The sequence below is a fragment of the Ruegeria sp. AB10 genome (genome assembly GCF_056542745.1).
The window spans coordinates 111,532-167,901 of the sequence record NZ_JBQGAI010000005.1 but is presented as its reverse complement, the minus strand read 5'-3'; the positions used below and the strand labels follow the sequence as shown (position 1 = coordinate 167,901).

Annotated in this window: 56 protein-coding genes (2 of these 56 cut by a window edge); 31 read left to right on the top strand and 25 right to left on the bottom strand. The window is 60.2% G+C overall.

Annotated features, from left to right (window positions below):
- From ACR0NT_RS12215 to fsa, 3 genes are all read right to left on the bottom strand, one after another.
- Window positions 1–173, bottom strand: the start of a protein-coding gene (locus ACR0NT_RS12215; RefSeq protein ID WP_170672298.1) for a tyrosine recombinase XerC. It extends 748 nt beyond the left edge of the window; only the first 173 of its 921 coding nucleotides appear in the window; the start codon lies at window positions 171–173; its stop codon lies off the left edge, out of view.
- Window positions 170–877, bottom strand: coding sequence for a DUF484 family protein (locus ACR0NT_RS12210; RefSeq protein WP_170445455.1), 708 nt, complete (start codon window positions 875–877; stop codon window positions 170–172). Before ACR0NT_RS12210 ends, ACR0NT_RS12215 begins: the two co-directional genes overlap by 4 nt.
- A gap of 196 nt (window positions 878–1,073) precedes the next feature.
- A complete protein-coding gene (fsa, locus tag ACR0NT_RS12205) occupies window positions 1,074–1,727 on the bottom strand; it encodes a fructose-6-phosphate aldolase (RefSeq protein ID WP_152457215.1) in 654 nt (217 codons plus the stop codon).
- A 59-nt stretch (window positions 1,728–1,786) separates the two neighbouring features.
- Between fsa and ACR0NT_RS12200 the strand changes: the two genes are divergently transcribed.
- The 4 genes from ACR0NT_RS12200 to ACR0NT_RS12185 all read left to right on the top strand — a co-directional run bounded on the left by ACR0NT_RS12200 (window position 1,787) and on the right by ACR0NT_RS12185 (window position 6,711).
- On the top strand, window positions 1,787–4,012 hold the full coding sequence (locus ACR0NT_RS12200; protein WP_480443137.1) for a primosomal protein N': 2,226 nt from the start codon (window positions 1,787–1,789) through the stop codon (window positions 4,010–4,012).
- A gap of 79 nt (window positions 4,013–4,091) precedes the next feature.
- Complete coding sequence (locus ACR0NT_RS12195; RefSeq protein WP_170445449.1) at window positions 4,092–5,324, top strand: MFS transporter; 1,233 nt, start codon at window positions 4,092–4,094, stop codon at window positions 5,322–5,324.
- Window positions 5,325–5,390: 66 nt separating this feature from the next.
- Window positions 5,391–6,269 carry a 50S ribosomal protein L11 methyltransferase gene (locus tag ACR0NT_RS12190; RefSeq protein WP_170445446.1) on the top strand — a complete coding sequence of 293 codons (879 nt, stop codon included), beginning with the start codon at window positions 5,391–5,393 and terminating at the stop codon, window positions 6,267–6,269.
- Between the two features lie 97 nt (window positions 6,270–6,366).
- Window positions 6,367–6,711, top strand: a complete 345-nt coding sequence (locus ACR0NT_RS12185; RefSeq protein ID WP_170445444.1) for a hypothetical protein — start codon at window positions 6,367–6,369, stop codon at window positions 6,709–6,711.
- A gap of 98 nt (window positions 6,712–6,809) precedes the next feature.
- Here ACR0NT_RS12185 and ACR0NT_RS12180 read toward each other — a convergent pair whose 3' ends face one another.
- Window positions 6,810–7,022: a DUF1127 domain-containing protein gene (locus ACR0NT_RS12180; RefSeq protein ID WP_170445439.1), complete on the bottom strand. Its 213-nt coding sequence runs from the start codon at window positions 7,020–7,022 to the stop codon at window positions 6,810–6,812.
- A gap of 334 nt (window positions 7,023–7,356) precedes the next feature.
- Here ACR0NT_RS12180 and ruvC point away from each other — a divergent pair, with 334 nt between their 5' ends.
- The 4 genes from ruvC (at window position 7,357) to ACR0NT_RS12160 (ending at window position 10,239) form a co-directional block, all read left to right on the top strand.
- Window positions 7,357–7,854 carry a crossover junction endodeoxyribonuclease RuvC gene (gene ruvC, locus ACR0NT_RS12175; protein WP_170445436.1) on the top strand — a complete coding sequence of 166 codons (498 nt, stop codon included), beginning with the start codon at window positions 7,357–7,359 and terminating at the stop codon, window positions 7,852–7,854.
- The gene (gene ruvA / locus ACR0NT_RS12170; RefSeq protein ID WP_170445433.1) at window positions 7,851–8,528 is read left to right on the top strand and encodes a Holliday junction branch migration protein RuvA; all 678 of its coding nucleotides are present in this window, start codon (window positions 7,851–7,853) and stop codon (window positions 8,526–8,528) included. Before ruvC ends, ruvA begins: the two co-directional genes overlap by 4 nt.
- 4 nt (window positions 8,529–8,532) lie before the next feature.
- The gene (gene ruvB, locus ACR0NT_RS12165) at window positions 8,533–9,552 is read left to right on the top strand and encodes a Holliday junction branch migration DNA helicase RuvB (RefSeq protein ID WP_170445430.1); all 1,020 of its coding nucleotides are present in this window, start codon (window positions 8,533–8,535) and stop codon (window positions 9,550–9,552) included.
- A 63-nt stretch (window positions 9,553–9,615) separates the two neighbouring features.
- Window positions 9,616–10,239, top strand: coding sequence for a hypothetical protein (locus ACR0NT_RS12160; protein WP_170672296.1), 624 nt, complete (start codon window positions 9,616–9,618; stop codon window positions 10,237–10,239).
- Window positions 10,240–10,242: 3 nt separating this feature from the next.
- Here the strand turns inward: ACR0NT_RS12160 and ACR0NT_RS12155 are convergent, their stop codons facing one another.
- A complete protein-coding gene (locus ACR0NT_RS12155) occupies window positions 10,243–11,949 on the bottom strand; it encodes a SulP family inorganic anion transporter (protein ID WP_170672295.1) in 1,707 nt (568 codons plus the stop codon).
- A 196-nt stretch (window positions 11,950–12,145) separates the two neighbouring features.
- Between ACR0NT_RS12155 and ybgC the strand changes: the two genes are divergently transcribed.
- From ybgC to ACR0NT_RS12085, 14 genes are all read left to right on the top strand, one after another.
- Window positions 12,146–12,553: a tol-pal system-associated acyl-CoA thioesterase gene (gene ybgC, locus ACR0NT_RS12150; RefSeq protein WP_170672293.1), complete on the top strand. Its 408-nt coding sequence runs from the start codon at window positions 12,146–12,148 to the stop codon at window positions 12,551–12,553.
- Between the two features lie 107 nt (window positions 12,554–12,660).
- The gene (gene tolQ, locus ACR0NT_RS12145) at window positions 12,661–13,356 is read left to right on the top strand and encodes a protein TolQ (RefSeq protein ID WP_170445419.1); all 696 of its coding nucleotides are present in this window, start codon (window positions 12,661–12,663) and stop codon (window positions 13,354–13,356) included.
- Window position 13,357: 1 nt separating this feature from the next.
- Window positions 13,358–13,834: a protein TolR gene (tolR, locus tag ACR0NT_RS12140; protein WP_170445416.1), complete on the top strand. Its 477-nt coding sequence runs from the start codon at window positions 13,358–13,360 to the stop codon at window positions 13,832–13,834.
- Window positions 13,835–13,843: 9 nt separating this feature from the next.
- Complete coding sequence (locus ACR0NT_RS12135) at window positions 13,844–14,941, top strand: ribonuclease E domain-containing protein (protein WP_170672291.1); 1,098 nt, start codon at window positions 13,844–13,846, stop codon at window positions 14,939–14,941.
- Window positions 14,938–16,257, top strand: a complete 1,320-nt coding sequence (tolB, locus tag ACR0NT_RS12130) for a Tol-Pal system beta propeller repeat protein TolB (RefSeq protein ID WP_170672289.1) — start codon at window positions 14,938–14,940, stop codon at window positions 16,255–16,257. The genes ACR0NT_RS12135 and tolB overlap by 4 nt, the downstream gene beginning before the upstream one ends.
- An 88-nt stretch (window positions 16,258–16,345) precedes the next feature.
- Window positions 16,346–16,855, top strand: coding sequence for a peptidoglycan-associated lipoprotein Pal (gene pal / locus ACR0NT_RS12125; protein ID WP_170672287.1), 510 nt, complete (start codon window positions 16,346–16,348; stop codon window positions 16,853–16,855).
- Between the two features lie 4 nt (window positions 16,856–16,859).
- On the top strand, window positions 16,860–17,684 hold the full coding sequence (gene ybgF / locus ACR0NT_RS12120) for a tol-pal system protein YbgF (protein ID WP_170672285.1): 825 nt from the start codon (window positions 16,860–16,862) through the stop codon (window positions 17,682–17,684).
- Window positions 17,681–18,934 carry a tRNA lysidine(34) synthetase TilS gene (gene tilS, locus ACR0NT_RS12115; protein WP_170672282.1) on the top strand — a complete coding sequence of 418 codons (1,254 nt, stop codon included), beginning with the start codon at window positions 17,681–17,683 and terminating at the stop codon, window positions 18,932–18,934. Before ybgF ends, tilS begins: the two co-directional genes overlap by 4 nt.
- Before the next feature lie 76 nt (window positions 18,935–19,010).
- Window positions 19,011–20,927 (top strand): ATP-dependent zinc metalloprotease FtsH, encoded by a 1,917-nt coding sequence (gene ftsH / locus ACR0NT_RS12110; protein ID WP_170445398.1) that lies wholly within the window; start codon window positions 19,011–19,013, stop codon window positions 20,925–20,927.
- Window positions 20,928–21,026: 99 nt separating this feature from the next.
- Entirely contained in the window at window positions 21,027–21,602 is a 576-nt protein-coding gene (locus tag ACR0NT_RS12105) for an MOSC domain-containing protein (protein WP_170672280.1), read from the top strand.
- Window positions 21,603–21,767: 165 nt separating this feature from the next.
- Window positions 21,768–23,444 (top strand): formate--tetrahydrofolate ligase, encoded by a 1,677-nt coding sequence (locus ACR0NT_RS12100; RefSeq protein WP_170445392.1) that lies wholly within the window; start codon window positions 21,768–21,770, stop codon window positions 23,442–23,444.
- Window positions 23,445–23,502: 58 nt separating this feature from the next.
- Entirely contained in the window at window positions 23,503–23,808 is a 306-nt protein-coding gene (locus ACR0NT_RS12095; RefSeq protein WP_170445389.1) for a chorismate mutase, read from the top strand.
- Window positions 23,809–23,859: 51 nt separating this feature from the next.
- Window positions 23,860–24,750, top strand: coding sequence for a bifunctional methylenetetrahydrofolate dehydrogenase/methenyltetrahydrofolate cyclohydrolase FolD (gene folD, locus ACR0NT_RS12090; RefSeq protein ID WP_170672278.1), 891 nt, complete (start codon window positions 23,860–23,862; stop codon window positions 24,748–24,750).
- A gap of 205 nt (window positions 24,751–24,955) precedes the next feature.
- Complete coding sequence (locus ACR0NT_RS12085; RefSeq protein ID WP_170672276.1) at window positions 24,956–25,702, top strand: LytTR family DNA-binding domain-containing protein; 747 nt, start codon at window positions 24,956–24,958, stop codon at window positions 25,700–25,702.
- Between the two features lie 6 nt (window positions 25,703–25,708).
- Here the strand turns inward: ACR0NT_RS12085 and pdeM are convergent, their stop codons facing one another.
- From pdeM to ACR0NT_RS12010, 15 genes are all read right to left on the bottom strand, one after another.
- Complete coding sequence (gene pdeM / locus ACR0NT_RS12080; protein WP_170672274.1) at window positions 25,709–26,371, bottom strand: ligase-associated DNA damage response endonuclease PdeM; 663 nt, start codon at window positions 26,369–26,371, stop codon at window positions 25,709–25,711.
- A gap of 41 nt (window positions 26,372–26,412) precedes the next feature.
- Window positions 26,413–28,824: a ligase-associated DNA damage response DEXH box helicase gene (locus ACR0NT_RS12075; RefSeq protein ID WP_170672272.1), complete on the bottom strand. Its 2,412-nt coding sequence runs from the start codon at window positions 28,822–28,824 to the stop codon at window positions 26,413–26,415.
- A gap of 40 nt (window positions 28,825–28,864) precedes the next feature.
- A complete protein-coding gene (locus tag ACR0NT_RS12070; RefSeq protein WP_170445371.1) occupies window positions 28,865–30,172 on the bottom strand; it encodes an ATPase in 1,308 nt (435 codons plus the stop codon).
- A gap of 117 nt (window positions 30,173–30,289) precedes the next feature.
- Window positions 30,290–30,835, bottom strand: a complete 546-nt coding sequence (locus tag ACR0NT_RS12065) for a prepilin peptidase (RefSeq protein ID WP_170672270.1) — start codon at window positions 30,833–30,835, stop codon at window positions 30,290–30,292.
- 3 nt (window positions 30,836–30,838) lie between these two features.
- Window positions 30,839–31,690, bottom strand: coding sequence for a tetratricopeptide repeat protein (locus ACR0NT_RS12060; RefSeq protein WP_170672268.1), 852 nt, complete (start codon window positions 31,688–31,690; stop codon window positions 30,839–30,841).
- 29 nt (window positions 31,691–31,719) lie between these two features.
- Window positions 31,720–32,301 carry a tetratricopeptide repeat protein gene (locus ACR0NT_RS12055; protein WP_480443129.1) on the bottom strand — a complete coding sequence of 194 codons (582 nt, stop codon included), beginning with the start codon at window positions 32,299–32,301 and terminating at the stop codon, window positions 31,720–31,722.
- 4 nt (window positions 32,302–32,305) lie between these two features.
- A complete protein-coding gene (locus ACR0NT_RS12050) occupies window positions 32,306–33,292 on the bottom strand; it encodes a type II secretion system F family protein (protein ID WP_170445362.1) in 987 nt (328 codons plus the stop codon).
- 10 nt (window positions 33,293–33,302) lie between these two features.
- Window positions 33,303–34,271, bottom strand: coding sequence for a type II secretion system F family protein (locus tag ACR0NT_RS12045; RefSeq protein ID WP_170445359.1), 969 nt, complete (start codon window positions 34,269–34,271; stop codon window positions 33,303–33,305).
- Between the two features lie 11 nt (window positions 34,272–34,282).
- Entirely contained in the window at window positions 34,283–35,716 is a 1,434-nt protein-coding gene (locus tag ACR0NT_RS12040) for a TadA family conjugal transfer-associated ATPase (RefSeq protein ID WP_170672266.1), read from the bottom strand.
- A gap of 26 nt (window positions 35,717–35,742) precedes the next feature.
- Window positions 35,743–36,975: an AAA family ATPase gene (locus tag ACR0NT_RS12035; protein WP_170672264.1), complete on the bottom strand. Its 1,233-nt coding sequence runs from the start codon at window positions 36,973–36,975 to the stop codon at window positions 35,743–35,745.
- A gap of 201 nt (window positions 36,976–37,176) precedes the next feature.
- A complete protein-coding gene (locus tag ACR0NT_RS12030; RefSeq protein ID WP_170672262.1) occupies window positions 37,177–37,803 on the bottom strand; it encodes an OmpA family protein in 627 nt (208 codons plus the stop codon).
- A 16-nt stretch (window positions 37,804–37,819) separates the two neighbouring features.
- Complete coding sequence (locus ACR0NT_RS12025) at window positions 37,820–39,226, bottom strand: type II and III secretion system protein family protein (RefSeq protein WP_170445351.1); 1,407 nt, start codon at window positions 39,224–39,226, stop codon at window positions 37,820–37,822.
- 193 nt (window positions 39,227–39,419) lie between these two features.
- Window positions 39,420–40,295, bottom strand: coding sequence for a Flp pilus assembly protein CpaB (gene cpaB / locus ACR0NT_RS12020; RefSeq protein WP_170445349.1), 876 nt, complete (start codon window positions 40,293–40,295; stop codon window positions 39,420–39,422).
- 151 nt (window positions 40,296–40,446) lie between these two features.
- On the bottom strand, window positions 40,447–40,617 hold the full coding sequence (locus ACR0NT_RS12015; protein WP_480443125.1) for a hypothetical protein: 171 nt from the start codon (window positions 40,615–40,617) through the stop codon (window positions 40,447–40,449).
- A gap of 139 nt (window positions 40,618–40,756) precedes the next feature.
- Window positions 40,757–40,972 (bottom strand): hypothetical protein, encoded by a 216-nt coding sequence (locus ACR0NT_RS12010; protein WP_170445345.1) that lies wholly within the window; start codon window positions 40,970–40,972, stop codon window positions 40,757–40,759.
- Between the two features lie 354 nt (window positions 40,973–41,326).
- On the opposite strand from ACR0NT_RS12010, the gene ACR0NT_RS12005 reads away from it, so the two are divergent.
- Window positions 41,327–42,193, top strand: coding sequence for a lytic transglycosylase domain-containing protein (locus ACR0NT_RS12005; RefSeq protein WP_170445343.1), 867 nt, complete (start codon window positions 41,327–41,329; stop codon window positions 42,191–42,193).
- Window positions 42,194–42,235: 42 nt separating this feature from the next.
- On the opposite strand, the gene ACR0NT_RS12000 is transcribed toward ACR0NT_RS12005, so the two are convergent.
- The 5 genes from ACR0NT_RS12000 to tldD form a co-directional block, all read right to left on the bottom strand.
- Window positions 42,236–42,862 carry a CoA transferase subunit B gene (locus tag ACR0NT_RS12000; RefSeq protein WP_170445341.1) on the bottom strand — a complete coding sequence of 209 codons (627 nt, stop codon included), beginning with the start codon at window positions 42,860–42,862 and terminating at the stop codon, window positions 42,236–42,238.
- Window positions 42,862–43,566 (bottom strand): CoA transferase subunit A, encoded by a 705-nt coding sequence (locus ACR0NT_RS11995; protein WP_170445339.1) that lies wholly within the window; start codon window positions 43,564–43,566, stop codon window positions 42,862–42,864. The genes ACR0NT_RS12000 and ACR0NT_RS11995 overlap by 1 nt, the downstream gene beginning before the upstream one ends.
- Window positions 43,567–43,665: 99 nt before the next feature.
- Window positions 43,666–46,284 (bottom strand): type I DNA topoisomerase, encoded by a 2,619-nt coding sequence (gene topA, locus ACR0NT_RS11990; protein ID WP_170672258.1) that lies wholly within the window; start codon window positions 46,282–46,284, stop codon window positions 43,666–43,668.
- A gap of 154 nt (window positions 46,285–46,438) precedes the next feature.
- On the bottom strand, window positions 46,439–47,566 hold the full coding sequence (gene dprA / locus ACR0NT_RS11985; protein WP_170672256.1) for a DNA-processing protein DprA: 1,128 nt from the start codon (window positions 47,564–47,566) through the stop codon (window positions 46,439–46,441).
- Window positions 47,567–47,795: 229 nt separating this feature from the next.
- Window positions 47,796–49,217, bottom strand: a complete 1,422-nt coding sequence (gene tldD / locus ACR0NT_RS11980; protein WP_170672254.1) for a metalloprotease TldD — start codon at window positions 49,215–49,217, stop codon at window positions 47,796–47,798.
- Window positions 49,218–49,393: 176 nt separating this feature from the next.
- Here tldD and coxB point away from each other — a divergent pair, with 176 nt between their 5' ends.
- The 8 genes from coxB to ACR0NT_RS11940 all read left to right on the top strand — a co-directional run.
- A complete protein-coding gene (gene coxB / locus ACR0NT_RS11975) occupies window positions 49,394–50,305 on the top strand; it encodes a cytochrome c oxidase subunit II (protein WP_170672252.1) in 912 nt (303 codons plus the stop codon).
- 73 nt (window positions 50,306–50,378) lie between these two features.
- Window positions 50,379–51,335: a heme o synthase gene (cyoE, locus tag ACR0NT_RS11970; RefSeq protein WP_170445330.1), complete on the top strand. Its 957-nt coding sequence runs from the start codon at window positions 50,379–50,381 to the stop codon at window positions 51,333–51,335.
- The gene (locus ACR0NT_RS11965; RefSeq protein WP_170445328.1) at window positions 51,332–51,493 is read left to right on the top strand and encodes a hypothetical protein; all 162 of its coding nucleotides are present in this window, start codon (window positions 51,332–51,334) and stop codon (window positions 51,491–51,493) included. Before cyoE ends, ACR0NT_RS11965 begins: the two co-directional genes overlap by 4 nt.
- The gene (locus ACR0NT_RS11960; RefSeq protein WP_170672250.1) at window positions 51,493–52,068 is read left to right on the top strand and encodes a cytochrome c oxidase assembly protein; all 576 of its coding nucleotides are present in this window, start codon (window positions 51,493–51,495) and stop codon (window positions 52,066–52,068) included. The genes ACR0NT_RS11965 and ACR0NT_RS11960 overlap by 1 nt, the downstream gene beginning before the upstream one ends.
- Before the next feature lie 22 nt (window positions 52,069–52,090).
- Window positions 52,091–52,906: a cytochrome c oxidase subunit 3 gene (locus ACR0NT_RS11955; RefSeq protein ID WP_170445325.1), complete on the top strand. Its 816-nt coding sequence runs from the start codon at window positions 52,091–52,093 to the stop codon at window positions 52,904–52,906.
- Between the two features lie 151 nt (window positions 52,907–53,057).
- Window positions 53,058–53,735 carry an SURF1 family protein gene (locus ACR0NT_RS11950; RefSeq protein ID WP_170672248.1) on the top strand — a complete coding sequence of 226 codons (678 nt, stop codon included), beginning with the start codon at window positions 53,058–53,060 and terminating at the stop codon, window positions 53,733–53,735.
- Window positions 53,732–55,120 (top strand): threonine synthase, encoded by a 1,389-nt coding sequence (thrC, locus tag ACR0NT_RS11945; RefSeq protein ID WP_170672246.1) that lies wholly within the window; start codon window positions 53,732–53,734, stop codon window positions 55,118–55,120. The genes ACR0NT_RS11950 and thrC overlap by 4 nt, the downstream gene beginning before the upstream one ends.
- Window positions 55,117–56,370, top strand: the 5' portion of a protein-coding gene (locus tag ACR0NT_RS11940) for a M16 family metallopeptidase (protein WP_170445317.1). 9 nt of this gene lie beyond the right edge of the window; only the first 1,254 of its 1,263 coding nucleotides appear in the window; it begins with the start codon at window positions 55,117–55,119; its stop codon lies off the right edge, out of view. The genes thrC and ACR0NT_RS11940 overlap by 4 nt, the downstream gene beginning before the upstream one ends.

The following is a 56,370-nucleotide window of genomic DNA, read 5'->3' as shown; positions in this document are numbered from 1 at the left end:
GCCAGCGCTGCCAGTCCCTGACGTTCGCTGTGATGCAGGGTCATGAAAGACAGGAAATCGGTGACATCCCCGCCATAGGCGGTTTTCGTGTTCTCGGACCGTCCGGCCAATGCCCCCAAACTGTCCAGCCAATGCTGTAGCGCATCGCGGCAGGCTGGGGAGATCAGGCTCACGACAGCCAGTGGCGCATCGAGCGTTCGAACACGCCAGCGAAGAAGGACAGCAGGTCAGTGCCCAGTTGCGGGGTGAAGTGGTTGGCGTCCTTGGCCCCCATGACGATCATGCCGGGCAGGCGGCCTTCACCCAAATTCAGCCTCAGACATGCTTCCGAGCGGAACTGGTTGGCCTTGGCGCCGAAAATTCGGGGGTTGGCCTGTGCAATCGGGCGCAGGACAACTTGCCGGGCCGGACCGCCGCGATCCTGACGGAGGTAGGCATCGACAGCCCCCGGTTCTACCACGGTCAGCACTCCACCCAGCTTTTCGATGGCAGGGTCTTCCTGCCGGACTGTGGTTTCCAGCACCAGGGTTATGTGGTCTACCCGCAGGATATCGGCAATTTCATCACCGAGCGTGCGCAGAAAATCCTCGAATTCCACGGGCTCCAGCAGACGGAGAATGGCACGATGCACCTGATTGGTGCCGGCAAGGTTTTCATAGGCCGCAGCGATCACTGAACGATGCGTGTCCTCGAGCCGGTCCAGCCGCGCCTCGAGCCGTTGCATGGCGATGCCGCGCAAGTCTATGACATTGTCGCCGCGCGCCTGTTCGTTGGCGGCTACCAGCGCCTGCATCAGATCCTTGTCGTCCAGCACAGCGTCCGGTTCGGCCAGAATCGCGGCGCGGAGATTATCCTTGAGTTTGGTGTTGCTGCTCATGTCCCGTCCGGTCTTTTTTTGTTGAGCGGCTTATAACACGAGACACGGGAATTGCCTTGGGAAAAATGCAGGCAAAAGTGGATTTCATGTGGGGGTGTGTCGGAATAGCTTCCGCCTGCAACATCCTGATCCAAGATCAGGTTTTGCAGTTGGGCCGGGCGCGGCGCTTGATGGCGCCGCGCGGTCGTGCACAGTATCAGAGGATTTTCTGACCGGTCTTGGCCCAGTCGGCCAGGAAGGTTTCAAGGCCTTTGTCGGTCAGGGGGTGATCGGCCAGTTTCTTGATCACGGCGGGCGGTGCGGTGATCACGTCGGCACCGATGCGGGCGCTGTCAGTCACGTGGTTCACGGTACGGATCGAGGCGGCCAGGATTTCGGTTTCGAACCCGTAATTGTCATAGACCTGACGGATATCGGCGATCAGGTCCATGCCGTCGAGGTTGATGTCGTCCAAACGACCGATAAAGGGCGAGATGAACGTGGCCCCCGCTTTCGCGGCCAGAATCGCCTGATTGGTCGAGAAGCACAGGGTCACGTTGACCATCTGGCCCTCGTCGCTGAGGGTTTTGCAGGTTTTCAGGCCTGCCCATGTCAGCGGAACCTTCACGGCGATGTTCGGGGCAATCTTGGCCAGCTTGCGGCCTTCGGCGATCATGTCGTCGGCTTCGGTTGCGACGACTTCGGCGGATACGGGACCGTCGACCAGATCACAGATTTCCTTGGTGACTTCCAGAATGTCACGGCCCGATTTCAGGATCAGCGAGGGGTTGGTGGTGACGCCGTCCACCATGCCCAGATCGTTCAGTTCGGCGATGGCGTCGATCTCGGCTGTGTCTACGAAGAATTTCATGAGGGCAGTCCTTTGATGGGTTGGCCTTGGTTGCGGATGCCTTTACCTCAAAGAGACCCATGCTGAAACCCCCGACCCAAGGATATGCGGTGAGCATTCAGGAGTATTTCGACCAAGGCGCGCTGGTGGCCGTGCTGACCACCCAGCCGTTGGACCGGACGCTGGACTACAAGGCGCCCGAAGGTGGGTGTTTTTTGGGCGCGTTTGTCGAGGTGCCGTTGGGGCCGCGCAAGGTTCTGGGCGTGGTCTGGGGGCCGGGGCAAGGCGGTTTTGATCTGGCCAAGGTGCGGTCGGTGATCCGGGTGCTTGAGGTCGCGCCGATGCGCGAGGAGATGCGGCTGTTTCTGGGTCGTGTCGCCGATTACACGCTGACGCCGATGCCTGCGATGCTGCGGCTGGCGACCCGCGCGCCGGGGCTGGGGGACCCGCCGTCGATGCGCAAGATTTACCGCCTTGGCGATGATCAGCCGGATCGGATGACCGACGCGCGGACCCGTGTGCTGGAGGTTCTGCGTGAATATGGCGGGTTGGCGTTTACGCTAAAAGAACTGGCCGAGCAGGCGGGCGTGACGTCCTCGGTGGTCAAAGGGCTGGTGAAACAGGGCGCGGTGCGGGAAGAGGACAGCCCGCGCGATCTGCCCTATCCGCATCTGGACCCGGATTTGCCGGGAAAGGACCTGACCGACGATCAGGCCGCTGCGGTAATCCGGCTGCAGGCCGGGCAGCGGACGGGCGACTATGGCACGACGCTGCTGAAAGGGGTGACGGGCTCGGGCAAGACCGAGGTTTATCTTGAGGCGGTGGCCGAAGCCCTGCGTATGGGACGGCAGGCGCTGGTCTTGCTGCCCGAGATCGCGCTGACGGCAGAATTCCTGACGCGGGTCGAGGCGCGGTTTGGTGCGCGCCCGGCTGAATGGCATTCGGGCGCGACCATGACCGAGCGCCGCCGGGTATGGCGGATGGTCGGGCAGGGCGACGCGCAGCTGGTCGTGGGCGCGCGGTCCGCGTTGTTCCTTCCGTTCCGCAATCTGGGGCTGGTGGTGGTCGATGAGGAACATGACACCTCATACAAACAGGAAGACGGGGTGCACTATAGCGCGCGGGACATGGCGGTGCTGCGCTCTGCCATCTGCGGCGCGCGGGTGGTTCTGGCCAGTGCCACGCCCTCGCTGGAAAGCTGGGCCAATGCCGAGGCGGGCAAGTACGAACGGCTCGACCTTACCTCGCGCTTTGGCGCTGCGGTTCTGCCAGAGATGAAGCCCATCGACATGCGGGCCGAGCAGATGCAGCCGGGGACGTGGATTTCCCCGTCGCTGCGGCAGGCGGTGCGGCAGCGGATCGAGCGGGGCGAACAGTCGCTGCTGTTCATCAACCGCCGCGGCTATGCGCCGGTGACGCTGTGCAGGGCCTGTGGCGAGCAGATCGCTTGCGATCATTGCGATGCGCGGATGGTTGAGCATCGGTTCCTAAAACGCCTGATGTGCCACCAATGCGGTGAGACCAAGCCGATGCCCGACACCTGCCCGTCCTGCGGGGTCGAAGGGAAACTGGCTCCGGTCGGGCCAGGGATCGAACGGCTGGCGGAAGAGGCCGAGGCAACTTTCCCCGAGGCCAGGATCGCGATGCTCAGTTCTGATCTGTTTGGTTCTGCCCGTGCCTTGAAGGCCAAGATCGAAGAGATTGCCGAGGGCGATGCGGATATTGTCATCGGCACGCAACTGGTTGCCAAGGGACACAATTTTCCCAAGCTGACCTTGGTAGGGGTGATCGACGCCGATCTCAGCCTGCATGGGGCCGATTTGCGCGCCGCCGAACGGACGTTCCAATTGATGCGTCAGGTCGCAGGCCGGGCGGGCCGGGCGGACAAGCCAGGGCAGGCGCTGTTGCAAACCTTTCAGCCGGAACATCCGGTGATCCGGGCCATTCTGTCAGGCGATGAAGAGGGGTTCTGGAAGGCAGAGGCCGCTGGGCGGCAGGCCGCCGGAGTACCGCCTTATGGGCGCATGGCGGGAATCGTGCTGTCGGGGCCAGAGGTCGGGCCGGTTTTTGATATCGGCAATGCAATGGCCCGAAACGATGCACCGCTGCGCGATATCGGCGCGCAGGTCTTTGGCCCGGCCCCAGCGCCGATAGCCCGTATCCGGGGGCGGCACCGCGTACGCTTGCTGGTCAAAGCCCCCAAAGGCGCGCCCATACAGGATGCCATCTCCCGATGGATTGCTCCGCTGCGCCTGAAAGGGGATATCCGCCTGACCGTCGATATCGACCCGCAGAACTTTTACTGACCCTGCGCCAGCGCAGAGCCAGTGTGCGCCGCGTCCTTGGCCCTCGCCAAACCGCGAAAATGGGCGTAGAGGGAGTCCCATGCTGACACCCATGCCGCTTTCCGAGGCGCAGAGCCTGCCGTTCTGGCGCCGCCCAATCACGCTCTTGTTCGTGATGGCGCTGACCATGCCCATCGCCTTCAATGCATGGAGCGCGCTGCTCAACAACTTCGTCATCGAGGTTGCCAATTTCGACGGGGCGGATATCGGGTTGCTGCATACAGTGCGCGAAATTCCGGGCTTTCTGGCGGTTGGCGTAATCGCGGTGATTATCTTCGTCCGAGAACAGGTGCTGGCGATGATCTCGCTGATGATGTTGGGCGTGGCTACGGCGGTGACCGCGTGGTTCCCAAGCCTGGGCGGGCTGCTGTTCGTGACGCTGTTCAGCTCGATCGGCTTTCACTATTATGAAACGGTGAACCAGTCTCTGCAATTGCAATGGCTGCCCAAGGACCGCGCGCCGCAGGTGCTGGGCTGGCTGGTGGCTATGGGCTCGGCGGCCACGGCGGTGGTCTATGGCCTGATTGTGCTGACCTGGGACCGGCTCGATCTGTCCTACAACTTCGTGTTCATGGCTGCGGGTGGGGTAACCGCCCTGCTGGCGCTGTTCTGTCTGCTGGCCTATCCGCAATTCAATGCGCCCACGCCCCAGACCAAAAAGCTGATCCTGCGCAAACGGTACTGGCTGTACTATGCACTACAATTCATGGCTGGCGCACGGCGGCAGATTTTCGTTGTCTTTGCAGGCTTCATGATGGTCGAGAAATTCGGCTTTGAAGTGCACGAGCTGACCAGCCTCTATCTGATCAACCTTGTGATCAACATGGCCGCAGCCCCCATGCTGGGCAAAGCGGTGTCGATGTTTGGTGAGCGGCGCACGCTGATTTTCGAATACACGGGGCTGGCCATCGTCTTTGCCGCATATGGCGGCATCTATTGGTTCGGCTGGGGTGTGCTGCTGGCGGCGATCCTTTATGTGATCGACCACGTGCTGTTTGCTCTGGCGCTGGCGTTGAAGACCTATTTTCAGAAGATCGCCGACCCGGCGGATATCGCGCCGACGGCTGCGGTGGCCTTTACCATCAACCACATTGCAGCCGTGTTCCTGCCTGCGCTGCTGGGGCTGCTTTGGGTCGTGTCGCCCGGTGCGGTCTTTGGACTCGCGGCCGCTATGGCGCTGGTCTCGCTGGCCCTGTCGCTGCTGATCCCGCGCCATCCCGAGCCCGGCAATGAAACCATCCTGTCGAAATACGCCCCGGCCCTCGCCGAATAGGCGCAAATGCTTGACCTTGGCGGGCCCACGCCCTAGGCGCTGTCTCAACTGAGACAGGAGGCCCTCATGCCCACATTCACCGCGCTTACCACTCTGACCGGCAAGAAAGCTGCCGAAGGTCTGGGCGAAGCGATGGAGCGACTGGATCCGGAGCCCACCGGCGTTGGCGTGTTCGAGGTCGAGGACGGCTCGGGCCTGTGGGAGGTCGGCGGCTATTTCACCGAAGCGCCTGACGAAACCGCTCTGGCTGTTCTGGCCGCCGCGTTCGAGGCAAAACCCTTTGTGGTCTCGGAACTGCCCGAAACCGACTGGGTCGCCCATGTGCGCCGTGAACTGGCCCCGGTCGAGGCCGGCCGCTTCTTTGTCTATGGCAGCCATGATGCCGACAAGCTGCCCGAGGGGCGCATCCCCCTGCTGATCGAGGCCGCAATGGCCTTTGGCACCGGTCACCACGGCACCACGCTGGGCTGTCTCAAGGCGCTGGATCACCTTCTGAACGACGGGTTTGCAGCGACCAAAGTGGCCGATATCGGCTGCGGCACCGCGGTTCTGGCGATGGCAGCGGCGCGGGTTTGGGACGGCGATATCATCGCCAGTGACATCGATCAGGTCGCGGTGGATGTGGCCGAAGCCAATCTAAAGGCCAATGGCATGTCGGGGCAGGTGGATTGCGTCGAGGCCGCCGGTTTCGACCACCCCGACCTGCAGTCGCACGCCCCCTACGATCTGATTTTTGCCAATATTCTCAAAGGCCCGCTGGTCGCCTTGTCCCCCGAAATTGCGGCGAATCTGCGGGGTGGTGGATATGCGATCCTGTCTGGAATCCTCAATGAACAGGCCGATGACGTGGTCTCGGTTTATTTACAAAACGGGTTCAATCTGACCAAAAGAGATGAAATTGGTGAATGGACTACGCTAATTTTGTGCAAAAAAGGCCTAAATTAGACCATTTTCAGGAGTTCCGTAGATTCTTGCCTCTTTTTTGTCGCAATCTGTAACTACCGTCATAACGTGGTTACGGGGGCGGTTTTTGGAGGCTGCCATGACGGGAAAACAACTGGAATTCGATCAGCGCGTTCATCGCCTGAACAAGAAACACGCCAAGCTAAGCCGGGGCTATCGCGCCACGATGCGTAAGGATGGCCTTGTGGTCATGAGGCCGCAGCGGGTCAAATCTGCGCTTCCGGTCAAGGCACTTGTGGGGTGTTTTCTGGGCCTGTTCGCGTTCAAGGTCTTTTTGCTGACAAGCCTGGGGGCTTCGGCCTATCAGTATCGCGTCGACAGTCTGGCGCAGGGTACATCCGTTGAGAAAGCCGGCGCATGGGTCATGCAGGTCGACCCGGTGTCCGAGTATCTGGCGGCCCAGATCAGCGGCTTCCTTCACTGAACCGATCAGCTTTGACGAAAAACGCCGCACATCATGAGATGCGCGGCGTTCTTTGTGTGCCCCAGAGGGGAGTGGGGCGAGTGAGTGGTGGTTGTCTCTTAGCGACGACCTTCTGCCACGACGTCAATATCACCGCGGCACATACCGATATCTTCCAGTTCGCGATCTGTCAGACCGCTCAGCACGTTGCGTGTCACGCGGGCGTCGTTCCATTCGACAACGGCGTTCACGACCGATGCGAAAGTTTCGCCGATACGGCCGACGAGGCCGAACGAGCCAGTGGTGGTGCGAGTGGTGTCCAGTGCAGCCATATCCTGTTTCCTTCTGGTTAGTGTTTAACTTTTGATCATCCGATGTACGCGGCATCTAGTTCCGTCGATCTGGTCGCGCAAGTGCGGAATTTGCATGTGTCCTATGCGTTTTTTGCAAGGGTACTGAATCCTTAAAAACCTTTAATTTATAGGCCATTAGGCGGTCAGAAAGCGTGTCGAATTCGGACTTTCCGCAGTCGCAAACAGGCCGTTTTGTCGCCTCTGAGACAGGCGTGTCGTTTTCAGACGCGGGGTCAATTCGCTTGGAAAATGTTCACGCTTCGTGCTAATCCGAAAGAAAGATCACAAAAACCCGAGCAGGCTGAGGCAAAAAATGCGAATTCTGGGCATTGATCCGGGGCTCAGGACCCTGGGATGGGGCGTCATCGAATCGCATGGCAGCCGCCTGAGTCATGTTGCGAATGGTTTATGCAAATCCGACGGGGACGATCTGGGCGAACGGTTGCTGTCGCTGCATAATCAGATCGTCGAGGTCATTGCCGAACACCAACCCGATCAGGCCGCCATCGAACAGACCTTCGTCAACAAGGATGGCGCAGGTACGCTGAAGCTGGGCCAAGCCCGCGGCGTGGCGTTGCTGACGCTGGCGCAGGCTGGGCTGCCGGTGGGGGAATACGCGCCCAACCGGGTCAAGAAAACCGTCGTGGGTGTTGGCCACGCCGAGAAAGAGCAGGTTCTGCACATGGTCAAACTGCAACTGCCGGGCTGTCAGCCCAAAGGCGCGGATGCGGCGGATGCTCTGGCGATTGCCATCTGCCACTCGTATTACGGCACAGCACCGCATGCGCGGATGAAAGAGGTACGGGCATGATTGGCAAACTGACAGGACGGCTGGATTATCGCGCGGCAGACCACGTGCTGATCGACGTGCGCGGGGTTGGGTACATCGTCTATTGCTCGGACCGCACCATGGCGGCTTTGCCGGGTGTGGGAGAGGCGGTCTCGATCTATACCGACATGGTCGTGCGTGAAGACCTGATGCAGCTCTATGGGTTCCTGTCGCTGGTCGAGAAGGAATGGCATCGCCTTTTGTGCTCGGTTCAGGGTGTCGGAGCCAAGGTCTCGCTGGCCATTCTGTCGGCCTTGGGGCCGGATGGCGTCAGCCGGGCGATTGCGCTGGGCGACTGGGGTGCGGTCAAGGCGGCCAAGGGCGTCGGGCCGAAAACGGCGCAACGGATCGTGCTGGACCTCAAGGACAAGGCGCCGGGCGTGATGGCGATGGGCGGAACCGTGACCGAGGCAATGGACGGGCCCGCATTGGAGGTCGTCGAGCCCGTTGAGCCCGCACCGGCCCCCACGCGCGCGGCGAAGCCGGTTTCGGGATCTGCAGCCGCCTCGGCAGGCGCGTTGTCGGCCCTGTCCAATCTGGGTTATGGACCATCTGACGCCGCCTCTGCCGTGGCCGAAGCGGCGGCCAGCCTGCCGGATGCCGGTGAGGCGGACCTGATCCGCGCGGCGCTGAAATTGCTTGCACCGAAAGGGTGATTGAATGGTAGATGCCGATCCCACGCTGCGCCCGGACCCTCTGCCGGAAGACAACGACCGTGCGCTGCGCCCGCAGGGGCTGGACGAATTCATCGGTCAGGCCGAGGCGCGCGCCAACCTGCGCGTGTTCATCCAATCCGCCCGCCAGCGGGGCGAGGCGATGGATCACACGCTGTTCCATGGACCTCCGGGGCTGGGGAAGACCACGCTGGCGCAGATCACGGCGCGTGAGCTGGGGGTGAATTTCCGCATGACCTCGGGGCCGGTGCTGGCCAAGGCGGGTGACCTGGCGGCGATCCTGACCAATCTGGAATCGCGGGATGTATTGTTCATCGACGAGATTCACCGCCTGAATCCGGCGGTGGAAGAGGTGCTGTACCCGGCGATGGAGGATTTTGAACTGGATCTGGTGATCGGCGAAGGGCCCGCCGCGCGCACGGTTCGGATTGAGCTGCAGCCCTTTACCCTGGTCGGAGCAACCACGCGGATGGGTCTGTTGACGACGCCATTGCGCGACCGGTTCGGTATTCCAACACGGCTGCAGTTCTACACGGTCGATGAGTTGCATGAGATCGTCACCCGCAACGCTCGCAAGCTGGGCGCGCCGGCCGATGACGACGGCGCGCGTGAGATCGCCCGCCGCTCGCGTGGGACGCCGCGGATCGCCGGGCGGTTGCTGCGGCGTGTGGTGGATTTCGCCATTGTCGAAGGCGATGGGCGGATTACCCGCGAACTGGCAGACGGAGCTTTGACCCGGCTGGGTGTCGATAACCTGGGTTTGGATGGCGCGGACCGGCGATATCTGAAGCTGATTGCCGAGAACTACGCAGGTGGGCCGGTGGGGATTGAGACCTTGTCCGCGGCCCTGTCGGAAAGCCGGGATTCGCTGGAAGAAGTGATTGAGCCGTATCTGTTGCAACAGGGTCTGATCCAGCGCACGCCGCGCGGTCGAATGCTGGCCCAAAAGGCATGGACGCATTTGGGGATGGCCGCACCCAGAGGGCAAAGCGATCTGTTTGGTTGAAGCCGGGTCAAAGAGATTTTATGCCTTCGGCGAGAGTATTTTCGAAAAGATGAAGGATTGGGCGTGACCCCCGAAGACATCCAGACGTTGTTCACCCGCGAAAGTGGCGAGTTTCTGTTTGCCCGCTGGGGGCGGCCCATCGTGCCCATCGTCTTTGGTGTTCAGGATGAAACGCTGGCCACCGTCAAGGGGGCGTTCGAGGCCGTGGTGGCGCTGGCCGGGCACAAGATGGCCGAGACCGACCCGGAGCTTGGTGCCAATTGCATGATCTTTTTCTTCCGCGACTGGCAGGAGTTGCTGGAGGTTCCCGATCTGGATCGGTTGATCCCTGATCTTGCGCCTCTGGTTGAGCGGTTGGTTTCGGCAGACGCCAACCAGTATCGCATCTTCCGGTTCGAGAAAGATGGCGCGATCCGTGCCGCCTTTGTCTTTCTGCGGATGGACAAAGAGATGTCCAAGGTGCCTGCCGAGACATTGGCGCTCAGCCAGGTTGTGCAGACCATTTTGCTGTGGTCGGATACCGCCTTTCGGTCCCAGTCTCCTCTGGCGGTGGCCGGAGATACAACAGTCCTGCGCCCCGACATCGCCGAGCTGATCCGGGCGGCCTATGATCCGGTCCTGCCGGGGGCGGCACAGGACGCGTCTCATGTTTTGCGGCTGTTTGCACGGATGCAGTCACCGCAATAAGGGTCAGGAGGGCGGTTTGCCCCGAGTATGAAACGCTCTGATCAGGGCGTTCCCTGATTCGAAGTAGGCGTCGTCCCCAACCAGATCCGTGATCCCGTAGCGATCAAGCTCTTTGCGGACATTGGGTTCGACCAGCAGAAAAACCAGTTTGATGTTTTTGGACTTGAGCAGGTCGTGAATGCTGCGAAGCGTGTAGCCCGCAGTAAAGTCGATATCGTCCACAGCAGACGCTTCGATACAAAACCAGCGCAGCGGCGGTTCGGATTGGTTGACGATGGCCGTGACTTCATCCGACAAGCGTTGGGTGTTGGCGTAGTACAGGCTGTGGGAAAAACGATAGATCACAAGGCCCGGATCAAACTGGTTTGGGGCAGTGATGGGTTTCGACCGCCAGCCGCCATCATCGCTTTTGACGATCACCGCATTCTTGGGCCGGTAGCCCCGGCGCGTGTGATCGATCAGCGACAGGACCATTGCAAAGATAATCCCTTGCTCGACCCCTACCAGAACCACCACGGCGGCGGTGGCGATTGCAATCCAGAACTCGGACCGAGCCTGCCGGTATATGGCGGCGAGGCCTTTGAGGTCGATCAGCTTGACGCCGATCAGAAACACCACGGCCGATAGGGCAGCGTTCGGCAGAAACGCAAGCGGGCCGGTCAGAAACAGGATCACAACAAGGACAATTGCAACTGTCGTCAGTTGCGCGATCTGGCTGCGGCCACCTGCGCTGGCCACCATCTCGGTCTTGGTGGGGCTGCCGTTGACCACGAAGGTTCCGGTAAAGGCCGCGCCCAGATTGGCCAGCCCGAGGCCAACAAGATCGGTGTTTTCGCTGAACTTGTCATCGTAGCGTGCAGCGTAGGCGCGCGAGGTGGCCGCGCTTTGGGCGAGGATCACCACAAAGATGGACAACGCCGTGGGCAGCAATTGCTTGAACAGAGACCAACTCCAATCCACGTCCGGGATCGACAGGGCGGGCAAACCGCCGGGAACCGTGCCCAGAACGCCAATGCCGGATGCACTGAACTGAAACGCCCAACTGCACAGAATGACGCCCAGTATGGCGAATAGCGGACCTGGAAGTTTGGGCGACAGCCGTTTGCACCCGATGACAACCGCCAGCACTGCAGTGGATACGGCGACCGTTGGCCAATGTGTTTGAGCGTAGTGCTGTGCGACATCCCCGAGCTTGGCGAGGGTGCCGTGACCTCCGCCTTTGATCCCCAGCATTCCGGGGATTTCGCCGCTGGCCACCTGTATGCCCACGCCTGTCAGAAATCCGACCAGTACCGTGCGTGACAGGAAATCCGCCAGAAACCCCAGGCCGACAAGACGGGCCGCAATCAACAGCGCCGCTGCCATCAGCGCCAGCAGTGACGCCAGTGCCAAGTACTCGGACGAGCCCGAGACCGCCATACCTGCCAGCGCCGATGCGGTGATTGCTGCTGTGGCGGAATCCGCCCCCACTACCAAATGCCGCGATGATCCGAACAGGGCAAACAAAGCCATCGGAATCAGGATGGTATACAGCCCAGTCACGACCGGAGTGCCAGCGATCTTGGTGTAGCCCATGACCTCGGGGATCGCGAGGCAGGCGAATGTCAGCCCGGCCAGAACCTCGGTCGGCAGGGCAGAGCGGTGGATCGGCAGGATGCCCTGCAGGATGGGAAGCGGAAATCGGCCCTCTTTTCCGTGGGGTCCTGCCATTCAATCACCTGTTACGTTCACATCCCGATTTTGTCAGATTAGTCGGCAAAGGGCGGGAATTCGATACCGAGGACCGTGTAAGCCGAAATTTGTAGTCCCGCAGGGATTGCACGACCGTTGATGCGCGTGCATCTGTTGGGGGAGGCTCGCCCCGAGTCCGACGATTATTGCTGATTGAATGACCGGATGTGTGACCATGGCCGAAGACACCCAAGCGCAACACACGCATATCTACCGCGTCCGGGTTTATTATGAAGATACCGACATGGGCGGTGTGGTCTATCACGCGAATTACCTGAAATATATCGAGCGCGCCCGGTCGGACTATGTGCGTCGTCTGGGCAACGACCAGAATGCCATGCGCGACGACGGCGTCGTCTGGGTCATTCGGCGGATCGAGGCGGACTATCTGGCGACGGCGAAGTTCGACGATGAACTGACAATCGAGACCCTCTTCCTGTCCCGCTCGGGCGTGCGGCTGACAATGGGGCAATTGATAAAGCGGGGCGAGACCGAGATATTTCGTGCCACCGTCACTGCGGTTTGCATGAACGCGCAGGGTAAACCGGTGCGGCTTCCGGCAGAGATTCGCGCATTGTTGTAACAAATTGCGGCGCGGGGGTGGTTCTGTTGGCTTTTCAGGACCATCTGGGTTAGCGTTTGACAAAACAAGGCCAAACCAACGGCCATCAGGCAAAAAAGAGCAGGTTCATGGAAGCTGAAACGCTGGCGCTGGCGCAGGAGATCGATTTCTCCATGTGGGGGCTGTATGCCCGCGCGACATTTATCGTCAAACTGGTGATGTTGATGCTGGTTGGCGCATCGATCTGGTCCTGGGCGATCATCATTCAGAAACTGATCAATTATCGCGGTGCCCGTCGTGAGGCACAGGGGTTTGACGAAAGCTTCTGGTCCGGGAACCCTCTGGATGAGCTGTTCGAACAGATCGGCACTCAGCCCGATGGCAGTTCGGAAAAAATCTTTGCTGCCGGGATGATCGAATGGCGCCGGTCGCACCGCACCGATGGCGGGCTGATCGCCGGGGCTACGGCGCGGATCGACCGCTCAATGGACGTGGCGATCGCGAAAGAGGCCGAGGGGCTGCAAAAGGGCCTGTCCATTCTGGCAACTGTCGGCTCGACCGCGCCGTTTATCGGCCTGTTCGGCACCGTTTGGGGCATCATGAACGCGTTCATCGAGATTGCCGAACAGCAGAATACCAACCTCGCTGTTGTGGCCCCCGGTATTGCCGAGGCGCTGCTGGCCACAGGTCTGGGCCTGCTGGCAGCAATCCCGGCGGTGATTTTCTACAACAAACTCAGCGCGGATAGCGACCGGATCGTAAATGGTTACGAGGCGTTTGCGGACGAGTTCGCCACCATCCTGTCGCGCCAGTTGGACAGCTGACATGGGCGCGGCAGTTCAGCAAAACGGCGGCGGGAATGGGCGCAGACGCGGGCGGCGCCGCGGCCGCGCGCAGCCGATGGCCGAGATCAACGTGACGCCGTTTGTGGACGTTATGCTGGTGTTGCTGATCATTTTCATGGTGGCCGCCCCGCTGCTGACCGTCGGAGTGCCGGTGGATTTGCCGAAAACGGCGGCCAGCGCCTTGCCCGGCGACAACGAGGAACCGCTGACCGTGACGTTGACCGCAGATGGCCGGGTACAGATTCAGACCACGGATGTTGTGCGTGAAGAGTTGATTGGCAAATTGCGCGCGATTGCGTCAGAACGCAGCAGCGACCGCGTGTTCCTGCGGGCCGACGGGGCGATCCCTTACGCGCAGGTGATGCAGATCATGGGCGCGCTGAACGCAGGTGGGTTTTCCAATGTGGGCCTGGTGACAGACACCGGTGGTCCGACGCTGGAAGAAGGTGGAGAGTGAGGCCGCACGGTGGATACCGGCACCAAGATCTCGGCAATTGCCCACGTCGTTTTGATTGGATGGGCTTTTTTCGGCGGAACATTCCGGTCCGAGCCCCTGCCGATTCCGGTGCAGGAGGTGTCGGTGGTCACGGGTGAACAATTCGCCGCGATGATCGCGCAGCGCGCCGCTCCCGACGTGCCGACCCCGACCGCCTTGCAGCAACCTGAAGCACCCGAGGAAGAGGTGATCCCGCCCGCGCCGGTGGAAGAGGAACTGACCCCGCCCGAGGTCGTGGCACCCCCGGAACCAGAGCCCGACCCGGTGCCCGATCCGGTCGAGGAACCGCCCGAACCCGAAGTGGTTGAGGAACCCCCGACGCTGGAACAGCCCGAGCCCGTGACCGAAGTGCTGCCGGTGCCTCCGGGTCCCGAGGCGCAGCCGCGCCCCGCCGACAAGGTGGCACCGGAACCCATCGCGCCGCCACCGCCCGAGGCGCAGCCGGACGAGGTGGAGACTCCCGCCGTGTCGTTGGATGAAGGGGCCGAAACCCAAGAGGAACAGCAGGATCAGACCGCCCCGGAAGAGGCGACCGATGAGATCGTGACCGAGGCGGAAGAGACCAAGGACAACGCCCCGCGCACCTCTCCGCGGCCGCGGGTGCGGCCGAACCGGCCTGCACCTCCGGCGCAGCCCGAAGTGGCCGAAGAACAGGACCCGAGCCCGCCCGAGCCAGCGCAGAGCGACACTGCAATTGACGATGCCCTGGCCGAGGCATTGGGGCAGGGCAGCGAGCCCTCTGGCCCGCCGCTGACCAGCGGAGAAAAAGACGCCATGCGTCTGGCCGTGTCCAAGTGCTGGAACGTGGGTTCCTTGTCCACGGATGCGCTGCAAACTGTTGTGGTGGTTGGCTTTTCGCTGACCCAAGACGGCAAGATCGTCGGCGGCAGCCTGCGCATGATCGACAGCTCTGGCGGGTCCGCCGGAGCGGCGAAACAAGCCTATGAAGCCGCCAGACGAGCAATTTTGCGCTGCGGCGCCAAAGGATACACCCTGCCTGCTGACAAATACGACCAATGGCGGGATATTGAGATTACATTCAATCCCGAGAGGATGCGGATCAAATGATGAGATTTCTGACCAGCCTGTTGCTTGGCCTGACGATTTTGGCGGCACCGGTACATGCCCAGAGCGGACCGCTGCGTCTGGAACTGGATCAGGGGATCATCGAGCCCTTGCCCTTTGCCGTGCCGAACTTCGTGCCAGATGGCCCTGCGGCGACGCAATACGCCAACGACATCTCTCGGGTCGTTGCGGCCGATCTGACGGGCACCGGGCTGTTCCGCGAAATCGCACCCGAGGCTTTCATCAGCCGGGTCAGCAGTTTCGAGGCGCCGGTCCAGTTCGCCGACTGGAAAGCCATCAATGCCGAGGCGCTGGTGACCGGTGCTGTGAACGTCTCGGGCAACCGCCTGACGGTGCGGTTCCGGGTGTGGGATGTGTTCTCGGGTCAGGAACTGGGCAATGGTCTGCAATTTGCGGGCACCACCGATGGCTGGCGGCGCATGGCGCATAAGGTGGCCGATCAGGTCTATAGCCGGATCACTGGTGAAGGCGGTTATTTTGACAGCCGCGTGGCGTTTGTCTCGGAAAGCGGCCCCAAGGATCAGCGCCTGAAGCGTCTGGCGATCATGGATTACGACGGCGCGAATGTGCAGTACCTGACCGACAGCGCCGCCATCGTTCTTGCCCCGCGCTTTTCTCCGACGGGGGACCGGTTGCTTTATACCAGCTATGAAACCGGCCAACCGCGTATCTATGTACTGGACGTAGACCGCGTCCGCCGGACCGAGTTGAAAACCCAGGACGGCACGATGAGCTTCTCGCCCCGCTTCTCTCCGGACGGGCGTTCGATCGTCTATTCGTTGATTCAGGGCGGCAATACCGATCTGTGGAAGATGGACATCGCCTCGGGGCAAAGCGTGCGCTTGACCAACACACCAGCTATTGAGACCGCCCCCAGCTATTCGCCGGACGGCTCTCAGATCGTGTTTGAAAGCGACCGGTCCGGTACGCCGCAGCTGTATATCATGCCCGCAAATGGAGGCGAGGCGACCCGGATCAGTTTCGGGCAAGGCCGCTATGGCACGCCGGTCTGGTCGCCGCGCGGGGATCTGATTGCGTTCACCAAGCAGAACAAGGGCCGGTTCCATATCGGTGTCATGCGCACCGATGGCAGTGAGGAACGTCTGCTGACCTCGTCTTTCCTTGATGAAGGTCCCACATGGTCGCCCAATGGCCGGGTCATCATGTTCACCCGCGAAACGCAGGGGGCCAGCGGCCGGGCCAGCTTGTATTCGGTGGATATCTCGGGCCGGAACCTGCGCCCGGTGCGCACCCCGGATGGCGGCAGTGACCCGTCATGGGGGCCATTGCAGAATTGATCGGGGCAGGGGCTTGGAAAAGTTCACAAAAAACCTGCACTGTGCTACAGAGACGGCAATAAACCGATAAAACAACGAGGCACTTGAAATGAACGTATTGGGCAAAATCCTGGCCTTGGGCACGCTGAGCGTGATGGCCGCTTGTACCAACAATGATCCGTCGGCACTGGGCGGTGGATTTGGCAGCGGCGCGAATGGCGCAATCGCACCGGGCTCGCCCAGCGATCCGCGCTCGCCGGCCTATTTCCAGCAAACCATCGGCGACCGGGTGTTGTTCTCGGTGGACCAGTCGACTCTGACACCGCAGGCGCAGCAAGTCCTTCAGGGGCAGGCTGAATGGTTGATGGCGAACCCGGACTATGTGGCCACCATCGAAGGTCATGCGGATGAGCAGGGCACACGCGAATACAACCTCGCTCTGGGCGCACGCCGGGCCAATGCGGCGCGCGAGTTTCTGATTTCGCGCGGGGTGGCGGGCAATCGTCTGACAACCGTCAGCTATGGCAAGGAACGCCCGATCGAGATTTGCAGCACCGAGGATTGCTATTCCAAGAACCGCCGCGCGGTGACGGTGCTGACCGGTTCAACTTTGGGGTAAGACGATGAAAGTTGCAGGATGGGTTCTGGCCGCGGTTGTTGCGACCGCTGGTGTGGCACAAGCGCAGGATCAGCAGACCCTGGCGGACATCCGTCAGGAACTGACGGTGCTGCATGTGGAAGTTCAGCGCCTGAAGCGTGAGTTTTCGACCACCGGCTCTCCGGCCCCGAACCTGTCCGGCAGTTCCGTTCTGGAACGGGTGGACGCCATCGAAGCCGAGCTGCAGCGACTGACGCGCCAGACCGAACAGTTGAATCAGCGGGTGCAGAACATCGTGACCGATGGCACCAACCGGATCGGCGATCTGGAATTCCGTCTGGTTGAGCTGGAAGGTGGTGATCTGAGCACATTGGGTGAAACCTCGACCCTTGGCGGAGATACGCAGATCACCGCAGCAGCACCTGCAACACCAACGACCCCTCCGGTGATCGAACAGGGAGAATTGGCGGTAGGTGAACAGGCAGATTTCGATGCCGCTGCGCTGGCTCTGGCCGAGGGCAACTTTCAGGCCGCCGCCGATCAGTTTGCGCAATTCGAAGCTTCATACCCCGGCAGCCCCCTTGCGCCCGAAGCCAATCTGAAACGCGGGCAGGCGCTGGAGGGTCTGGGTGACACGCGAGAGGCCGCTCGGGCGTTCCTGGCCAGCTTCACCGGTGATTCCGAAGGCGCATTCGCGCCCGAAGCCCTGTTCGAACTGGGGGCCGCACTTGGGCGTCTGGGCCAGACCGATCAGGCCTGCATCACGCTGTCCGAGGTTGGCGTGCGCTTTCCGGCCTCGGCCACCGCATCCGCCGCCACGCAGGAAATGGCGTCGCTGGGCTGTTCTTGACCAAGCAGGCCGACACGCTCCGATCCGAACTCCGCGCGCGGCTGCCTGACCGGTTGCCGCCGCGTTTGGGTGTTGCCGTCTCGGGCGGCGGAGATTCGGTGGCTTTGCTGTGTCTGCTGCACGAAATTGCACAAACCGAACCAATCCGGCTGTTTGCCGCGACAGTGAATCACGGCCTACGCCCCGAAGCGGCCGCCGAGGCCGATCAGGTGGCCGAACTGGCCGCGCGTCTGGGCATCCCCCACGAAACGCTGCTGTGGCAGGGCTGGGATGGTGCGGGAAACTTGCAGGATCAGGCGCGGCAGGCGCGATACCGGTTGTTGACCGACTGGGCGCGACGCAATGACATCCCGGCGATTGCTCTGGGCCATACCGCAGATGATCAGGCCGAAACGGTGCTGATGCGGCTGGGCCGGGCGGCAGGGGTCCGTGGTCTTTCAGGTATGCCTTATGCGCGGGATCAGAACGAAGTCACTCTGTTGCGTCCGATGCTGGGGGTCACGCGCCAAAGCTTGCGGGACTACTTGTCGGACCTTGGTGAAGGATGGATCGAAGATCCCTCGAATCACGATCAGAAATTCGACCGGATCAAGGCGCGCGAGGCACTGACGGGGCTTGGGGCGCTTGGGATTTCTGCACAATCTTTGGCCCGGGTCGCTGAAAATCTTGCACAAGCGCGTGACGCGCTGGCGCTCTATACGCAGGAATCCGCGCGAAAGTTCGCGAAAGTGGATGGCGGGGATGTCTGTATCGACTGTAACGGGTTCAGGCTGCTTCCAACGGAAATCCAAAGACGGCTGATCGTCGGCATCATCGCCTGGATTGCGGGGCAGGGCTATCCGCCGCGCGGGGCGGCCGTTGATCAGGCTGTTACTGCTATTGGCGCAGGGCAGACGCTGACCCTGGCGGGCTGCCTTCTGATCCCGCATCAGGATAAAATGTGGTTTTGCAGAGAGCTAAACGCGGTGGCAACGGAAACCGCCGCCCCGCAGGAGGTCTGGGATGACCGCTGGGTTTTGACCGGGCCGCTGACTGCAGACGCCGAGGTCCGCGCACTGGGAGACGCCGGTTTGCCGCAGGTGCCCGAGTGGCGCGCGATGGGCAAACCCCGTCGGGCGCTGTTGTCCTCGCCCGCGGTTTGGAGCGGGGAAAGCCTGCTGGCAGCACCTCTGGCCGATTATTCAAACGGTTGGTCGGCTGAATTCGCTGCGTATAGACCAGAGTTTTACTCTTCTCTTTTATCGCATTGAACATGCTTGAATCATCTCTATTTTATAGAGCAACCCGGCAGGTCCCCATCTGCCGAAATCTTTTGGGAGATTTTCCTTGGGCAACGCTCGTAACATCGCCTTCTGGGTCGTTCTGTTTCTGCTGATCCTTGCACTGTTCAACTTCTTCAGTGGTCAGGGCGGAACACTTCAGAGCAATGAAAAAACCTATTCCGACTTTGTCACCGCTGTTGAAGGCGGCGAAGTCAAGAATGTGACGCTGGATGGTGAGCAGATTCGCTATACCACCCAAAGCGGCGCGACCTATGTCACCATCAAGCCCGGCGATGCCGAGGTCACCCAGCTGCTGATCAAGGAAGACATTCCTGTTCAGGCGGTGAAACAGCAGCAATCGGGCTTTCAGTCCTTCCTGATCACATTGCTGCCGTTCCTGCTGCTGATCGGTGTGTGGATTTACTTCATGAACCGGATGCAGGGTGGCGGCAAAGGCGGTGCGATGGGCTTTGGCAAGTCCAAGGCCAAGATGCTGACCGAAAAGCATGGGCGCGTGACCTTTGATGACGTTGCGGGTATCGACGAAGCGAAGGAAGAACTGGAAGAGATCGTGGAATTCCTGCGCAACCCGCAGAAATTCTCACGCCTTGGTGGCAAGATCCCGAAGGGCGCGCTGCTGGTTGGCCCTCCGGGCACTGGTAAGACGCTGTTGGCTCGTGCAATCGCGGGTGAGGCAGGCGTGCCGTTCTTCACCATTTCGGGTTCCGACTTTGTTGAGATGTTCGTGGGTGTCGGTGCATCGCGTGTGCGCGACATGTTCGAGCAGGCCAAGAAGAACGCGCCCTGTATCGTTTTCATCGACGAGATTGACGCCGTGGGCCGCCATCGTGGTGCCGGTTATGGCGGCGGCAACGACGAACGCGAACAGACCCTCAACCAGTTGCTGGTCGAGATGGACGGGTTCGAGGCCAACGAAGGTGTGATCATTCTGGCCGCAACCAACCGGAAAGACGTTCTGGACCCCGCGCTGCTGCGTCCGGGCCGGTTTGACCGTCAGGTCACCGTCGGCAACCCCGATATCAAGGGCCGTGAAAAGATTCTGGGCGTTCACGCGCGCAAGACACCTCTGGGTCCCGATGTCGATCTGCGCATCATCGCGCGTGGTACGCCGGGCTTTTCGGGCGCCGATCTGGCCAACCTCGTGAACGAGGCCGCTCTGATGGCTGCCCGTGTGGGCCGTCGCTTTGTCACCATGGAAGATTTTGAGAACGCCAAGGACAAGGTGATGATGGGGGCCGAGCGCCGCAGCATGGTGCTGACGCAGGATCAGAAGGAAAAGACCGCCTATCACGAGGCCGGTCATGCCGTGGTTGGTCTGGAACTGCCGCTGTGCGATCCGGTCTACAAGGCGACTATTATTCCGCGCGGCGGTGCGCTGGGTATGGTTGTGTCGCTGCCGGAAATGGACCGCCTGAACTATCACCGTGATGAGTGCGAACAGAAGCTGGCCATGACCATGGCCGGTAAAGCAGCCGAGGTGATCAAATATGGTGAGGACCATGTCTCGAACGGTCCGGCCGGTGATATCATGCAGGCCAGCCAGTTGGCGCGCGCCATGGTGATGCGCTGGGGCATGTCGGACAAGGTCGGCAATATCGACTACGCCGAAGCCCACGAAGGCTATCAGGGCAACACTGCCGGGTTCTCGGTCTCGGCCCATACCAAAGAGCTGATCGAGGAAGAGGTGAAGCGCCTGATCCAGCAGGGATACGAACGTGCCCACGAAATTCTGACCGAAAAGAACGAAGAATGGGAACGTCTGGCGCAAGGGCTGCTGGAATATGAGACCCTGACCGGGGATGAGATCAAGCGCGTCATGAACGGGGAATCGCCCAGCGAGGGTGACGACGAGGGCGACAAGCCGGATGAAGGCAGCGCGCCCAGCGTGACCGCGATTCCGAAGACCAAGGTCAAGAAGTCTCCGCCCGATGGCGGGATGGAGCCGGAACCTTCGGCATAACGACATCAGACCCGGGCATTGTCCCGGGTCTTTTTTCTTTCCAATCCGGATCGGCTGCTTTCTAGTGCGAGGCGACAAAAGCGAAAGTGAGGGGCGAACATGCCGGTGATGCGTGAGACCGAGTACAAAGGCGAGGTCGTCTGGCTGGGCCATGTTCCCGCAGGCGGTTCGATCCGCGCCCATGCGGTTAATGCGCTGGACCTTAGCTTTGCCGGGGATCGCGGTGCACGGCATGAAGGCGAGAACCGGGCCTCATGCGTTCGGATGAGAAATCTCTATCCGCAGGGCACGGAAATCCGCAATGTCCGGCAATTGTCGGTACTGTCAGCCGAAGAGATTGAGGCGACCGCACAAGAGATGGCGCTGGACCAGCTGGACCCGTCCTTTCTGGGCGCCAGCATCGTGTTGCTGGGTATCCCGGACTTTACCCACATCCCACCCTCTTCACGGTTACAGGTCGCGGGTGGTGTCACCATCACGGTTGATATGGAAAACCGTCCCTGCGTGATCCCCGGCCGTGAGATCGAGGCGGATCTGCCCGGACACGGGGCAGCTTTCAAACCGGCTGCAAAGGGGCGGCGCGGGGTCACCGCCTGGGTTGAAAGGCCGGGTGAATTGAAGCTGGGCGACCGGATGACCCTGTTTGTGCCAGATCAAAGGACGTGGGCACCATAAGGGGCACTCGTTTCCGATCTGAAACCGCGGAAATGACGCAACGCCGTTTCGCGGCATAATTATGTCGGAATCCACAGCCATCTGTTTGGTACACGACGGTATGGGTTGCGCAGCGCCGACGCTCTGCGCCGGTTTTGCACGGCATTCAATCAGGGACCCTGCCCAATGAGCTATAAATCCGACATCGAAATCGCCCGCGAAGCGAACAAGAAGCCGATTCAGGAAATCGGTGCCAAGATCGGCATCGATTCCGCCGATCTGCTGCCCTATGGCCACGACAAGGCCAAAGTCAGCCAAGACTTCATCAACTCGGTTCAGGACCGTGAAGACGGCAAGCTGATCCTGGTCACCGCGATCAACCCAACCCCGGCGGGTGAAGGTAAAACCACCACTACCGTTGGTCTGGGCGACGGCCTGAACCGCATCGGCAAGAACGCGATGATCTGTATCCGCGAAGCCTCGCTTGGCCCGAACTTCGGCATGAAGGGTGGCGCTGCAGGTGGCGGCTATGCGCAGGTTGTTCCGATGGAGGAAATGAACCTGCACTTCACCGGCGACTTCCACGCCATCACCTCGGCGCATTCGCTGCTGTCGGCGATGATCGACAACCACATCTACTGGGGCAACGAAGCCGAGATCGACGTGCGCCGCGTTGCATGGCGTCGTGTGGTCGACATGAACGACCGCGCCCTGCGTCAGATCACCGCCAGCTTGGGTGGCGTATCGAACGGTTTCCCGCGCGAAGCCGGCTTTGACATCACCGTTGCGTCCGAAGTCATGGCGATCCTGTGCCTGGCAAACGACCTGAAAGACCTGGAAAAGCGTCTGGGTGACATCATCGTGGCCTACCGCCGCGACAAGACCCCGGTCTACTGCCGCGACATCAAGGCCGAAGGCGCAATGACCGTTCTGCTGAAAGATGCCATGCAGCCGAACCTGGTGCAGACGCTGGAAAACAACCCGGCCTTTGTCCACGGCGGCCCCTTCGCGAACATCGCGCACGGCTGTAACTCGGTCATCGCGACCAAGACCGCTCTGAAAGTCGCTGACTATGTCGTGACCGAAGCCGGTTTCGGTGCCGACCTGGGTGCCGAGAAGTTCATGAACATCAAGTGCCGCAAAGCTGGCATCGCACCGTCGGCAGTTGTTCTGGTTGCCACCGTGCGCGCTATGAAAATGAACGGCGGTGTTGCCAAGGCCGATCTGGGCGCCGAGAACGTCGACGCCGTGGTCAGCGGTTGCGCCAACCTGGGCCGCCACATCGAGAACGTGAAGTCCTTCGGTGTTCCGGTTGTTGTCGCCATCAACCACTTTGTCACCGACACTGATGACGAAGTTGAAGCGGTCAAGAGCTACTGCGCCGATCACGGTGTCGAGGCGGTTCTGTCGCGTCACTGGGAATTGGGCTCGGACGGCTCTGCGCCTCTGGCCGAGAAGGTTGTGGAAATCGTCGAAGGTGGCACCGCGAACTTCGCGCCGATCTACCCCGACGAAATGCCGCTGTTCGAGAAAATCGAAACCATCGCCAAGCGCATCTACCGTGCGGACGAGGTTCTGGCCGACAACAAGATCCGCAACCAGCTGCGCGAGTGGGAAGAAGCCGGTTACGGCAATCTGCCGGTCTGCATGGCGAAAACCCAGTACTCGTTCTCGACCGACCCGTCGCTGCGCGGCGCGCCCACCGGCCACTCGGTTCCTGTACGTGAAGTTCGCCTGTCCGCAGGTGCCGGCTTCATCGTGGTTGTCTGCGGTGAGATCATGACCATGCCCGGCCTGCCCCGCAAACCGGCGGCTGAGACAATCCGCCTCAACGAAGAAGGCCAGATCGAGGGCTTGTTCTAAGCCTCCGAATAGGACATCTCGTGGTCCGGGGATATCCCCGGGCCATGAGGAGATCGCTATGCCCACTCTGACACCACCGCAAGACTGCCAATCGATGCAGGAATTGCGGGCTCAGATCGACAAGCTGGATCGCCAACTGATCGAGATGTTGGTGACGCGCGCAGGTTATATTGACCGCGCCTCGCAGCTGAAACCCGGCGAGGGCCTGCCGGCCCGCATCCCGGAGCGCGTCGAAGACGTGGTGCAGCGCGTGCGCACAAGTTCCGGTGAACTGGGGATGGACCCCGATCTTGCCGAGCAGCTTTGGCGCATTCTGATTGACTGGTCGATCGCACGTGAAGAACGTGTGCTCGGCCCTGATTGAACACCCGGGCGCCCTGCGCCCGATTTGTTTTTGGAAGGAAGGGATCACAGGATGGTAGCCCAGGTTATCGACGGTAAGGCCTTTGCGGCGACGGTGCGCGCGCAAGTGGCCGATCAGGTTGCAAAGCTGAAAGAGGAAAACGGCATCACGCCCGGTCTGGCGGTGGTTCTGGTGGGCGAAGACCCGGCCAGCCAGGTCTATGTGCGCTCGAAGGGCAAGCAGACCGTCGAGGTCGGCATGAACTCGTACGAGCACAAACTGGATGCAGATACGTCTGAAGAAGACCTGCTGGCCCTGATCGACAAGCTGAACAACGATCCCGCCGTGCATGGCATCTTGGTGCAGCTGCCGCTGCCCAAGCACCTGAACGAAGATCTGGTGATCAACTCGATCGATCCTGCCAAGGACGTTGATGGCTTCCACATCTCGAACGTGGGCCTGCTGGGTACCGGTCAGAAGTCGATGGTGCCCTGCACCCCGCTGGGCTGCCTGATGATGCTGCGCGACCACCATGGCTCGCTGTCCGGAATGGACGCGGTCGTGATCGGCCGTTCGAACATCGTTGGCAAGCCGATGGCGCAACTGCTGCTGGGCGACAGCTGCACCGTGACCATCGCGCATTCGCGCACCAAGGACCTGCCGGATGTCGTCCGCCGCGCCGACATCGTTGTCGCCGCCGTTGGCCGCCCCGAGATGGTTCCGGGTGACTGGATCAAGGAAGGCGCCACCGTGATCGACGTGGGCATCAACCGCATCGAGCGTGACGGTAAGAACAAACTGGTCGGTGACGTCGACTACGCCAGCGCGGCCGAGCGTGCAGGCGCGATCACCCCGGTTCCGGGTGGCGTTGGTCCGATGACCATCGCCTGCCTGCTGGCCAACACGTTGACCGCCTGCTGCCGCGCAAACGGCCTGCCAGAGCCCGAGGGCCTGACGGCCTGATCCTTGGCGCACTGCAATTGATTTTGGGCCGAGGGGCGGAAACGCTCTTCGGCCCGATTGTTTCAATATGCTCGCGCTAAGTTTTAAATCTCGGGGTTTGAATGTAACGGGTTCAGTGATAAATAAGTGAATCCAGCCGGTTACGTTGTGGTATTGCGAGCCTCCGGGGTTTGTGCTGGACCCGTAGGCTTATTGTTGAGTAGGTATGAACATAATACTGAGCCCAATTCTGGCCGAGGTCTCGCTGCGCAGAATTATCGCCGCGCTTGCCTTTCCGCCGTTGCTGGCCTCTGCTTTTCAACCGTTCTCAGCCATTGACCTGACCTATTTTCAACGCCTGGTGTTTTGGGTTGGGGTCGTGGTGCTGGCGCTGTGTGTGACATGGACCGCCAGACAAGTGACGCGGACCTGTTTGTCGGGAATTCACTTTTCCTGGCGCGATACCGCATTGGTTCTGGTCAACTTGGCGCTTTTCGTTCCGGCGCTTTGGCTGCTGTCCTACCTATTGATCACCATCAATGGACACCAAGCCCCCGGGTTCCTGTCAGTGGCCCCGTACGGGGCGTTGTTTGTCACCGGGCTGATGCTGGTGCGGGGACGCAGGCGGACAGAGGTGCCACCGGAACAGGCCGAGCCGGTGCAGCCGCGGCTGGCAAAGCGTCTGCCGGAGACCTTTCAGGGCCAGATTTATCGACTGACTGTCCGGGACCACGCCGTGGATGTGGTCACGTCCGAGGGGACATTCACCATCCGGTCCCGTCTGATCGATGCGATTGCCGAGATGGAGCCGGTGCCGGGCCATTGCACGCATCGCTCGCACTGGGTAGCGGATGCTGCCATTGCCGGGGTCGAGCGGCAGGGGGGCAAGACCTTTATGCGGCTGAAGAACAATGACTTGGTTCCCGTCAGCCGAAAATACAAACCGATGCTAGAGCAGGATGGCGTCATCTGAGCCAGCTCATCTTGGCATGGGAATGATCCGCGGCTGGGGCCCGGTCAGGATTGCCATGGCCCGGTTGTCCATCAATGCATTCAACGCGTGATCCGAACTGTGCAGCCCACCGGTATAGGTACCGTAGGCAGGCAGGATCAGCCGCGTCTGATCGACCAGAAAGGCCGGGCGGGTGATCGCGCGCCCGCGTGCCCGCAATCGGGCCTTCGGGTGATAGTGGCCGGACACTTCAGCCCGGGCCTCTGCCTGGGCGATATGTCGAAAGGTCAGCGGGCCGATTTTGCTTTCAGACAAGTGCGCCCCGCCCAGATCAAACGGGCCGGGGTCGTGGTTGCCCTCGATCCAGATCCAGCGCCGCCCGGCCTGCAGGGCGGTGATATCCCGTTTCTCATCCGAACCCATCGCCATGGACGCATCCAGATCGTCGAAGCTGTCACCCAAACAGATGACGGTGCCCGGATTGGTGTGCGTGATATCGGCGGCCAGACGCGTCAGCGTTTCCTGGCTGTCATAAGGCGGCAGGGTCGGGCCGCCGCGCCGGGCGATACGCTCAGACTTGCCCAGATGCAGGTCAGAGACACAGAGCAGGTTCTGCTCGGGCCACCACAATGCCCCGGACCCCAGCGCGCAGAGGCCTTGCCCGGCGAAAGAAAATGCGATGCTGTTCATGATACGTTCTTTGCGCGTTTCTGTCCGGTGCGCAAGCGATATCAGCCGGGTTTCAGTCCTGCGGCTTGCATCAGACGGGCGCTTTCTTCGGCCAGAAGGCGTTCCTCGGCCGCGCCTTTGACCGGCACCTTGCCGACCTCAAGGAACAGCGGCGCCGCGAGGGGTGAGACGCGATCCAGCCGCAACAGATCGATCCTGTCGCCGATACGTTCAACCATCGCCTCGATCCGCCCGAAATCCACCAGTCCGCGCATGGCCTCTTGGCGGGTGATCTGCATCAGCAGGTGGTCGGGGTCGTATTTCAGCAAGGTGTCATAGAGGATATCCGAGGAAAACGTCGCCTGACGCCCGCTTTTACGTTGCCCGCCGGTGTTGCGTTCGATCAGACCGGCAATGGTGGCCGAGGCGCGAAATGTCCGTTTCATCACTGCGTTCCCGGCCAGCCAGGTCTCAAGCCCGTCGCGCAGGGCCTGCAATTGAAACAGGGGGCGCGGGTCGGTTACCGCATCCAGTCCCCAGATCAGCGTCGCATAGTCGGTGGCCACGAAACCCAGCGGTGCCAACCTGGTTTCCTCCATCCGTTTGGTCAGCAACAGGCCCAGCGTCTGTTGCGCGTTGCGCCCGGCGAAACCGTAGACACACAGGTTCTCGCGCCCGTCATTGGGAAAGCTCTCGATCAGCAGGCGGTCGCGTTGGGGCAGGCGGGACATGTCGCGCTGCAGGGCCAGCCAATCGGACGTGTGCCCGGGCAGTTGCGGCCAGTCGGGTTGCGCGAACATCCGCAGGATGCGATCGCTCAACTGCGTTGAGGTGGCAAATTTCGTACCCGAGAAAACGGCAACCTTAGGCTTGCGATCCGCGCGGCGGCTGACCTCGACCACCATCTCGCGCAGGCCTTCATAGCGAACGATCTGCCCGCCAATCAGGAACGTGTCCCCTTGGGTCAGCGAGGCGGCAAAGCCCTCTTCGACCTCACCCAGAGGTTTGCCCCCGCGATTGCGCTTCAGGCGCACTTTTAGCGTGTCGGTGTCCTGAATGGTGCCCAGATTCATGCGGATGCGCTGCGCTGCACGCGGGTCGCGCAGTTGCCAGCGGCCATCGGCGCGCTGTTGCAGCCGTTGCCAGCGGTCATAGGCACGCAGGGCATAGCCTCCGGTGGCGCAGAACTCCAGACAAGCGTCGAATTCTGCGCGCGTCAGATCCGCATAAGGCCCGGCGGCGGTCATTTCAGTGAACAGCGAATCCGCGTCGAACGGCCCCGCCGCCGCCGCGATCAGAATATGCTGGCACAACACGTCGCGAGGGCCTGCGCCGCGCGGCTCACCGTCCAGATCATGGGCCTTGGCCGCCTCGAGCGCGGCGACGCATTCCACCACCTCGAACCGGTTGGCGGGCACCAGCAAGGCCTTGGAGGGCGCGTTATAGCGGTGATTGGCCCGCCCGATCCGCTGCACCAGACGTTTGACGTTCTTCGGCGCCCCGATCTGGATCACGAGGTCGACGTCCCCCCAGTCGATACCCAGATCCAGAGAACCGGTGCAGACAATGGCGCGCAGGTCGCCGCGGACCATGGCGGCCTCGACCCTTTCGCGTTGCTGACGATCCAGACTGCCGTGGTGGATGCCGATGGGCAGGCCGTCTTCGTTGGCGAGCCAGAGGTTGTGAAAGAAAATCTCGGCCTGCGCGCGGGTGTTGTGAAAGATCAGCGTGGTCTTGTGCTGCTTGATCTGCTCCAACACCGCCGGGATCGCATAAGCCGCCCCACCGCCGGACCAGGGGGGCATTTCCTGCGTTTCCAGCATCCGGATGTCGGGGTCGGGGCCGGGGTCGGCCTGCACGATCTGGCAGGGATCAGGGTGCCGGGCCAGAAACCGCGCGATGGCTGCGGGGTCTTCGACCGTGGCCGACAGCCCGACCCGGCGCAGGTCAGGGCAGAGCGATTGCAACCGGGTCAAAGCCAGCATCAGCTGATCGCCTCGCTTGCTTTCCGCCAAGGCGTGGATTTCATCGACGATCACCCTTTGCACACCTGCAAACATCCGGGATGCGTCCTCGTACGAGGTCAGCAGGGCCAGGCTTTCCGGTGTGGTCAGCAGAATATGCGGCGGGTCCACGCGTTGGCGTTTCTTCTGCGTGGCCGAGGTGTCCCCGGTGCGGTCTTCGATCCGGATCGGCAGTCCGATCTCATCCGCGGGGCCGCGCAGATTGCGGCGGATATCGGCGGCCAATGCCTTGAGCGGCGAGACATAGATCGAGTGCAGCCCTGCATGATCCCGTTCGGCCAACTCGGCCAGAGTGGGCAGGAACCCCGCCATGGTCTTGCCGCCGCCGGTCGGGGCGATCAGCAGCGTGGCCGGGTCCGAGGCCCGGTCGAACATGTCCTGCTGGTGGGGGTGGATCGACCAGCCTTTGGCGGCGAACCAATCGGTGATCCGGGCGGGAATCTGCGTCATGGCCGCATGATTACCTGCCCGGGATCAGAATTGCAGGGGGTCAGTGAATGATCTTTTCTTCCTTGACGAACATATTGGCCCAGGCGCGGTCGACCAGATCGGGGCTCATCTGATAGGGGATGCCCTCGAATTCGCAGATCGAGATCATCTGATCGATCAGGAAGATCGGCTGATAGTTCGCGTAGATATTGTTGATGGTCGGGTATTTGACCTTCAGCAGATGCACCAGCGCGGCCTCATCCAGCGGCATTCCGCGTTTGCGGGCCACCATGGCAAAGATTTTCAGGAAGTTCTCCTGATTTGGGCCGTCGATCTTGATCTTGAAGAAGATCCGGCGCAGGGCCGCTTGGTCGAATATCTCGTTGGGGTGGAAGTTGGTCGAGAAGATGACCAGCGTGTCGAAGGGGACCTCGAACTTTTCGCCCGATTGCAGGCCGAGAATATCCTTTTTCTCTTCCAGGGGAACAATCCAACGGTTGATCAGCGCCTGCGGCGGTTCCTGCTGACGTCCAAGGTCGTCCACGATGAAGATGCCGCCGGTCGATTTCAGCTGCAACGGTGCCTGATAGGTCCGCGCGGTGGGGTTGTAGACCAGATCCAGCATGCTCAACGACAGTTCACCACCCGTCACAACGGTCGGGCGTTCGCACTGAACATAGCGCGTGTCGAATCTTTTGCGGCGGCGCAGGCTGTTGGGATCATCGGGTTCCTGCTCGACTGCGGTGTGCACGATCGGGTCATAGACGGTGATCACCTGACCGGCATACTCGATGGCAAAGGGCACATAGACATTGTCCCCCAGCGCATCCTTGATCCCGTTCGAGATCGAGGACTTACCGTTGCCCGGCGGGCCATACATCAGGATCGACCGGCCGGCGCTGACTGCGGGGCCAAGATGGTCCAGCAGGCTGTCGGGCAGAACCAGATGGCCCATCGCGCCCGTCAGCTGATCGCGGGTGACCTGAATGTTGCGGATCGACTGGCGCTTGACCTGCTCGCGATACACATCCAGCGGCACGGGCATGGCGCCGAAGTATTCAGACTGGCTCAGCGCGTCCAGGGCGCGGGCCTTGCCGGCATCGGTCAACTGATAGCCCATCTCGTTACCGCTGTTGGCGTTCAGGGTACCGGTGGCCTCGATCAGCTTCTGCTCGCGGGCCATGTCGATCAGTTCCTGCGTGACGGAACCCGGCAGACAGACCGCACCGGCGATCTCGGAAACGGTGTCCACGTTCTTGCGGAAGATTGTCTTCAACAAAATGTCGCGCATCATGACGATGGGCAGTTTCATTTCGCCCAAACCCTTGGGGGCAGGGGGGGCCATTACCGAGGTCGTCTGCATATTCATGAGCGTTGCCCGTCTATCCAGTTTTCGCGCCAAAGGCCCCAAAAAGGGCCGCTTGGGGAAAATCTGGCCCGGCTTTGTGTCAGTACCAAGGCACGGACAAGGCGGCTTAATGATAGTTTACGAGCCGTAAACAGTGCCAAGAATCAGATAGAGGGCAAGGCTGCCGCCCAGCGAAAGACCCATCGGTATGTGTCTGGCCCTGCTCCAGCTTTTCCAATCCGGTGCGAAATTCCGCAGCCCCGTGTTGCGCGCCAGCCGGTGAGTGGTCAAAGCCGCCACATTCATCGTGGTCAGAATAAGAACCACCAGAAGATAGTCGCCGGGCCAGATAAACGGCGAGGCTGCTGCCAGAAACTTGGCGTCACCGGCCCCCATCTGGCGCATCACGTAAAACAGGATGCCAAAGGCCAGAGCCGGCACGACATGCAGCAGATGCCAGACATAAGGGGGCAACGAGATCGACAATGGGCCCACCGTGGCGGTTGTCCACGCAGTCGACCAGGGTGGCAGAACGAAAAGACCACCGATAACGAACACCGCAAACACCGCGTAGACTGCCTGGTTCCTGATCTTCATGGCGCGCAAGTCCGTGAAAGTCACGTACAGGCAGATCGGCAGAACGAAGGGCAGAAATAACAGCGCCGCATTCGCGGGAATGTTCATCTATCAGGCATCCTCAAGCGCACGCAGCGAGCGGACGGCCTCGTCATAATGCTGAGGGTGCGTGGCGATGGCTTCGCGGAAAAGGTTCTTGGCCGTGGCCACATCCCCTTGTTTGACTGCGGAAATTCCCATCGTATTGAGCAACATGGCGCGTTCGATCTGCGTCAGCGGGACAACCGGCAAACTGTAGTTGCCCTGCGCAGCCCGGGCCAGAACCAGATTGTTCTTGGCGGTGAACAGGCTCTTGTCCTGCTGGATCGCTTCGTTGAACAGACGTTCGGCCTCGGCGTATTGGCCACGCGTCAGCTTGGAATAGCCCCAGTTGTTCATCACCCCGCCGGGCCGTGTGGTCAGGCCGACAGCGGTTTCATAGAAATGATCCGCACGTTTCCAATCCTTTTTGGAGTCCGCAACCACCGCCTCGAGGCGGTAACGTTTGAAGGTTTCATAGGTGGGCGGCACGGAATCCAGAACGGTTCTGGCCTGACTCCAGTTGCCGGCACGCACAAGGGCGTCGGCATATTCGACCTTGTCGACATTTGCAGCGCCCTTCATGGTTGTCACTTTTTTCCAGGCAGCGGCGGCCTCGGTCGTTCGTTTCGCGCGGGACAAAGAAATCGCCAATCCACGCTGCAGGTCAATTCTGTCCGGGTTTTTGGCGGCTGCACCCCGGAAGTAGGTGACGGCCTCATTCGGGTCAGCGGCGGTCAGAAGCACCTCGCTCAGGTTGGTTTCGTCAATGACGTTGACCTCCTGATAGGTGCGTTCGACTTTTTCTTCCTCGGTCTCTTTTTCGCAGGCGGACAGGATCAGCCCGCACATCATCATCGGCGCAATCAAGAATTGTTGGCGCATTTTTGCGTCCCTTACTGCTCTTGCCTGTGTTATGGGAGCTTGCGCAGCGTGTATTGCCCGTCGCCTTGCCGCTCCAGCGTATATTCTTGTTCTTCCGCTGTATTATTAGCAGGATTTTCCATTTTTACGAGGGCTAAGCGCAGATTGTCGCGGATTGCGTCACTTTCGCCATTGTCCAGCGCGTAGGCGCGTTTAAAGACCTGCGCCGCCTCGGGGTATTCGCCCGTCTCGACCAGCAAAACACCCAGATTGTTCCACCCAACGGACCATTCGGGGTCAGTTTTCACGGCGCGGCGCAACAGGTCTTCGGCCTGTCCCAGGCGTTTGAGCCCCAGATTGGCAGTACCCATCGAGGTCAATATCTGCGCCGTCATCCCCTGATCCAGCGCGGCGCGCGTAAAGGAATCCAGCGCCAGTTCGTATTCTCCGGCGGCCATCAGCCGGTTTCCAACCGTGATTTCGTCTGCACCCTGGCCTTTCGGGTCGATACCGGGGGCATCCAGATCATCCGTCGTGCCCATATCCGTACAAGAGGCCACCATGGCGATCACCATGGCGGCCCTAATTGTCTGGCGTATTCCGGAACGAATACGCCTGAAGCTGGTTGTCATGAAGTTATCCGCCAGCACCTTTTCCAAAATCTGCGATCCCTTTTGCCGAAGGTCCGACCAGAATGACCAGCAAAGGCGGCACCGTCAGCATCATTGTGGCAAGTGTCATTTTGGTTGGCAACTTGTTCGCGGCCTCTTCGGCCCGCATCACGCGTTTGTCACGCATTTCGCTGGCATAAACCCGCAGGGCTTCGGCAATGGATGTACCAAATGTTGCCGATTGGATCATCACGGTCACAAATGAACTGACATCCTGAACGCCGCAACGGGTTCCGAAATCACGAAGCACCGTGTCCTTGTCCTTGCCTGCTTTCATTTCATGGGCGACAACTTCGAATTCCTGCGCGATATCAGGGTACGAGGCGCTCATCTCGCGGGCTACGCGCACGATGGCCTGGTCCAGAGACTGACCGGCCTCGACGCAGACCAGCATAAGGTCAAGCGTATCCGGGAACCCGGCGGTGATCGCCTCTTTCCGTTCCTCGACGCGCCGGGTGATCCAGTAGCGCGGCAGGAAATACCCTGCGGCTGACGGAATCAGAACGCGGATTGTCATTTGGCTTCCGGTGAATTCCTGGTCGCCTGCCAGCACCGTCACCAGCATCACGCCGACAAGGATGCCGACAATGCCCAAGGCAAACTGTGCAAAGTGAAAAAACCGCACCGCATCCTTCGAGTGATATCCTGCCTGGCGCAACTTGAGCTGCATCGCCGACAGTTCTTCCTCGTTCTGGGGTTCCAGGAAGGTGGCGAATTTCTGCAGCTGCTCGTTGCGGCTGCTGTTGCGGAGCTTGTCCTTTTTCGACCTTTTGTCCGCCTTGGGGGCAGCGGTCGATTTCTGCAGCTTTTTCAGCGGGTCCTCCGGCTGGTTCAGCATCAGAGAAACCGCGATCAGGATCATGGCCAGCCCCAGAACGCCGATGACGATCAGCGGTCCGAATTCGCCCAGGTATTGTTTGATCAGGTCGTTGATTTGGGTCAGGAATTCCATTGCTATGCCCTCAGACCTTAATGTTGGTAAGAACGCGCATCACGATCAGGTTCAGTGTCAGCATGATGCCGACAAAGAAACAGAGGGGGATGAACAGGGGGTGATCGATCACGTCGTCATAGTAATTGGGGTCGGTTACCAGAATGAACATCAGGCAGAAAAGCGGGAACCCGGACAGAAACTTGCCGGACCATTGCGCCTCGGCGGTGATTGCCTTGACGCGCCGGAACAGGCGGAAACGGGCACGGATCACCTTGGCCAGACCGGCCAGGATTTCGGCCAGGTTACCACCCGACTGCTGCTGAATGCCGACGGCCACCGACAAAAAGCGGAGATCCTGCATACCCAGACGCTCTGCCATGTCTTTCAGGGCCTCACCGACGTCACGGCCATAGGCGCATTCATCAGCGATGATGCCGAATTCCGTACCCAACGGATCCTGCACCTCGTTCGCAACGATCTGGACGGATGAAACGAACGGGTTACCCACGCGCAGCGAACGAACCATCAGTTCAACCGCATCCGGCAGTTGCTCTTCCATCAGCGCCATGCGCTTTTTTGCCTTGCGATTGACCCAGGTGTAAACACCGCCAACGCCGATAAAGACCGACAGGGCAACCCGAAGAACCATATCCGTCGCCGTGCCGATGCTCAGGCCCACAAAGGCAAAGCCGGACAACAGAACCATGACCATGACCAGCTGTCGCGGAGTGAAGGCGATTGCCGCTTTCTGCGCCTTGTCGGCCAGCAGCGAATAGAGCGGGATGCTCTGCGTCTTCATATGCTGCTGCATTTCCTTGCGCAGCTGTTCCAGAACCTGTTCCCGCCCGACACCTTTGTCGAGCATGTCGAGACGGCGGTTGACCTTGCTGTTCAGGCTGATGGATTTCCCGAAGGCCACCAGATAGATGCCTTCGACCAGAAAGAATACCGCGATGAAGATCACGACATATATGAGCGCCTCAACAGGCAGTTGCATATCCAGATCTCCTACATAGTCGTCGGTTCGTAGATCGAAGTCGGCAGATCAAAGCCCCACAGGCGGAAGCGCTCGGAATAGTGGCTGCGCACGCCTGTTGCCGTGAAATGACCGATGATCTTGTTGTCCGGTGTCAGGCCAACCCGCTGGAATTTGAAGATTTCCTGCATCGAGATCACGTCACCTTCCATGCCGGTGATCTCGGTGATCGATGTCATACGGCGCGAACCGTCCTGCAGACGGCTGGCCTGCACGATCAGGTTCACAGCTGATGAGATTTGGCTGCGGACCGCCTTGATCGGCATTTCGATCCCGGCCATCGCGATCATGTTTTCCAGACGTGAGATACCATCACGGGCCGAGTTGGCGTGGATCGTGGTCATCGAGCCGTCGTGGCCGGTGTTCATGGCCTGCAGCATGTCGATCACCTCGGCGCCCCGCGTCTCGCCCACGATGATGCGGTCAGGACGCATGCGCAGGGCGTTTTTCAGACAGTCGCGGGGGCTGACCTCGCCCTTGCCTTCGACGTTGGGCGGGCGGCTTTCCATCCGGCCCACATGGGTCTGTTGCAGCTGAAGTTCCGCCGTATCCTCGATTGTCAGGATGCGTTCGGCATCGTCGATAAAACTGGACAGGGCGTTCAGCGTGGTCGTCTTACCGGAACCGGTACCACCCGAAACGATGATGTTCAGTCGGGTTGAGACGGCGGCTTGCAGATAGGCGGCCATTTCCTCGGTAAAGGCGCCGAAATTGACCAGATCGTCGATGCCCAGCTTGTCTTTTTTGAACTTACGAATGGAAACCAGCGATCCGTCCACCGCAATCGGCGGGACCATCGCGTTGAAACGCGAACCATCGGCCAGACGGGCGTCAACATAAGGGTTGGATTCGTCGACGCGACGGCCCACGGCGGACACGATCTTGTCGATGATCCGCATCAGGTGCTTTTCATCCTTGAAGGTGATGTCGCTGATTTCCAGCCGGCCGTCGCGCTCCACAAAGATCTGTTGGGGACCGTTGACCAGAATATCGTTGACCGTGTCGTCCTGCAGCAGGGTCTCAAGCGGACCCAGACCCGTTACCTCGTCATACAGCTCTTTGTTCAGCTGCGTGCGGTCCTCGCGGTTCAGGACGATATTGCGCGTTTCCAGAACTTCGCTGGCAATTGCGCTGATTTCTGCGCGCAATTCTGCTTCACCGGCATTCTCAAGCGCGGCGAGGTTCAGATTTTCCAGAAGTTCGCGGTGCAGTTCGATCTTGATTTCGCCAAGACGCTCTTTGCGCTTGCGGTCTTTGTCGGCGACCACGGGCTCGGCAGCTTTCTTCGGCGCGGGGCGCCGGGCAACGGCATTGGCCGAGGACTTTTTTTGAACTGCGGGTTCCGGTGTAGCGGCCGGGGTTTGAACCGGCTGCGCTTCGGGCTGTTTCTTGTATCTTGAAAACACGGCGGCTCGTTCCCTTCCAAACTGAGTTATGCAGCTTCAGCGTTGTTGCTGCCCAGGCTATGAAGCGACTTCGCAAGTTTTGCGAATTCGCGGCGCAGCGGGTTTTTGGCGGCCGCATTGGCCAGCGGTTGTCCGTGGTCACCGCTTTGCATGACTTGCTTGCCACCATCAGGCAGTTGCAGGTCGATAGAGATACCCAGGCTTTCGCCCATCCGCTTTACCCGGCTCTTGCCGTTCAGATCGGTGAATTTCGGTGCCCGATTCAGGGCGAAACGCAGTTTGTCGAACGGCAGTTCCTCGGCCTGCAGGGCGCGTTTCAGGCGCAAAGCGTTCTGGGCCGAGCGCATGTCCAGCTCAATCAGCGCGAAATAAACGTGTGCGGCCTGAAGAACGGTTTCCGACCAGTGAACAAGCGTCGAGGGCATGTCCACGATGACATAGTCAAAGTGGCGGCGGGCCGTGTCGATCACCCGCTGGATATCTTCCGGGGTGATCAGGTCCAGCGGCACCATGTCCGACGGCGCGGTGAGAACCTGCAGCTTTTCCTCATAGGTCTGCAGCGCCTGCGCGAACACTTCCTCATCCATCGAGTCGGTGTCGGACAGCATTTCAAAAACGGTTTCGCGGCGGGGCAGGTCCAGATAGGTCGATACCGTGCCGAACTGCAGATCCAGATCAAGCAGGCAGACCGATGGTTCCTCTTTGTCGGAAACGGTGGCCAGTTCCCAGGCCAGGTTGACCGCCATTGTGGTGGACCCTACGCCTCCGGCCAGGCCGTGCACGACGAACAAGGCCCCTTCCTTTGATTCGCCTTGTGTCAGCGGCGAGGCCGCCTCGTGAACCGCAACCGGTTCGGGGCGGTTCATACGGGCGATCGCTTCCTGCAGCTCGCCCTCGGGCAAAGGGTAGGGGACGAATTCATCCGCACCCTTGCGCAGCAACTGATGCAGAGATGCCGGTGTGACATCTTCGGCGATCAGAACAACCTTGATCTTCTTTTCTTTGGCGCGGGTGATGATTTCGCCCATCAGAGACAGGTTGTCTTCATCTTCGCCATCAATGGCCAATGCCACGAATTCCAGAGAATCGGCATCGGGTTGGCTGAAAAAGGCCAGAGCTTCGGCAAAGCCCAGGTCGCCCCAGCGTTCCCCCAGTGCTGCTTCCATGTCCTCAATCAGTAGATCGAAGTTCTGGACATCACGGCTGATGGTGCAGGCCAGAATGGCATTTTTATCATCTTGTGGCGATGCGCTCGTCATTAACACAATCCTCGTCGCGGGGGCAGGCAAACACAGTGGGCCTGAAGACCCTGTCTGGTTCGCTTTTGCCCCAGTGCGGCCATGATCGGCCGCAAGTCACCTAATTGTTGAAAATTTGGCTTGGAACTTAGGCAAGATTTGGGCGCAAAAGAACCAATTGTAGGGAAATGGGCGACGATGCCGCCCAGTTCCTGTTTATTGTTACTCGCTGGTCTCGCCCAGAGCGGTATCTTTGCTCAGACGGCTTCCGTAGGCCGCGCTTGCAACGTACTCGCGATAGATGACTTCCGCGTACTTCCCGTCCAGAAGAAGCGGGTTGCGATCCACAAAACCGGACACTTCGGTCACGGTGCGGCGGTTGCGGCGGTCCCTGTCCGGAGTGTCAATGAGCGGCCGCGATTTGCCAAAGGACACGACAGCCTCGAGACGCGAGCGCGAGATGCCTTGCCGCGTCAGGAACGCAACGGCGGCATTGGCGCGCCGCTGACCCAGCGCTTGGTTGTACGATGTCGAACCAACCGCATCGGTATGGCCGTACACGCGGAACCTGGCTTCGGGGAACTGTTTGATCCACGATGCCTGGCGCAACAGTACCCGCTGAGCCGTTTCATCCAGCTGTGCGCTGTTGAAGGCAAAGTTGATCTGGGTCGGAACCTCGGCCGCGAAACGCTGGCCCAGAATCTGAGCGTATGTCAGTTCGCCGTTCATGACCTGGAGGTTGTTCAGGGTCGCATTCCCGAACGCGCCTTGGTCGACTTCGTACCCGGCCTCACGCGTACATGCGGCGACAGCGACCGACAGACCCAGTGTGATGATCCACTTCTGCATTGGTCTTATCCTCCTATCAATCCAGAACGTAGCCGTAGGAGCTGCCAAAGTCTTGCTTGGCCACTTCCGAGGCTGCGCCGGCACCCGGGCGCGTTGTACGACCGACGCGGCCGTTCACGAACAGATCAAACTCGCTGGGCGGTTTGACCCGGTCTGTCGGCAAAGCCAGCGCCTCGCCACGTGTCGGCGACACCAGATGGGCGGTGATGATGACGACCAGTTCACTTTGCTCGCGCTGGTATTCAGCGCTGCGGAACAGGGCACCCAGAACCGGAACGTCACCGATCCAGGGAAGCTGGCTGCTCAGGTCCGTGAATTCATCCTGAATCAGGCCGGCAATGGCAAAGCTCTCTCCGTCGCGCAGCTCAATCGTCGTGCTGGTTTGGCGGGTGATAAAGCTGGGAATCGTGTCACCCTGGATCGTGAAGTTCGAGTTGGTATCGATGCTCGACACCGAGGTGGCCAATTCCAGATTGATCAAATCGCCATCAACGACACGCGGGATGAAGTCGATTTCAACACCGAACGCCTTGTATTCAATGGCGATTACGCCAAATTCCTGCGGTACGGGAATTGGAACTTCACCACCGGCAAGGAAGGTCGCTTCCTGTCCCGACAAAGCGGAAAGGTTGGGTTCCGCCAGGCTGCGTGCAAGCCCCTTGGCTTCCAGAGCCTCAAGCAACAGGCGTACCTGCGTCGATCCGGCCCCAAATCCAAACAGGATGGCACCTGTATTGGTCTGAAGAGGGGGGATGTTGTTGTTCAGAGCATTGTTCAGCGCTGGTGCGGTGTTCAGGGTGTTGATACCACCAGTCACGTCGCCACCGCCGAAACCAAGCGACGCGGTCAGGCTTTTGGCCACCGATCGGTTCATTTCGGCAAAGCGCACTTTCAGCATCACCTGCTGCACGCCGCCGACCGACATCAGATTCGAAACGCGATCGGGCGCGTAACGTTCAGCCAGTTCCAGGGCGCGCTCCAGTTTCGCGCTGCTTGACACGACGCCCGAAAGCACGATGCCATCATTGGCGGTCCGGACTTCGATCGGCTCAGCCGGCAGAATCTGCCGCAGCCGCTCTTTAAACTCGGACACATCCGGAGATACACGGACCCGAACGTTCGCCAGCAGGTTACCCGCGCCGTCAAACAGGGTCAGCGTGGTCAGGCCCGGTGTTTTGCCCAACACATAAATCGTGCGATCCGAAAGCGACGAGATGTCAGCGATGCCTGCATTGGCGATGCTGAGCTCGGCGAACGGTTCTTCGCTTTCCACGACAATAGCGCGGTTCATCGGAACGTTCAGCGTTTCCGCTGTGCCATTCTTCACCACGCGCAAAGTTTCAGCCCAGGCCGTTTGGCCGACCGGACCAACTATTAGCGCCAACCCAAGAAGGGTTGCGCTGATCCAAGAACGTATTTTCATGTGACCTGCCTCTCCGATCACGCCTCGTTTTTTAGGTCTAATGCCCTATGCAGGGTAACACTGCGCGAATTACGAATTTATTGCAATAATCAATGGTTTCCGGAATTTTCCTTATGTGGACAATGCGCAACATCCGAAACGAAACAAGCCGCGCAGGTGGCGCGGCTTGCGGTCGTAAATCTCTGATTTAACGTCAGTTTGTGCAGGGAATCTGGGTTTTGATGATCTCAGCGCCGCGCCGCGTGTTTACGGTGCAGACCTTTTCTGCGACGGGGGCCGGAGCAGGAGCCGATTCCTTGAGGTTCAGCAATTTGCGCTGGTCCACTTCTACCGCAGTTGCGACCGTATCATCCTGCACACCAACCAGAGCCAGAGACAACTGGCCAGTGTTCTGCGCCTGCGCCAAAGCCGCGATCTGCTCCGGTGTTGCAGCAACGGTCACGGTACGCGCGATCGTCGCGCCCGTCACGTCAGATCCGGCGATCTGGTCCACTGCGATCAGTTCGATATTGGTTTGAATCAGGCGGGTGATTTCGCCACCGCCGCCTTCGAATTCGCGGCTGACAGAGCCGGTCCAATACACATCCACGCTGTCGCCTGGACGCAGAAAGCCGGAAACGCCCGACGAAACATCGACGCTGATAGCAAACGCACGCATACCTTTTTCAATTTGGGAAACAAGGCCTGCCGCCTGGCCGGGCTTGGTGACCTTGACCTTCATCAGCGCCTCGTCTTTTTCCACCGCTCTCAATACGAATCGTTCCCCTTTGGCGTCTTCCGGGAACAATACTGCCATGTCCACAAAGCTGCCCTCGGGAATCGCATCCTCGGGCCAGTTCACGATCCGTACATCGTCTTTGACCAAGGGCTCGCCATACTTCATGGCCCGATTGGTAACGATTACTCCGACGGTTGGCACTGTTTTGACGTTTGCAAGCGCATCTTTTGTGGCTTGGCGTTCACGGGCGAGTTGGTCCTGGTACTGAGCGATGTAGTCGCGGGCCATGTAGACCGCGCCCCCGGCCAAAGCCACCCCGGCAATCAGGACAAGTCCAAATACCAAACGCATTCGCGTCCCCTCGTTTTTCTATTCCGTTTTTATTTGCCGCAGAAGCTGCGACAAAGATCAGTTTTGAATAAAGGTAGATTGTGTCGAAAAAGGGGACAATATTTGATAAATTTTGCCTCCGTAGTTTTCGGGACAATCCAATCTGCGTTGATCAGGGATCGGGCGTGTCGAATTTGACGCTGATCTCTTCGGCGACATCGACGTTGCTCAGGGCGGCGCCAGATCTGGCGTCCAGTTCTTTGACGGGTTGGCCGAAGTAGGCGTAGACCCCCGCGCCAATCCCTACGATCGCTGCTGTCAGCACGACCCAGTCAATCGTCACTGACCCTTCTTCGTGCTCTATGAATTTTCGGATTTTACTCATCATGAAAGCGCCGGGCTTGGAGTTGTTGCAAAAGAAATGGGGCCACGCCCAAACAGGCAAGGCCCCACTAAAGAATGTCTTCGGTCGGCTGTTGTTATTATTCAGCGTCCGGGTTGATCGGAATATCGCTTGCAACGTTCTCAGCTGCGGCGTCCAGGGTCGAGCCAACGGCGTCTGCGATAGCTTTGGTGCCTTCACCAACCTGGGTGTAGGCCACGGCGGCCAGGCCAACAACAGCTGCGGTCAGAACAACCCAGTCAACAGTTACGGCGCCGTCTTCGTCTTTACGGAAGTTCTTGATGAACTTGATCATGTTACGTCCCTCCTAAAGGATCAAAAAAGTCATTTAAACCTCGGCGTCTAACAGAGCTTTCTCTCTCAGTCCGCTCCCGACCGTCTCGGTATGGCATTATGTTTGCCTGTCAGGCGTGGCAGGAATTGGGCCAAACACCGATTTTTTCCTTCCAAGCTTAACTTTTTGGTAGTTTTTAACTTAACACATTGAAAACAAAAGGATTAAAAATCTCAATGGGAGGCGCCCCCTGTCGCCGCCGATGCAAAATTGCGGCAAATGAGGCGAAATTGCCCCAATTCGCCGTGTTTTTCTGGCTTTTCAAAGGGATTCGCGGTTCAAACTATTGAAAAGAAAAAGCACGAGGCAGGCAAAATGAAACTCCGGGACGCAATGACCTGCGCCGGCATTCTGGCGCTGATGGTGTCAGCATCAATGCCAGCCGTCGCAACCGAGGTTGAACCCAGGGGCGTATATAAGAGAGTGAAGGCGCCCAAGCCCGGCACGCGGCCCAAGGTGACCGTTCAGATTTCGCCCGAGGAACATGCGGCAGCGCCATACGCACCCAGCACCGGGGCTGAGATTTCCATACCCGAAGCTGTGACACGTACCACAGCCGTCCCCCCAAGCGCCCCGGGCGTGCGACCGCAGGACAAGCCGGTGGGGTCTTACAAAGCCTTTTGGGATAAAATCTCGCCCGCACTCTCTGCTTCAGGGGCGGGGCGGCTGAACGACGCCATAAAAGCGTTGGCTGCAACCAACGTGGCCTCGCCGCGCCTGCAGACCCTTCAAACCATCGCACAGCAGCAAGGGATCGAGATTCTGCGCTCGACGGTGGGGACAGAGGTCTCGCCTGCGTTGGTGCTGGCGGTGATCTCAGTTGAATCGGCGGGCCGTGCGGATGCGGTTAGCTCGGCCGGTGCGCAAGGATTGATGCAGCTGATGCCTGCAACCGCCAGGCGATTTGGGGTGCAGGACAGTTTCCAGCCTTCTCAGAACATTTCGGGCGGGGTGAAATACCTGAACTGGCTGATGGAAGAATTCGGCAATGATCCGATTCTGGTGCTGGCTGGATACAACGCAGGTGAAGGGGCCGTGCGCAAACATGGCGGCGTGCCGCCTTACGCCGAAACGCGGGATTATGTGCCCAAGGTGCTTGCGGCCTTTCAGATTGCCAAGGCTCTGTGCTCCACTCCACCCGAGCTGATTTCGGACGGCTGCGTCTTCCAGACCCTGAACTGAAAAAGGCCCGCCAGTTTCGGCGGGCCTTTTTGGTGATACGGATCAGTTGACGATATTGGCCTCGGTGGCCGCGCGGATTTCGTCCTCGGTCACGCCTTCGGCGATTTCGACGATCTTCAGGCCGCCGTCGACCACATCCAGCACACCCAGATTGGTGATGATGCGATCCACCACCTTTTTTCCGGTCAGCGGCAGGGTGCATTTCTTCAGCAGCTTGGATTTGCCGTGCTTGTTGGTGTGATCCATCACGACGATCACGCGACCCACACCGGCCACAAGGTCCATCGCGCCGCCCATGCCTTTGACCAGCACGCCGGGGATCATCCAGTTGGCCAGATCACCTTCCTCATCCACTTCCATCGCGCCCAGAACGGCAGCGGCGATCTTGCCGCCTCGGATCATGGCAAAGGACGTGGCGCTGTCGAAATACGAGGTGCGCGACAGTTCGGTAATCGTCTGCTTGCCGGCATTGATCAGGTCGGGGTCTTCCTCGCCCTCGAACGGGAAGGGGCCCATGCCCAGCATACCGTTCTCGGATTGCAGGGTGATGTCCTTGTCACCCACATAGTTCGCCACCAGCGTCGGAATACCGATGCCGAGGTTCACATACATGCCGTCTTCCAGCTCTTGCGCCGCGCGGGCGGCCATCTGATTGCGGTCCCAGGGCATTATGCGCCCTCCTTCTTGCGGGTGGTGCGCTGTTCGATGCGCTTTTCGTGATCGCCCTGAATGATACGATGCACGTAGATACCGGGCAGGTGAATGCTGTCCGGATCCAGCGAGCCGCGCGGCACGATTTCTTCCACCTCGGCCACGCAAATCTTGCCGCAGGTCGCGGCAGGCACGTTGAAGTTGCGGGCGGTTTTGCGGAAGATCAGGTTGCCGGTGTCGTCGGCCTTCCACGCCTTGACGATGGCGAGGTCGGCGAAAATGCCTTCTTCCATGATATAGGTTTCGCCGTTGAAGTCCTTGTGCTCTTTGCCTTCGGCGATCACCGTACCCACACCGGTCTTGGTGTAGAAACCGGGGATACCCGCACCACCGGCGCGCATACGCTCGGCCAGGGTGCCCTGCGGGTTGAATTCCAGCTCCAGCTCTCCAGCCAAGTACTGACGCATGAACTCGGCGTTTTCGCCAACATAAGAGCTGATCATCTTCTTGACCTGCTTGGTCCGCAGCAGGATACCGATGCCGAAATCATCAACGCCCGCGTTGTTCGAGGCAAAGGTCAGGTCCTGCGTACCCGAGTCCTTGATCGCCTCGAGCAGCAGTTCAGGAATGCCGCACAGGCCGAAACCGCCCGCTGCGATCATCATGCCATCCGTCAGCACCCCATCCAGCGCTTCGGTGGCATTGGCATAGATTTTCTTCATGGAAAACTCCCCCAATGACATGGTGATGGGCAGGTTGTGCCGCCACGTCACGGGGAAGTCAACGAATCCAAGGGGGTGGTGGTATTTCTACCTAACCCCTTAGCTGATCGCCTTTTTGGTTGCCTTCTTGGCGGCAGGCTTTTTCTTCGGCGCGGCCTTTTTCTTGGTGCCTTTCTTGGCCGCCCGCTCGTTCACCAACTCGATGGCCATTTCCTGGGTCACATCTTCGGGTTTGATGTCCTTGGGGATAGTTGCGTTGACCTTTTCCCATTTGACATATGGCCCGTAGCGACCGTCAAGAACCTGCATCGCACCGCCATCGGGATGTTCGCCCAGTTCTTTCAACGGTGTCGCAGCCGCCCGCCGTCCGCGCCCCGGATTGGCGCGTTTCTCGGCCAGCATCTCTACCGCGCGGTTCATGCCGATCTCGAATACGTCGTTGGGGTCTTTGACGTTGACATAGACGGGTTTCGCCTCTTCCGGCAGTTGGTGCATGATATATGGCCCGAACCGTCCGAAATTCGAACTGACCATGCCGCCTTCTGGGTGTTCGCCGATCTGGCGGGGCAGCGACAGCAGTGTCAGGGCCTTGTCCAGATCCATATCGTCCTTGCTCCAACCTCGGGGCAGGGAGGCACGCGGCGGCTTCTTGTTCTCGGGCGTCGGTTCGCCACGCTGAACGTAAGGCCCGAACCGACCGGATTTCAGCCAGATTTCATCGCCCGCATCCTCGCCCAGCAGACGTTCATCCCCTTCCGCGCCTTCACCTGCGATGGGACGGGTATAGGTGCATTCGGGGTAATTGCCACAACCCACGAACCCGCCGGTACGCGAGGTTTTCAGATGCAGCTGGCCCGTGCCGCATTTGGGGCAGACGCGCGGGTCTGATCCGTCTTCACGCGGCGGGTAAAGCTGCGGGGCCAGCGCCTCGTCCAGTTTGTCCAGCACTTCCGAGATGCGCAGCTCGGACGTCTCACCAATCGCGGCCGAGAAATCACGCCAGAACTTGCCCAGCAAATCCTTATAGTCCCGGCCTCCGGCACTGACATCGTCCAGTTGTTCTTCCAGATTGGCGGTGAATTCATAGCCCACATACTGCCGGAAGAAATTCAGCAGAAAGATGGTGACGATCCGGCCCTTTTCCTCGGGAATCAGCCGGTTCTTGTCCTTGCGCACATATTCCCGGTCCTGAATCGTGGTCACGATGCTGGCATAGGTCGAGGGGCGCCCGATGCCCAGCTCTTCCATCCGCTTGACCAGGGTGGCTTCGGTATAGCGCGGCGGCGGTTGCGTGTGGTGCTGCAGCGCCAGCACGGCTTCGTTTTCGGACAGGATGGCCGCCTTGTCGTCGGCTTTTGCAGACTGATCCTTGAGAGAGGCCTTGGCAAACGGAGCCGGATCGCCCTGCATGATCTGCGGCAGGCGCTTTTCGTCTTCGTCGGCCACATCGTCGCGACCTTCTTCATAGACCCGCATGAACCCGTCAAACAGCACCACCTGCCCGGTGGCACGCAGGCCGACCTGACCGTCGTCGCTGCCGATTTCGACCGTCGTACGCTCCAAACGGGCGGCAGCCATCTGGCAGGCGATGGTGCGCTTCCAGATCAGATCATAAAGCTTGCGCTGATCCTCATCCGTGACCTTCAGCGCCTTGGCATCGCGCGACATATCCGTCGGGCGGATACATTCGTGCGCTTCCTGGGCGTTCTTGGCTTTGTTCTTGTACATCCGCGGGCTGTCCGGCACGTATTCCGCACCGTAACGGTCCTGGATCGCATCGCGGGTGGCCGCCACAGCTTCGGGTGCCATGTCGATGCCGTCGGTCCGCATATAGGTAATGTAACCCGCCTCATACAGCCGCTGCGCCACCTGCATCGCGTGGCGCGCACCCATGCCGAACTTGCGGCTGGCCTCTTGCTGCAGGGTTGAGGTCATGAATGGCGCGCTGGGGTTGCGCGCAGCAGGCTTGGCTTCGACCGAGGTGACGCTCAACGCCCGGCTGGTGATCGCCTGCACCGCCAATTCCGCCTGCGTAGCGTTTGACAGGTCGTGCTTGTCCAGCTTTTTGCCGGCCAGAGTGACCAGACGCGCCTCATAAGTCTGGCCGCGCGGAGTCTCGAACAGGGCGCGGACCGACCAGTATTCGACCGGCTTGAAGGCCTCGATCTCCATTTCGCGTTCAACGATCAGGCGCAGGCAGACCGATTGCACACGGCCCGCTGATTTCGCACCTGGCAGCTTGCGCCACAGAACCGGCGACAGGTTGAAACCCACCAGATAATCCAGCGCACGGCGGGCCAGATAGGCCTCGACCAGAGGCATATCGACCTCACGCGGGTTCTGCATCGCTTCGGTCACGGCGTCCTTGGTAATGGCGTTGAAGGTCACGCGGCTGACGGGCGTGTCCTTCTTGATCGAGCGACGCTTGGTCAGCGCCTCCTGCAGGTGCCAGCTGATCGCCTCGCCCTCGCGATCGGGGTCGGTGGCGAGGATCAGGGCGTTGTCTTCTTTCAGCGCGTCGGCGATGGCTTTGACATGTTTGCGGCTGTCATTGCCAACCTCCCATTTCATCGCAAATTCGTGCTCGGGATCGACTGATCCGTCTTTGGGCGGCAGGTCCCGCACATGACCATATGACGCCAAAACCGTGTAGTCGGAGCCAAGATACTTATTGATTGTCTTGGCTTTGGCAGGGGATTCTACAACAACTACAGGCATTTAAGGGAAAACCTCGCTCGACGAATTGGGCGCCTTCTATGATCGTGCAAAATGTGTAGGGCAAGAGCGAATTGTCAATGCGTTCCTTTAAAAACCGGAATTTGGCGGTGATTTCAGCGTTGTAGACGTGGAAATCTCGGCGTGCCCCGCAGCGTCAAGCCGTCAGAGACAGCAACCCGCCGGGCTGGCGCTGAATACGTCCGTCCAGTTCCAGATCGACCAGAGCCGGGCCAATCTCGCCCGCCGTGGCCGCGATGTCGCGGATCAACTGGTCTTCGGCGATTGGCGACGGTCCAAGCCGGGCCAGTATTTCGCCGTGAAGCGTGACGCCCGAAGGAGATGGCACTGCGGGTGCTTCGGGCGGGTGCGCTTCAAGCAAGTCTGCCTGCTGCTGTGGCAAGGCTTCGACTACATCTTCTGCAGATCGCACCAGGGTGGCCCCGTCGCGGATCAGCAGATTGCATCCGGCGGCGCGGGCATCAAAGGGATGGCCGGGTACGGCCAGAACTTCGCGCCCCTGATCCAGAGCGTCGCGTGCGGTGATCAGGCTACCGGACTTGGCGGCCGCTTCCACGACCACGACGGCCCGCGCCAGCCCCGAGATGATCCGGTTGCGGCGTGGAAAATGTCGGGCCTGCGGGGTCACGCCCATCGGTTGCTCTGACACGCGCAGCCCTGATCGGGCGATGTCTCTGGCCAGATCTGTGTTTTCGGCGGGATAGATCACGTCCACGCCGCCAGCCATGACCGCCACAGTGCCTGTATCCAATGCGGCCATATGTGCCGAAGTGTCGATGCCACGCGCCAGCCCGGACACTACGACATATCCCTGTTTCCCAAGATCGGTCGCGAGCCCACGTGCCATCCGCGCCCCCAGCGACGAACAGTTTCGCGCCCCGACCATCGCAATGCAGGGTTTGTGCAGCAAAGACACATCGCCGATCGCCCACAGCATCGGAGGGGCGTCGGACAGATCATTCAAAGCATCAGGAAAATCAGCGGACCCAAGGCACAAAAGCCGCGCATTTGCGGCTTTTGCGGCCTTGAGTTCCGCCTCAATCACGCCGGGCGGGCAAATTTCATACCCTTCAACTCCGGCAGCGCGTGCCACTTCAGGCAGCGCGGCCAGCGCGTTCTGCGCTGAGCCATGTTCGCGCAGCAGCCGGCGAAATGTCGCCGGACCGACCTTGCGCGAGCGCAACAGACGAAGCCAGGAAAACCGGTCCTCTTCCGTGGTGGGTGGGAGTGTGGGGTGATAGGAAGAAAGCTGCTCTTCGGTCATCCGTTGCTCCGCCTGATTGCAGAACTGGTTTACGGCTGCAGGGGTTAACAGCTTGTGAATCCTGTCAAATTATTCGGATAATTTTCGGGATTTGATACGGTGGGTTATTCAGTGCATTGATTTTAAATCATAAAATAAAACCGCCCGCTTCAGGGAAATATCAAGCGGACGCAGGTAAACCGAGTTTTCAACACGCGTGGCGTTAACCGTGACGGGGGCCGATTCTCTCTCAGGCCGCCGATCCGCCAACCGTCAGACCATCCATCAGAACCGTCGGCTGACCAACGCCGACCGGCACCCATTGACCGTCCTTGCCACAGGTCCCCATGCCCGGATCAAGTGCCATGTCATTGCCCAATCCGCGAATGCGGTTCAATGCCGACGGCCCGTCGCCGATCAGAGTCGCGCCTTTGACAGGGGCACCGATCTTGCCGTTTTCGACGCGATAGGCCTCGGTGCAGGAGAACACGAACTTTCCGTTGGTGATATCAACCTGACCTCCGCCAAATCCCACGGCCCAGATGCCGTCTTTGATATCTGCAACCAAAGACGCAGGATCAGCGTCCCCGCCCAACATCACAGTATTGGTCATGCGCGGCATCGGTTTGTGCGCATAGCTCTGCCGCCGTCCGTTGCCAGTGGGCGCAACACCCATCAGGCGCGCGTTCTGGCGGTCCTGCATGTAACCGGTCAGGACACCATCTTCGATCAGCACGGTCCGTGAACTGGGTGTGCCTTCGTCATCAACCGTGATCGAGCCGCGCCGGTCCGCGATGGTGCCGTCATCCACCACCGTCACGCCTCTGGACGCGATCTGCTGACCCATCAGCCCGGCAAAGGCGGAACTGCCCTTGCGGTTGAAATCACCTTCCAGCCCATGCCCGATAGCCTCGTGCAGCAGGATACCGGGCCAGCCGGGGCCGAGCGCGACCTCCATCACGCCGGCCGGGGCAGGGATGGCGTCGAGGTTGACCAGCGCGATGCGCAGCGCCTCGCGGGCTTTGTCCTGCCAATCGGCGGGATCAATCAGACCGTCCAGACCGACGCGACCCCCGCCGCCCGCCGAGCCGCTTTCGCGGTGGCCGTTCTGTTCCACGATGACCGACACGTTCAGGCGGGTCATGGGGCGCACATCACGCACCAGAACGCCGTCAGGGCGCAGGATTTCGACCTCTTGCACGGCGGCGATGAGCGATGCGCTGACCTGAACGACGCGCGGGTCGAGATCGCGGGAGAAGGCGTCGATCTCGCGCAGGGTTTCGATTTTCACCGGGAAGCTGGCTGATTCGATGGGGTCTTCATCCGTGTAAAGCCGCGTATTGGTGGCGCGCGGTGCCTCGGCCAGCGTGCCGCCGCCGTCGCCCACGGCCAGTCGCGCTGTTTCCGCCGCCCGCTTAAGGGCCGGGATCGAGACGTCGGTGGAATGGGCATATCCGGCCACCTCACCCTGAACCGAACGCAGGCCAAATCCTTCAGACGCATCATAGGACGCGGTCTTCAGGCGCCCGTCATCAAAGACCAGCGACTCGGACTTCCGGCGCTCGACGAACAGCTCTCCGTCCTCGGCCCCGGCAGTGGCAGACTGCAAAACCGCAAGCGCTTCGTCCTGCGGTAGAACGCTTTCAAAGGGGCGAAACAGGTCGTTGGGCATCACTTGGGACCTTTCGGGTTTGATCCAGATCAAAAATAGCGTCTGTTTGACGCAAGCATTTTGCTTTATCTAACATCCGGAATATGGTTTTTAACTTTGCCAAAGACAACGGGAGAGGTGCGACCGATTCACACCTTTTCGCGAGAGAAGAAAAGATCAAACGATCAGGACAGAAAATGAAGAATGCTTTGATGCTTTCGGGGTTCATGACAGCCCTCTCCAGCCTTCCCGCCATGGCTCAGGAGCTTGAGATTATTGGCAAACCGGTTGACGGCGGCATGGGGTTCCAGCCCGCGGCCACCAGCCTTGCCGACGGCATTCATCGGCTGGACGGCATGATTCTGGTGATCATCACCGTGATCTGCCTGTTCGTGGCTGCCCTGCTGGTCTACTGCATCGTGCGTTACAACCAGCGTGTGAACCCGACACCGGCACGCTTTTCGCACTATACCCCGGTTGAGATTGCATGGACCCTGGGTCCGATCCTGATTCTGGTCTTCATCGGTGCCTTCTCGCTGCCGGTGCTGTTCAAGCAGCAGGAAATCCCGGAAGGCGACGTTGTGATCAAGGTTGTGGGCAACCAGTGGTACTGGACCTACGAATATGTCGATCACGATTTTGCATTCGACAGTTATCTGCTGGGCCACCCCGCAACGCTGGACGAAGGCACGCGCCCGGCGGATGCCGACGTCACCCCGTTTGTTCTGGATGATGCGATGCGCGCCAAGCTTTCTGACGCAGGTTACAGCGATGACGAATGGCTTCTGGCCACCGACACCGCCGTTGTCGTGCCGGTCGGCAAGATCATCGTCATGCAGGTCACCGCATCCGACGTGATCCATTCGTGGACCATCCCGTCCTTTGGCGTAAAACAGGACGGTGTGCCCGGTCGTCTGGCCGAGCTGTGGTTCCAGGCCGACAAGGAAGGCGTCTATTTCGGCCAGTGCTCGGAGCTGTGCGGCAAGGACCACGCCTATATGCCGATCACCGTCAAAGTGGTCAGCGAAGAGGCGTATGAGCAATGGCTGCAGGGCGCTCTGGAAGAATATGCCGGCCAACCTGCGTCCTTTCAGGTTGCCTCGAACTAAGCCCGCTAAGGCCTAGGTAAACACTCGCAAGCTGCGCGGTGGCCGCGCAGTTTTCGCCCCAGAAGGACCGGATATGAGCGACGCAAGCATCAATGCCAGCACTGTGACCGCCACGGCGCACGCGGACGAGGCCAGCTTTGGCGACTATTTCGCCCTGTTGAAGCCCCGTGTGATGTCTTTGGTCGTGTTTACGGCGCTGGTCGGTCTGCTGGCAGCGCCGGTGCCGGTGCATCCGTTTGTGGGCTTCTGCGCGATCCTGTTCATTGCCATCGGTGGCGGCGCATCCGGCGCGCTGAACATGTGGTGGGATGCGGATATCGACAAAGTGATGAAGCGCACCAAGCGCCGCCCGATCCCATCCGGCAAGGTGGAAGAGGGCGAAGCTCTGGCGATCGGACTGGCGCTGTCGGGCCTGTCCGTGATCATGCTGGGACTGGCGACGAACTGGTTTGCTGGTGCGTTCTTGGCCTTCACCATCTTTTTCTACGTTGTCGTCTACACGATGTGGCTGAAGCGTTTGACGCCGCAGAACATCGTGATTGGCGGCGCAGCAGGGGCTTTCCCGCCGGTGATCGGCTGGGTGGCGGCCACCGGTTCGATGACGTTGGAACCGTGGCTGATGTTCGCCCTGACCTTCATGTGGACGCCGCCGCATTTCTGGGCGCTGGCGCTGTTCATGCGCTCGGATTACGACGATGCGGGCGTGCCGATGCTGACCGTGACCCACGGACGCCGCGCGACCCGCTGGCATATCCTGATCTATACTGCGCTGCTGGCCACGCTGGCGGTTGGCACTGCGTTCTCGGGCATTGGTGGCCCGATCTACCTGACCGTTGCGGTGGTGATGAACGCCTTGTTCCTGCGCGGTGCGTGGCAGATCTCGCGCCGGACCGAGGACGATGCAGAGGCGGACAATTTCAAGGTCGAGCGCTCTTTCTTCAAGCTGTCGCTGCTCTACCTGTTCCTGCACTTCGGTGCGATTCTGGCCGAGGCGTTGCTGAAACCCTATGGCTTGGGAGGGTGGTCATGAGCCTGCGCAAAAGCCACGAGCTGCACGAACGCCGCTTTAGCCGCAATCTGGGGGTCGGCCTGACATTGGCGGCCTTCATCGTGATCGTCTTCGGCCTGACCATCGTCAAGGTCTCGGGCACAAGCTTGGGTGCGCCGGCGCAGGAGGTGCAGAACTGATGGCATTGACCGGTCCGCAGAAAACGGTGGCGCAGACGGTGGGTGTGGTTGTCCTGATGGGCAGCTTGGCCTGGGCCGCTGTCCCGTTCTACGACTGGTTCTGCCGCGTCACCGGTTTTGGTGGCACCACCGGCGTGGCTGCGACTGCGCCTGAGGATATTCTGGACCGCACTGTGACCGTCCGGTTCGATGCCTCGAAAGCCAAGGATATGGCTTGGGAGTTCAAGCCGGTCGAACGCGAAATGGACGTGCGCATTGGTGAGACCGGGCTGGCCTTCTATGAGGCCTACAACCCGACCGACCGCCCGATTGCAGGGCAGGCGTCCTATAACGTCGCGCCCTATTCGGCCGGAGGGTATTTCCAGAAAATCGCCTGTTTCTGCTTTGAAGAGCAGGTGCTGCAACCCGGTGAACGGGTTCAGATGCCGGTAACTTTCTTCGTCGATCCTGAAATGGTCGAGGATTTGGAAGCCAAGTATGTGCATACGATCACTCTGTCGTATACATTTTATGAAATAGACCTGCCCGAGGGCTACGCCGCCCTTGAAGCGCAGGCAGATACAAACACGAACTAACGCCTGTAGGTGAGGGACGCTGATGGCACACGCTAAAAACCACGATTATCACATTCTGACCCCGTCGATCTGGCCGCTATTCGGCGCGGTCGGCGGCTTTGTGATGCTGTTCGGAGCTGTCCTCTGGATGCACGGCATTACCTCGTTCATGTTCTGGGCCGGCCTGGTGGCGGTTCTTTACACCATGTTCGCCTGGTGGTCCGAAGTGGTGGCCGAAAGCCGCGCCGGGGATCACACGCCTGTTGTCCGTATCGGCCTGCGTTATGGGTTTATCCTGTTCGTGATGTCCGAGGTGATGTTCTTCTTTGCCTGGTTCTGGTCGTTCTTCAAGCATCGCATGTACCCGATGTACGACTATGCAGGTACCGAGTACATCCAGCCGGATATCCACGCGGTTGACCCGTTCCACCTGCCGCTGATCAACACGCTGGTTCTGCTGCTGTCGGGCTGTGCCATCACGTGGGCGCACCATGCGCTGGTGCATGGCAATGACCGCCGCGCATTGGTGCAGGGTCTGACCATCGGTATCGCGCTGGGCATCGCATTTACCTTCCTGCAGGGCTTTGAGTACTATGAACTGCTGGCCCATGACGGATGGAAATTCGGCGGCGACCAGTTCTATTCCAACTTCTTCATGGCAACCGGCTTCCACGGTGCCCACGTGATCATCGGGACGATCTTCCTGTCCGTCTGCCTGATCCGGGCGCTGCGCGGTGACTTTACCCCTGAAAAGCACGTCGGCTTTGAGGCTGCGGCTTGGTATTGGCACTTCGTCGATGTCGTCTGGCTGTTCCTGTTCTTTGCCGTCTACATCTGGGGTCAGGCGCCGCTGATTTAACGCCGGCCAGACTGTTCAATTGCAAAAGCCGCCTTTAGGGGCGGCTTTTTCACTATCAGGGGCGCAAGATTGCGCCCCGTACAATTGCGTGGTTGCATTTCTGTCCGCTCCACACTTAACAAGACGCCGGTTCCTGCAACGAGACTCTGTCATGCGCCGCACTCTGTTTTTGCTGATCTTCGGCCTCGCCGGTCTGGGCGTGCTGTTGTGGCTGGGCGTCTGGCAGGTGCAGCGGCTGGCTTGGAAACAAGGGGTGTTGGCTGAGATCGAAAGCCGCATTTCTGCAGACCCGATCGCGTTGCCGCCGCAGGTCTCGGAGGCTGGGGACAAATATCGGCCTGTCATCGTCTCGGGAGAGATGGAGCCGAGGGAAATCCACGTTCTGGTCTCGGTCAAACAGGTCGGGCCAGGGTACCGGATCATCCAGCCCTTCAGCACGGAAGACCGGACCATACTTGTAGATCGGGGCTTTGTACCCACAACCGCAAAACAGGCTGAGCGTCTGGCGGGGCCGATGGAGGTGACCGGTAACCTGCACTGGCCCGATGAAATTGACAGCTATACGCCCCAGCCGGACATCGACAGCAACATTTGGTTTGCCCGCGATGTTCCCAATCTGGCGGCGGCGTTGGGTGCTGAACCCGTCCTGCTGATCGCCCGATCCGCAACGGACCCGAACGTGACACCCTTGCCGGTGGACACGGCGGGCATCCCGAACGATCACTTGCAATATGCAATCACATGGTTTGGTCTGGCCCTGGTTTGGGCCGCGATGACCGGTTATTTCCTGTGGCGCAACCGCGCCCCCGCAAAGAGTGAAGAGCAATGAAATACATCTCGACCCGTGGCCAAGCGCCTGAACTGACCTTTGAAGAGGCGATGCTGACCGGGCTGGCCCGTGATGGCGGCCTGTACCTGCCTGCCGAGATTCCGGTGATGTCGCAGGATGAGATCGCGGCTCTGGCCGGTCTGCCCTACGAGGAGATCGCCTTTCGGGTGATGTGGCCCTATGTCAGCGGCTCGTTCGCCGAGGATGAGTTCAAGGCGATCATCGCCCGCGCCTATGAAGGGTTCGGCCACGACGCCCGCGCGCCGTTGAAGCAGTTAAACGAGAACCACTTCCTGCTGGAACTGTTCCACGGCCCGACGCTGGCGTTCAAAGACTTCGCCATGCAGTTGATCGGTCAACTGTTCCAAGTGGCATTGAAGCGGCGCGGGGATCGCGTGACCATCGTCGGCGCAACCAGCGGCGACACTGGCTCGGCTGCCATCGAGGCTTTCCGCGGGCTGGACGCAGTGGATGTGTTCATCCTTTTCCCGCATGGCCGCGTGTCCGAGGTGCAGCGCCGCCAGATGACGACGCCTGCGGACAGCAATGTTCATGCTCTGGCCGTGGACGGAGACTTCGACGATTGCCAAGCCGCGCTGAAGGACATGTTCAACGATTTCGACTTCCGCGATGGTGTGAAGCTGGCGGGTGTGAACTCGATCAACTTTGCCCGTGTGCTGGCGCAAATCGTCTATTACTTCTCGGCGGCGGTCAGCCTCGGCGCGCCGCACCGCAAGGTCAGCTTTACCGTGCCGACCGGCAATTTCGGCGACATCTTCGCGGGCTATCTGGCCAAGCGCATGGGTCTGCCCATCGACCGTCTGGTTGTGGCGACCAACCAGAACGACATTCTGCACCGTTGCCTGTCGGGCGAAGGGTATTTCAAGGGCGACACCATCCCTTCGATCAGCCCGTCGATGGATATTCAGGTCAGCTCGAACTTTGAGCGTGCACTGTACTATGCCTATGGCGAAGATGGCGGCGCCGTTGCGCAATTGATGGATGAACTCAAGACTGGAGGCTTCAACGTCAGCCAGGGTGCGATGGAAGCGCTGCGCGAGAATTTCGACTCGGGCCGCGTCTCCGAAGAGGAAACGCTGGAGACGATCAGGCACACGCTGGCCCATAGCGCCGAACTGGTCTGCCCGCACACGGCCGTTGGCATCAAAGTGGCCGAAGACCACCGTGCGGCAGACGTACCGATGATCACGCTGGCCACCGCACACCCTGCGAAATTCCCGGCAGCGGTTGAGAAGGCGAGCGACGTGCATCCGCCTCTTCCCTCTCGCATGTCTGATCTGTATGAACGTCCGGAACGGGTGACCCGCATTGCCAATGATCTGGGCGCCCTTGAGGATCATATCAGAAGGCATATTGCTGAGTGACAGTCAGACAAGACCAGCTGAAGAACGGCTTTCGTATCGTCAGTGAACATATGCCGGGGCTGCAATCTGCGGCCATCGGCATCTGGGTGACCGCCGGTGGGCGGCATGAACGGATCGAGCAGAACGGCATCGCGCATTTCCTTGAGCATATGGCGTTCAAGGGCACCGAGCGGCGTTCGGCACTGCAAATCGCCGAGGCGATCGAGGATGTGGGCGGGTATATCAACGCCTATACCTCGCGCGAGGTGACGGCTTACTACGCGCGCGTTCTGAAGGACGACGTAGCGCTGGCGATGGATGTGATCGGCGACATCGTTCTGAACCCGGTGTTCGACCCGCGCGAGATTGAGATCGAACGCGGCGTGATCCTGCAGGAAATCGGTCAGGCCTATGACACGCCCGACGATGTGATTTTTGACTGGCTGCAGGAGCAGAGCTATCACGATCAGCCTTTGGGCCGCACCATTCTTGGGCCAACTGAACGGGTCAGCACATTCTCGCGCGAGGATTTGTCGGGCTTTGTGGCCGAGCACTACGGGCCGGAACAGATGATCCTGTCGGCGGCGGGGGCCGTTGATCACGATGCGCTGATGAAAATGGCCGAAGAGATGTTCGGTCATCTGAAACCGCGCCAAGGTCTGATCCCCGAAACCGCCCGCTTCACCGGTGGCGAAGCGCGGCAGGAGAAAGAGTTGGAGCAGGCCCATTTCGCGCTGGCGCTGGAAAGCCCCGGTTATCGCGATGATGCGATCTATACGGCGCAAATCTATTCGACCGCTCTGGGCGGCGGCATGTCCTCGCGCCTGTTTCAGGAAGTGCGTGAATCGCGTGGGCTCTGCTATACGATCTTCGCCCAGACCGGGGCCTATGCGGATACCGGGACGACGACGATCTATGCGGGGACCTCGGCCGATCAGGTCGCGGAACTGGCGACTATCACCATTGACGAGATGAAGCGCGCCGCCGAGGACATGAGCCCCGAAGAGGTCGCCCGTGCTCGTGCCCAGATGAAGGCCGGGATGCTGATGGGGCTGGAAAGCCCGTCGAACCGGGCCGAACGTCTGGCGCGGCTGGTGCAGATCTGGGGCCGGGTGCCCTCGCTTGAGGATACCGTCGCCAAGATCAATGCGGTCAGCACAGAGGACGTGCGCGCCTTTGCCGAAGACATGGCCGTTAAGGCCCCGGCGGCGCTGGCGCTTTATGGTCCGGTCTCGGGCGCGCCGACGCTGGCGGAACTGCAGGAGAGGCGT

Bases quoted from the DNA above. Each gene is read 5' to 3' on its own strand.
- tolR (WP_170445416.1), top strand. From the start codon at position 13,358: ATGGGCGCGGCAGTTCAGCAAAACGGCGGCGGGAATGGGCGCAGACGC.
- ruvB (WP_170445430.1), top strand. From the start codon at position 8,533: ATGGTAGATGCCGATCCCACGCTGCGCCCGGACCCTCTGCCGGAAGAC.
- ruvA (WP_170445433.1), top strand. From the start codon at position 7,851: ATGATTGGCAAACTGACAGGACGGCTGGATTATCGCGCGGCAGACCAC.
- ACR0NT_RS12065 (WP_170672270.1), bottom strand. From the start codon at position 30,835: ATGAACATTCCCGCGAATGCGGCGCTGTTATTTCTGCCCTTCGTTCTG.
- ACR0NT_RS12210 (WP_170445455.1), bottom strand. From the start codon at position 877: ATGAGCAGCAACACCAAACTCAAGGATAATCTCCGCGCCGCGATTCTG.
- cyoE (WP_170445330.1), top strand. From the start codon at position 50,379: ATGAGCGACGCAAGCATCAATGCCAGCACTGTGACCGCCACGGCGCAC.
- ACR0NT_RS12095 (WP_170445389.1), top strand. From the start codon at position 23,503: ATGCCCACTCTGACACCACCGCAAGACTGCCAATCGATGCAGGAATTG.
- ACR0NT_RS11950 (WP_170672248.1), top strand. From the start codon at position 53,058: ATGCGCCGCACTCTGTTTTTGCTGATCTTCGGCCTCGCCGGTCTGGGC.
- cpaB (WP_170445349.1), bottom strand. From the start codon at position 40,295: ATGCGTTTGGTATTTGGACTTGTCCTGATTGCCGGGGTGGCTTTGGCC.
- ACR0NT_RS12185 (WP_170445444.1), top strand. From the start codon at position 6,367: ATGACGGGAAAACAACTGGAATTCGATCAGCGCGTTCATCGCCTGAAC.
- ACR0NT_RS12030 (WP_170672262.1), bottom strand. From the start codon at position 37,803: ATGCAGAAGTGGATCATCACACTGGGTCTGTCGGTCGCTGTCGCCGCA.
- coxB (WP_170672252.1), top strand. From the start codon at position 49,394: ATGAAGAATGCTTTGATGCTTTCGGGGTTCATGACAGCCCTCTCCAGC.
- ACR0NT_RS12045 (WP_170445359.1), bottom strand. From the start codon at position 34,271: ATGCAACTGCCTGTTGAGGCGCTCATATATGTCGTGATCTTCATCGCG.
- thrC (WP_170672246.1), top strand. From the start codon at position 53,732: ATGAAATACATCTCGACCCGTGGCCAAGCGCCTGAACTGACCTTTGAA.
- ACR0NT_RS11955 (WP_170445325.1), top strand. From the start codon at position 52,091: ATGGCACACGCTAAAAACCACGATTATCACATTCTGACCCCGTCGATC.
- ybgF (WP_170672285.1), top strand. From the start codon at position 16,860: ATGAAAGTTGCAGGATGGGTTCTGGCCGCGGTTGTTGCGACCGCTGGT.
- tolQ (WP_170445419.1), top strand. From the start codon at position 12,661: ATGGAAGCTGAAACGCTGGCGCTGGCGCAGGAGATCGATTTCTCCATG.
- ACR0NT_RS12025 (WP_170445351.1), bottom strand. From the start codon at position 39,226: ATGAAAATACGTTCTTGGATCAGCGCAACCCTTCTTGGGTTGGCGCTA.
- ACR0NT_RS12190 (WP_170445446.1), top strand. From the start codon at position 5,391: ATGCCCACATTCACCGCGCTTACCACTCTGACCGGCAAGAAAGCTGCC.
- ACR0NT_RS12070 (WP_170445371.1), bottom strand. From the start codon at position 30,172: ATGAATATGCAGACGACCTCGGTAATGGCCCCCCCTGCCCCCAAGGGT.
- ACR0NT_RS12085 (WP_170672276.1), top strand. From the start codon at position 24,956: ATGAACATAATACTGAGCCCAATTCTGGCCGAGGTCTCGCTGCGCAGA.
- ACR0NT_RS12075 (WP_170672272.1), bottom strand. From the start codon at position 28,824: ATGACGCAGATTCCCGCCCGGATCACCGATTGGTTCGCCGCCAAAGGC.
- ACR0NT_RS12180 (WP_170445439.1), bottom strand. From the start codon at position 7,022: ATGGCTGCACTGGACACCACTCGCACCACCACTGGCTCGTTCGGCCTC.
- ACR0NT_RS12005 (WP_170445343.1), top strand. From the start codon at position 41,327: ATGAAACTCCGGGACGCAATGACCTGCGCCGGCATTCTGGCGCTGATG.
- ACR0NT_RS11995 (WP_170445339.1), bottom strand. From the start codon at position 43,566: ATGAAGAAAATCTATGCCAATGCCACCGAAGCGCTGGATGGGGTGCTG.
- ACR0NT_RS12055 (WP_480443129.1), bottom strand. From the start codon at position 32,301: ATGACAACCAGCTTCAGGCGTATTCGTTCCGGAATACGCCAGACAATT.
- ACR0NT_RS12155 (WP_170672295.1), bottom strand. From the start codon at position 11,949: ATGGCAGGACCCCACGGAAAAGAGGGCCGATTTCCGCTTCCCATCCTG.
- dprA (WP_170672256.1), bottom strand. From the start codon at position 47,566: ATGACCGAAGAGCAGCTTTCTTCCTATCACCCCACACTCCCACCCACC.
- ACR0NT_RS12000 (WP_170445341.1), bottom strand. From the start codon at position 42,862: ATGCCCTGGGACCGCAATCAGATGGCCGCCCGCGCGGCGCAAGAGCTG.
- tldD (WP_170672254.1), bottom strand. From the start codon at position 49,217: ATGCCCAACGACCTGTTTCGCCCCTTTGAAAGCGTTCTACCGCAGGAC.
- ACR0NT_RS12050 (WP_170445362.1), bottom strand. From the start codon at position 33,292: ATGGAATTCCTGACCCAAATCAACGACCTGATCAAACAATACCTGGGC.
- ruvC (WP_170445436.1), top strand. From the start codon at position 7,357: ATGCGAATTCTGGGCATTGATCCGGGGCTCAGGACCCTGGGATGGGGC.
- ACR0NT_RS12195 (WP_170445449.1), top strand. From the start codon at position 4,092: ATGCTGACACCCATGCCGCTTTCCGAGGCGCAGAGCCTGCCGTTCTGG.
- ACR0NT_RS12035 (WP_170672264.1), bottom strand. From the start codon at position 36,975: ATGACGAGCGCATCGCCACAAGATGATAAAAATGCCATTCTGGCCTGC.
- ACR0NT_RS12100 (WP_170445392.1), top strand. From the start codon at position 21,768: ATGAGCTATAAATCCGACATCGAAATCGCCCGCGAAGCGAACAAGAAG.
- ACR0NT_RS12200 (WP_480443137.1), top strand. From the start codon at position 1,787: ATGCTGAAACCCCCGACCCAAGGATATGCGGTGAGCATTCAGGAGTAT.
- ACR0NT_RS12060 (WP_170672268.1), bottom strand. From the start codon at position 31,690: ATGCGCCAACAATTCTTGATTGCGCCGATGATGATGTGCGGGCTGATC.
- fsa (WP_152457215.1), bottom strand. From the start codon at position 1,727: ATGAAATTCTTCGTAGACACAGCCGAGATCGACGCCATCGCCGAACTG.
- ybgC (WP_170672293.1), top strand. From the start codon at position 12,146: ATGGCCGAAGACACCCAAGCGCAACACACGCATATCTACCGCGTCCGG.
- ACR0NT_RS11960 (WP_170672250.1), top strand. From the start codon at position 51,493: ATGGCATTGACCGGTCCGCAGAAAACGGTGGCGCAGACGGTGGGTGTG.
- tolB (WP_170672289.1), top strand. From the start codon at position 14,938: ATGATGAGATTTCTGACCAGCCTGTTGCTTGGCCTGACGATTTTGGCG.
- ACR0NT_RS12105 (WP_170672280.1), top strand. From the start codon at position 21,027: ATGCCGGTGATGCGTGAGACCGAGTACAAAGGCGAGGTCGTCTGGCTG.
- folD (WP_170672278.1), top strand. From the start codon at position 23,860: ATGGTAGCCCAGGTTATCGACGGTAAGGCCTTTGCGGCGACGGTGCGC.
- pdeM (WP_170672274.1), bottom strand. From the start codon at position 26,371: ATGAACAGCATCGCATTTTCTTTCGCCGGGCAAGGCCTCTGCGCGCTG.
- topA (WP_170672258.1), bottom strand. From the start codon at position 46,284: ATGCCTGTAGTTGTTGTAGAATCCCCTGCCAAAGCCAAGACAATCAAT.
- ACR0NT_RS11965 (WP_170445328.1), top strand. From the start codon at position 51,332: ATGAGCCTGCGCAAAAGCCACGAGCTGCACGAACGCCGCTTTAGCCGC.
- pal (WP_170672287.1), top strand. From the start codon at position 16,346: ATGAACGTATTGGGCAAAATCCTGGCCTTGGGCACGCTGAGCGTGATG.
- ACR0NT_RS12010 (WP_170445345.1), bottom strand. From the start codon at position 40,972: ATGATCAAGTTCATCAAGAACTTCCGTAAAGACGAAGACGGCGCCGTA.